The sequence below is a fragment of the Pseudomonas sp. M5 genome, from assembly GCF_016907075.1.
In the GTDB taxonomy this organism is placed as follows: Bacteria; Pseudomonadota; Gammaproteobacteria; order Pseudomonadales; family Pseudomonadaceae; genus Aquipseudomonas; species Aquipseudomonas putida_E.
In genome coordinates, this window is record NZ_JAFBBH010000001.1 from 2661120 (window position 1) to 2718790 (window position 57671).

The 57671-nt window shown below is 63.1% G+C and carries 49 protein-coding genes, 1 tRNA gene and 1 pseudogene (2 of these 51 cut by a window edge); 10 read left to right on the plus strand and 41 right to left on the minus strand.

What is annotated here, in order from left to right; genetic code table 11:
* The 17 genes from JOE27_RS12130 to trmJ all read right to left on the minus strand — a co-directional run.
* Nucleotides 1-234: the start of a tetratricopeptide repeat protein gene (locus tag JOE27_RS12130; protein ID WP_039602044.1), read on the minus strand. Its footprint begins 408 nt before the window's first position; only the first 234 of its 642 coding nucleotides appear in the window; the start codon lies at nt 232-234; its stop codon lies off the left edge, out of view.
* Nucleotides 235-273: 39 nt separating this feature from the next.
* Nucleotides 274-1563 (minus strand): histidine--tRNA ligase, encoded by a 1290-nt coding sequence (hisS, locus tag JOE27_RS12135; RefSeq protein ID WP_012316135.1) that lies wholly within the window; start codon nt 1561-1563, stop codon nt 274-276.
* Between the two features lie 24 nt (nt 1564-1587).
* On the minus strand, nt 1588-2697 hold the full coding sequence (gene ispG, locus JOE27_RS12140) for a flavodoxin-dependent (E)-4-hydroxy-3-methylbut-2-enyl-diphosphate synthase (protein ID WP_012316136.1): 1110 nt from the start codon (nt 2695-2697) through the stop codon (nt 1588-1590).
* A gap of 3 nt (nt 2698-2700) precedes the next feature.
* Nucleotides 2701-3732, minus strand: coding sequence for a RodZ domain-containing protein (locus JOE27_RS12145; RefSeq protein WP_115273920.1), 1032 nt, complete (start codon nt 3730-3732; stop codon nt 2701-2703).
* Nucleotides 3729-4490, minus strand: coding sequence for a type IV pilus biogenesis/stability protein PilW (pilW, locus tag JOE27_RS12150; RefSeq protein WP_046784481.1), 762 nt, complete (start codon nt 4488-4490; stop codon nt 3729-3731). Before pilW ends, JOE27_RS12145 begins: the two co-directional genes overlap by 4 nt.
* 13 nt (nt 4491-4503) lie before the next feature.
* Nucleotides 4504-5649: a 23S rRNA (adenine(2503)-C(2))-methyltransferase RlmN gene (gene rlmN, locus JOE27_RS12155; protein ID WP_012316139.1), complete on the minus strand. Its 1146-nt coding sequence runs from the start codon at nt 5647-5649 to the stop codon at nt 4504-4506.
* 28 nt (nt 5650-5677) lie between these two features.
* Nucleotides 5678-6103, minus strand: a complete 426-nt coding sequence (gene ndk / locus JOE27_RS12160; RefSeq protein ID WP_033701183.1) for a nucleoside-diphosphate kinase — start codon at nt 6101-6103, stop codon at nt 5678-5680.
* A gap of 89 nt (nt 6104-6192) precedes the next feature.
* Nucleotides 6193-6393 carry a Fe-S cluster assembly protein IscX gene (gene iscX / locus JOE27_RS12165; protein WP_003248529.1) on the minus strand — a complete coding sequence of 67 codons (201 nt, stop codon included), beginning with the start codon at nt 6391-6393 and terminating at the stop codon, nt 6193-6195.
* Nucleotides 6394-6403: 10 nt separating this feature from the next.
* On the minus strand, nt 6404-6745 hold the full coding sequence (gene fdx / locus JOE27_RS12170; protein WP_039604293.1) for an ISC system 2Fe-2S type ferredoxin: 342 nt from the start codon (nt 6743-6745) through the stop codon (nt 6404-6406).
* 3 nt (nt 6746-6748) lie between these two features.
* Nucleotides 6749-8611, minus strand: a complete 1863-nt coding sequence (hscA, locus tag JOE27_RS12175; protein ID WP_115273919.1) for a Fe-S protein assembly chaperone HscA — start codon at nt 8609-8611, stop codon at nt 6749-6751.
* A gap of 42 nt (nt 8612-8653) precedes the next feature.
* On the minus strand, nt 8654-9175 hold the full coding sequence (hscB, locus tag JOE27_RS12180; RefSeq protein ID WP_046784483.1) for a co-chaperone HscB: 522 nt from the start codon (nt 9173-9175) through the stop codon (nt 8654-8656).
* Nucleotides 9176-9183: 8 nt separating this feature from the next.
* Nucleotides 9184-9507, minus strand: a complete 324-nt coding sequence (gene iscA, locus JOE27_RS12185; RefSeq protein ID WP_008092567.1) for an iron-sulfur cluster assembly protein IscA — start codon at nt 9505-9507, stop codon at nt 9184-9186.
* Between the two features lie 42 nt (nt 9508-9549).
* Nucleotides 9550-9936, minus strand: coding sequence for a Fe-S cluster assembly scaffold IscU (gene iscU, locus JOE27_RS12190; protein ID WP_007929523.1), 387 nt, complete (start codon nt 9934-9936; stop codon nt 9550-9552).
* A 46-nt stretch (nt 9937-9982) separates the two neighbouring features.
* The gene (locus JOE27_RS12195) at nt 9983-11197 is read right to left on the minus strand and encodes an IscS subfamily cysteine desulfurase (protein WP_012316144.1); all 1215 of its coding nucleotides are present in this window, start codon (nt 11195-11197) and stop codon (nt 9983-9985) included.
* Nucleotides 11198-11248: 51 nt separating this feature from the next.
* The gene (iscR, locus tag JOE27_RS12200) at nt 11249-11740 is read right to left on the minus strand and encodes a Fe-S cluster assembly transcriptional regulator IscR (protein WP_046784484.1); all 492 of its coding nucleotides are present in this window, start codon (nt 11738-11740) and stop codon (nt 11249-11251) included.
* 179 nt (nt 11741-11919) lie between these two features.
* Nucleotides 11920-12705, minus strand: a complete 786-nt coding sequence (gene cysE, locus JOE27_RS12205; protein ID WP_046784485.1) for a serine O-acetyltransferase — start codon at nt 12703-12705, stop codon at nt 11920-11922.
* Nucleotides 12706-12708: 3 nt separating this feature from the next.
* A complete protein-coding gene (gene trmJ / locus JOE27_RS12210) occupies nt 12709-13464 on the minus strand; it encodes a tRNA (cytosine(32)/uridine(32)-2'-O)-methyltransferase TrmJ (protein ID WP_115273918.1) in 756 nt (251 codons plus the stop codon).
* Nucleotides 13465-13614: 150 nt separating this feature from the next.
* Here trmJ and suhB point away from each other — a divergent pair, with 150 nt between their 5' ends.
* Nucleotides 13615-14433 carry an inositol-phosphate phosphatase gene (gene suhB, locus JOE27_RS12215; RefSeq protein WP_012316148.1) on the plus strand — a complete coding sequence of 273 codons (819 nt, stop codon included), beginning with the start codon at nt 13615-13617 and terminating at the stop codon, nt 14431-14433.
* Between the two features lie 58 nt (nt 14434-14491).
* On the opposite strand, the gene JOE27_RS12220 is transcribed toward suhB, so the two are convergent.
* The 6 genes from JOE27_RS12220 to queA all read right to left on the minus strand — a co-directional run bounded on the left by JOE27_RS12220 (nt 14492) and on the right by queA (nt 20560).
* Nucleotides 14492-15037 (minus strand): glycine zipper 2TM domain-containing protein, encoded by a 546-nt coding sequence (locus JOE27_RS12220; RefSeq protein ID WP_046784487.1) that lies wholly within the window; start codon nt 15035-15037, stop codon nt 14492-14494.
* 119 nt (nt 15038-15156) lie between these two features.
* A complete protein-coding gene (gene secF, locus JOE27_RS12225; protein WP_115273917.1) occupies nt 15157-16065 on the minus strand; it encodes a protein translocase subunit SecF in 909 nt (302 codons plus the stop codon).
* A 10-nt stretch (nt 16066-16075) separates the two neighbouring features.
* Nucleotides 16076-17938, minus strand: coding sequence for a protein translocase subunit SecD (gene secD / locus JOE27_RS12230; RefSeq protein ID WP_119687744.1), 1863 nt, complete (start codon nt 17936-17938; stop codon nt 16076-16078).
* A gap of 62 nt (nt 17939-18000) precedes the next feature.
* The gene (gene yajC, locus JOE27_RS12235; protein ID WP_008092587.1) at nt 18001-18336 is read right to left on the minus strand and encodes a preprotein translocase subunit YajC; all 336 of its coding nucleotides are present in this window, start codon (nt 18334-18336) and stop codon (nt 18001-18003) included.
* Nucleotides 18337-18380: 44 nt separating this feature from the next.
* Nucleotides 18381-19496, minus strand: coding sequence for a tRNA guanosine(34) transglycosylase Tgt (gene tgt / locus JOE27_RS12240; protein ID WP_162144435.1), 1116 nt, complete (start codon nt 19494-19496; stop codon nt 18381-18383).
* Nucleotides 19497-19510: 14 nt separating this feature from the next.
* On the minus strand, nt 19511-20560 hold the full coding sequence (queA, locus tag JOE27_RS12245) for a tRNA preQ1(34) S-adenosylmethionine ribosyltransferase-isomerase QueA (protein WP_039602792.1): 1050 nt from the start codon (nt 20558-20560) through the stop codon (nt 19511-19513).
* 108 nt (nt 20561-20668) lie between these two features.
* On the opposite strand from queA, the gene JOE27_RS12250 reads away from it, so the two are divergent.
* The 3 genes from JOE27_RS12250 (at nt 20669) to JOE27_RS12260 (ending at nt 22913) form a co-directional block, all read left to right on the plus strand.
* Nucleotides 20669-20753: transfer RNA gene (locus tag JOE27_RS12250), tRNA-Leu, on the plus strand.
* A gap of 389 nt (nt 20754-21142) precedes the next feature.
* Nucleotides 21143-21790: a trypsin-like peptidase domain-containing protein gene (locus JOE27_RS12255; protein WP_042112114.1), complete on the plus strand. Its 648-nt coding sequence runs from the start codon at nt 21143-21145 to the stop codon at nt 21788-21790.
* 199 nt (nt 21791-21989) lie between these two features.
* Nucleotides 21990-22913, plus strand: coding sequence for a bestrophin family ion channel (locus JOE27_RS12260; protein ID WP_046784491.1), 924 nt, complete (start codon nt 21990-21992; stop codon nt 22911-22913).
* On the opposite strand, the gene phnE is transcribed toward JOE27_RS12260, so the two are convergent.
* The 4 genes from phnE to JOE27_RS12280 are packed head-to-tail and all read right to left on the minus strand — an operon-like array spanning nt 22885 to nt 26115.
* The gene (gene phnE / locus JOE27_RS12265; RefSeq protein WP_204918842.1) at nt 22885-23652 is read right to left on the minus strand and encodes a phosphonate ABC transporter, permease protein PhnE; all 768 of its coding nucleotides are present in this window, start codon (nt 23650-23652) and stop codon (nt 22885-22887) included. The two genes, JOE27_RS12260 and phnE, sit on opposite strands and share 29 nt — an antisense overlap.
* Nucleotides 23649-24476 carry an ABC transporter permease gene (locus tag JOE27_RS12270; protein WP_012316167.1) on the minus strand — a complete coding sequence of 276 codons (828 nt, stop codon included), beginning with the start codon at nt 24474-24476 and terminating at the stop codon, nt 23649-23651. The genes phnE and JOE27_RS12270 overlap by 4 nt, the downstream gene beginning before the upstream one ends.
* Nucleotides 24470-25264, minus strand: coding sequence for an ATP-binding cassette domain-containing protein (locus tag JOE27_RS12275; RefSeq protein WP_046784493.1), 795 nt, complete (start codon nt 25262-25264; stop codon nt 24470-24472). The genes JOE27_RS12270 and JOE27_RS12275 overlap by 7 nt, the downstream gene beginning before the upstream one ends.
* Nucleotides 25261-26115 (minus strand): putative selenate ABC transporter substrate-binding protein, encoded by an 855-nt coding sequence (locus JOE27_RS12280; RefSeq protein WP_012316169.1) that lies wholly within the window; start codon nt 26113-26115, stop codon nt 25261-25263. Before JOE27_RS12280 ends, JOE27_RS12275 begins: the two co-directional genes overlap by 4 nt.
* Before the next feature lie 123 nt (nt 26116-26238).
* Between JOE27_RS12280 and selD the strand changes: the two genes are divergently transcribed.
* Nucleotides 26239-27273 (plus strand): selenide, water dikinase SelD, encoded by a 1035-nt coding sequence (gene selD / locus JOE27_RS12285; protein WP_115273910.1) that lies wholly within the window; start codon nt 26239-26241, stop codon nt 27271-27273.
* Nucleotides 27273-28370, plus strand: a complete 1098-nt coding sequence (gene mnmH / locus JOE27_RS12290) for a tRNA 2-selenouridine(34) synthase MnmH (protein WP_046784495.1) — start codon at nt 27273-27275, stop codon at nt 28368-28370. The genes selD and mnmH overlap by 1 nt, the downstream gene beginning before the upstream one ends.
* A 117-nt stretch (nt 28371-28487) precedes the next feature.
* On the opposite strand, the gene JOE27_RS12295 is transcribed toward mnmH, so the two are convergent.
* From JOE27_RS12295 to hmpA, 14 genes are all read right to left on the minus strand, one after another.
* Nucleotides 28488-28874, minus strand: a complete 387-nt coding sequence (locus JOE27_RS12295) for a lysozyme inhibitor LprI family protein (protein ID WP_125923424.1) — start codon at nt 28872-28874, stop codon at nt 28488-28490.
* A 19-nt stretch (nt 28875-28893) separates the two neighbouring features.
* A complete protein-coding gene (locus JOE27_RS12300) occupies nt 28894-29433 on the minus strand; it encodes a hypothetical protein (protein WP_204918845.1) in 540 nt (179 codons plus the stop codon).
* Complete coding sequence (locus JOE27_RS12305) at nt 29430-29993, minus strand: GNAT family N-acetyltransferase (RefSeq protein WP_012316174.1); 564 nt, start codon at nt 29991-29993, stop codon at nt 29430-29432. Before JOE27_RS12305 ends, JOE27_RS12300 begins: the two co-directional genes overlap by 4 nt.
* 143 nt (nt 29994-30136) lie before the next feature.
* Nucleotides 30137-30388 (minus strand): DUF3077 domain-containing protein, encoded by a 252-nt coding sequence (locus JOE27_RS12310; RefSeq protein WP_012316175.1) that lies wholly within the window; start codon nt 30386-30388, stop codon nt 30137-30139.
* Nucleotides 30381-30635: a hypothetical protein gene (locus JOE27_RS12315; protein ID WP_204918847.1), complete on the minus strand. Its 255-nt coding sequence runs from the start codon at nt 30633-30635 to the stop codon at nt 30381-30383. The genes JOE27_RS12310 and JOE27_RS12315 overlap by 8 nt, the downstream gene beginning before the upstream one ends.
* A gap of 469 nt (nt 30636-31104) precedes the next feature.
* Entirely contained in the window at nt 31105-31488 is a 384-nt protein-coding gene (locus tag JOE27_RS12320) for a YkgJ family cysteine cluster protein (protein ID WP_012316177.1), read from the minus strand.
* A gap of 153 nt (nt 31489-31641) precedes the next feature.
* Nucleotides 31642-32850, minus strand: coding sequence for an alanine transaminase (gene alaC, locus JOE27_RS12325; RefSeq protein WP_046784500.1), 1209 nt, complete (start codon nt 32848-32850; stop codon nt 31642-31644).
* A gap of 241 nt (nt 32851-33091) precedes the next feature.
* Nucleotides 33092-33979 carry a heme o synthase gene (cyoE, locus tag JOE27_RS12330; protein ID WP_204918849.1) on the minus strand — a complete coding sequence of 296 codons (888 nt, stop codon included), beginning with the start codon at nt 33977-33979 and terminating at the stop codon, nt 33092-33094.
* A gap of 11 nt (nt 33980-33990) precedes the next feature.
* A complete protein-coding gene (gene cyoD, locus JOE27_RS12335; RefSeq protein WP_012316180.1) occupies nt 33991-34323 on the minus strand; it encodes a cytochrome o ubiquinol oxidase subunit IV in 333 nt (110 codons plus the stop codon).
* Nucleotides 34323-34946: a cytochrome o ubiquinol oxidase subunit III gene (gene cyoC / locus JOE27_RS12340; protein WP_012316181.1), complete on the minus strand. Its 624-nt coding sequence runs from the start codon at nt 34944-34946 to the stop codon at nt 34323-34325. Before cyoC ends, cyoD begins: the two co-directional genes overlap by 1 nt.
* A gap of 3 nt (nt 34947-34949) precedes the next feature.
* The gene (gene cyoB, locus JOE27_RS12345) at nt 34950-36968 is read right to left on the minus strand and encodes a cytochrome o ubiquinol oxidase subunit I (protein WP_012316182.1); all 2019 of its coding nucleotides are present in this window, start codon (nt 36966-36968) and stop codon (nt 34950-34952) included.
* 3 nt (nt 36969-36971) lie between these two features.
* The gene (gene cyoA / locus JOE27_RS12350) at nt 36972-37916 is read right to left on the minus strand and encodes a ubiquinol oxidase subunit II (RefSeq protein ID WP_012316183.1); all 945 of its coding nucleotides are present in this window, start codon (nt 37914-37916) and stop codon (nt 36972-36974) included.
* A gap of 558 nt (nt 37917-38474) precedes the next feature.
* Complete coding sequence (locus JOE27_RS12355) at nt 38475-38981, minus strand: disulfide bond formation protein B (RefSeq protein WP_039601973.1); 507 nt, start codon at nt 38979-38981, stop codon at nt 38475-38477.
* A 374-nt stretch (nt 38982-39355) separates the two neighbouring features.
* On the minus strand, nt 39356-40534 hold the full coding sequence (hmpA, locus tag JOE27_RS12360) for an NO-inducible flavohemoprotein (RefSeq protein ID WP_204918851.1): 1179 nt from the start codon (nt 40532-40534) through the stop codon (nt 39356-39358).
* A gap of 154 nt (nt 40535-40688) precedes the next feature.
* On the opposite strand from hmpA, the gene norR reads away from it, so the two are divergent.
* From norR to JOE27_RS12380, 4 genes and pseudogenes are all read left to right on the plus strand, one after another.
* Nucleotides 40689-42239, plus strand: a complete 1551-nt coding sequence (norR, locus tag JOE27_RS12365; RefSeq protein ID WP_204918853.1) for a nitric oxide reductase transcriptional regulator NorR — start codon at nt 40689-40691, stop codon at nt 42237-42239.
* 185 nt (nt 42240-42424) lie between these two features.
* Nucleotides 42425-54193: pseudogene (locus tag JOE27_RS12370) on the plus strand (BapA/Bap/LapF family large adhesin); the annotation flags it as partial.
* A 63-nt stretch (nt 54194-54256) separates the two neighbouring features.
* Entirely contained in the window at nt 54257-55690 is a 1434-nt protein-coding gene (locus JOE27_RS12375) for a TolC family outer membrane protein (RefSeq protein WP_115273901.1), read from the plus strand.
* Nucleotides 55687-57671, plus strand: the 5' portion of a protein-coding gene (locus JOE27_RS12380) for a type I secretion system permease/ATPase (protein ID WP_115273900.1). 184 nt of this gene lie beyond the right edge of the window; only the first 1985 of its 2169 coding nucleotides appear in the window; it begins with the start codon at nt 55687-55689; the stop codon falls past the right edge of the window. The genes JOE27_RS12375 and JOE27_RS12380 overlap by 4 nt, the downstream gene beginning before the upstream one ends.

Sequence of the window (57671 nt, forward strand, 5' to 3'; positions counted from 1 at the left end):
GGACAGCTCCGCGACCTTGGTCGCGTCCGGCTGCCCGCTTGGCGTCAGGCTGGTTTCAAGCAGGGCCTGATACAGCTGCGATGCGCCTTGCGACTGGTTGTCCTGGTACTTGTGCCACGTGTTCCAGCCCAACACCACTACGCCAGCCAGCAGCGCACCGGTCAGCAGTGGCTTGCCGTTACGGTTCCACCAGTCCTTGACCCCTGCCAGGTCATCATCATCGGTACTCGACACCCCAATACTCCTTTTCGCCTATTCGCTTGTTGAACCGCGTTACGCCTGAGCGATCGCGGTTTCCAGGTGCTCAGCCAGAGCATCCCAGGCAATGTTCTGTTGTTCGCCCTGACCACGCAGGGGCTTGAGGCCAATCTCTTGCTTGGCCAGCTCATCGTCACCCAGGATCAGGGCGAACAACGCGCCGCTCTTGTCGGCTTTCTTGAACTGGCTCTTGAAGCTGCCGCCACCGGCGTTGACCGCCAGGCGCAGGCCCGGCAGCCGGTCGCGCAGGCTCTCGGACAAGCGCAGGCCAGCCAGCTCCGCCTGCTCGCCGAAGGCGCACAGGTAGACATCGATCTGACGGTTGATGGACGCCGGTACCTTGCCCAGGGTCTCCAGCAGCAGGATCAGGCGCTCGATACCCATGGCGAAACCAACGCCGGTGGTCGGTTTGCCACCCATCTGCTCGACCAGGCCATCGTAGCGGCCGCCTGCACAGACGGTGCCCTGGGCGCCGAGCTTGTCGGTGACCCACTCGAACACGGTCTTGCTGTAGTAGTCCAGGCCACGCACCAGCTTGGTGTTGATCACAAACGGAATGCCGGCGGCATCCAGACGGGCCTTGAGGCCCTCGAAGTGCACGCGGGAGTCTTCGTCGAGGTAGTCTTCCAGCTTCGGCGCGCCGACCAGCACCGCCTGGGTGTTCGGGTCCTTGCTGTCGAGGATGCGCAGCGGATTGCTCTTGAGGCGGCGCTGGCTGTCTTCGTCGAGTTGTTCCAGGCGCGCCGAGAGGAACTCGACCAGCGCGTCGCGGTAGCGGGCGCGGGCCTCGCTGGTGCCCAGGCTGTTCAGCTCGAGCTTGACCGCATCCTGGATGCCCAGCAGGCCCCACAGACGCCAGGTCAGCATGATCAGCTCGGCATCGATGTCCGGGCCGTCCAGGTTGAACACCTCGACGCCAATCTGGTGGAACTGACGGTAGCGGCCCTTCTGCGGGCGCTCGTGGCGGAACATCTGGCCGATGTACCACAGCTTCTGCACCTGGCCGTTGCCAGTGATGCCGTGCTCGAGCACTGCACGTACGCAGGCAGCGGTGCCTTCAGGGCGCAGGGTCAGCGAATCGCCGTTGCGGTCCTCGAAGGTGTACATCTCTTTTTCGACGATGTCGGTGACTTCACCGATGGAGCGCTTGAACAGCTCGGTGAACTCGACGATCGGCGTGCGGATCTGGCTGTACCCATAGGTGTCCAGCAGCCCGGCGACGGTGCCTTCGAAGTAGCGCCACAGCGGCGACTGCTCTGGCAGGATGTCGTTCATGCCACGGATGGCTTGCAGCGATTTGCTCACGAAAAGTCCTTACGAATCTGTGTATCAGCCGCGGGCGATCAGCGCCGCGTCGGCCTCGACCTTTTCGGCCGCTTTCTGGCGGATGAGCTTTTCCAGCTCATCGACCAGGTTGTCATTGGTCAGTTTCTGCGCCGGCTTGCCGTCGATGTAGATCAGGTTCGGCGTGCCGCCGGTCAGGCCAACGTGGGCTTCCTTCGCTTCGCCAGGGCCGTTGACCACACAACCGATCACCGCCACGTCCAGCGGTACCAGCAGGTCTTCCAGGCGCCCTTCCAGTTCGTTCATGGTCTTGACCACATCGAAGTTCTGCCGCGAGCAGCTCGGGCAGGCGATGAAGTTGATGCCACGCGAACGCAGGTGCAGCGACTTGAGGATGTCGTAGCCGACCTTCACTTCCTCGACCGGGTCGGCCGCCAGCGAAATGCGGATGGTATCGCCGATGCCTTCGGCCAGCAGCATACCGAGGCCGACGGCGGATTTCACCGTGCCGGAGCGCAGCCCACCGGCCTCGGTGATGCCCAGGTGCAGCGGCTGGATGATCTGCTTGGCCAGCAAGCGATAGGCTTCGACGGCCATGAACACGTCGGAGGCCTTGACGCTGACCTTGAAGTCCTGGAAATCCAGGCGGTCGAGGTGCTCGACATGGCGCAGTGCAGATTCGACCAGCGCCGCCGGGGTCGGCTCGCCATATTTCTTCTGCAGGTCCTTTTCCAGGGAGCCTGCGTTGACACCGATACGGATCGGGATGCCACGGTCACGAGCGGCATCGACCACAGCACGAACACGGTCCTCACGGCCGATGTTGCCCGGGTTGATACGCAGGCAGTCGACGCCCAGTTCGGCCACGCGCAACGCGATCTTGTAGTCGAAGTGGATGTCGGCGACCAGCGGTACGCTGACCAGTTGCTTGATTTTGCCGAACGCCTCGGCGGCGTCCATGTCCGGTACCGAAACACGGACGATGTCGACCCCCGCATCGACCAGGCGCTGGATCTGGCCAACGGTGGCGGCGACATCATTGGTGTCGGTGTTGGTCATGCTCTGCACCGCGATGGGGGCATCACCACCCACCGGCACATTGCCGACCCAGATTTTGCGGGATTCGCGACGTTTGATCGGAGATTCGCCGTGCATGACTTACTGTCCCAACTTCAGGCGAGCGGTTTCGCCACTGGTGAACGGGGCAACATCGACGGCCTGGCCGTTGTAGCTGACCTGGGCGCCGCGGGCAAAGCCCAGGCGCACCGCGAACGGCGGCTTGCCGGTCAGCTCGAGGTTGTCGCCCTTGCGCTTGATGGCGCTGAACAGCACCTTGCCGTTGCCATCGGACACCTGGGTCCAGCAATCGGCGGTGAACTGGATTGCAACCTTGGCGCTGCCGGCCGGCACGGCGGCAGGCTCGGTGGCAATGGCCGGCACGCTGGCGGCAGGCGCCACAGGGGCGGCCTGGGCTACGGTGGCGGCTGGCGTGGCTGGTGCAGCAGGTGCTGCCGTTGTCGGCGCAGGCGCTTCAGCCTGTGCAGGCGCCTGCTGGACCGGCGCGGCTGCTGCGGCAGCCGGGGCGGCCTCGCTGCTGGCCTCGGCAACCGGCTCGGCAGGTGCCTGCTCCAGCGGCAGCGGCGCGCTTTCGCCCTGCTGGCCTAAGGTAACAGCCTGGTCTTCAGGCTCATCCAGCGGGTGGATCTGGGTGGTACCGTCGGCGCTTTCGACCTCGACATGCTCCAGGGCGATATTGGCCAGGTCCTTGCCGCGCAGGCTGCCCTGGTCCTGCCACCACAGGAAGCTGCCACCGACCACCGCAACCAGCAGCAACAGGCTGACACCGCGCAGGATGTTGTGCGAAAGGCGCACCGGCTCTTCGATGCGGCCCAGTGAATGTACGTCGCTGCCCTTGGCATGGGTGCCGGTGTACTGGTCGAAGGCCTCGACCAGCGGCGCCTGGTCCATGTCCATCAGCTTGGCATAGGCACGGATGTAGCCACGGGCGAAGGTATGCCCTGGCAGCTTGTCGAAGGCACCGGTTTCCACGTGGTTCAGCGAACTTACGGTGAGGTTGAGCTTGCGGGCCACCTCGGCTTGCGACCACTCCCGTCTTTCGCGGGCCTGGCGCAACAATTCACCGGGGTTCTGGCCAGTCGCTGCTGCTACTTCGGGATGCGCGGCTTTCATCGTTGCTCCGACAGGTATTGCTGATATTCCGGCGTACCGGGATAAAGTCGTTGTAATTGCTGGCCCAGTTCGGCCTGTGTGCCTTGCTCGTCGAACACCCGGGCAAGACGGCTACCCAGCAGGAGGCTACGGGCATTGTGATCGCTCAACTGGCTGAAACGATCGTAGAAACCCCGTGCCGGCACATAATGCCTGTTTTCGTAGGACAACTCAGCCATTTCCAGCAACGCCCTGGGTTGCCGCTGGTTGAGTTGCAGGGCCTTGCTCAGATACGCCTGCGCCTGGTCACGGTTGCCGAGTTTCAGGGCTGTCAGGCCAAGGTTCTCGTAGACGCGCGAACGTTCAGGATACAGGGTATCGGCGCTGGCCAGGCGAAACATCTGCTCGGCTTCGGCAAAACGCTGCTGAGCATATAGGAAACTGCCGTAATTGTTGCGAATTCGCGTGTCGCCGGGGCTTGCCGACAACGCTTTCTTGAAGTGTTCCTCAGCCAGCGCAGCTTCACCTTCGGCCTGAAACACCAGGGCCAAGGCTGCGTGAGCATCGCCATCCTTGGCATCGAGCACCAGTGCCTTGCCCAACGGAGCCTTGGCCTGCTCGGTCAAACCTTGTTGCAAATAGCCAAGCCCAAGCTGCACATAGGCACGCCCCGCCTCCACTCGCCCCTGTCGAGTTGCCAGTGGGTCATTCGCACCACCCGACACGCAGCCGGCCAGCAGCGAAAGCGCAAGGATCGACAGCGCGGCGCGCAGGCTCATGGCGGGCCCGGACTCAGTGGCGCACGGCGCTGTCTTGCAGCTCGGCGTCGGCAGACAGCTGACGTACGGCGATGTAGCGCTCGCTGCGGCGGGTACGGTCATTGACCTGGCCGACCAGCTGGCCACAGGCGGCATCGATGTCATCGCCACGGGTGGTACGGGTGGTGACGTTGAAGCCACCGTGGTGCAGCAAGTCCTGGAAGCGGCGAATAGCGTTGTTGCTAGGGCGCTCGTAACCGGAATGCGGGAACGGGTTGAACGGGATCAGGTTGATCTTGCACGGTACATCGCGCAGCAGTTCGATCATCTGCGCGGCATGCTCGGGCTGGTCGTTGACGTCCTTGAGCAGGGTGTACTCGACCGTCAGCACGCGCTTGCCACCCAAGGTGGCCATGTAGCCCATGCACGACTCCAGCAACATCTTCAGCGGGTACTTCTTGTTGATCGGCACCAGCTGGTTGCGCAGCTCGTCGTTCGGCGCATGCAGCGACAGGGCCAGGGACACGTCGATGTGCTTGGCCAGTTCGTCGATCATCGGTACCACGCCGGAGGTGGACAAGGTGACGCGACGCTTGGAAATGCCATAGCCCAGATCATCCATCATGATCTTCATGGCAGCGATGACATTGTCGAAATTCAGCAGAGGCTCGCCCATGCCCATCATGACCACGTTGGTAATCGCGCGGTCGATCTTGGCCGGGACGGTCCCGAAGGATTTGTTGGCAAGCCACACCTGGCCGATCACTTCGGCGGCGGTGAGGTTGCTGTTGAAGCCTTGCTTGCCGGTGGAGCAGAAACTGCAGTCCAGGGCGCAGCCGGCTTGCGACGAAACGCAGAGAGTGCCGCGATCGTCGGTTGGGATGTAGACGGTCTCGACGCAGCTGCCGGAGGCAACGCGGATCACCCATTTGCGGGTGCCGTCTGCGGAAATGTCTTCACTGACCACTTCCGGAGGACGAATTTCGGCAACAGCCTCGAGCTTTTCGCGCAAGGCCTTGCCGACGTTCGTCATGGCGGCGAAATCATCGACGCCAAAATGGTGAATCCATTTCATCACCTGGCCGGCACGGAAGCGCTTCTCCCCGATAGAGTCGAAGAATTGTTCCATTTCCGGCTGGGTCAGGCCCAACAGGTTGATTTTGCCAGTAGATGTCGTCATGGATTCACCCTCACCCGTAAGCTTTCGCTTAGCGAGTGGTTACCTCGGTAGCAGCGAAGAAGTAAGCGATTTCGCGAGCAGCAGCAGCTTCGGAGTCCGAACCGTGAACGGCGTTGGCGTCGATCGACTCGGCGAAGTCAGCACGGATGGTGCCGGCAGCAGCTTCTTTAGGGTTGGTGGCGCCCATCAGCTCACGGTTCAGAGCGATGGCGTTTTCGCCTTCCAGAACCTGAACGACAACCGGGCCGGAAGTCATGAAGGCAACCAGGTCACCGAAGAAGCCGCGCTCGCTGTGCTCAGCGTAGAAACCTTCGGCTTCGGCTTTGGACAGTTGCTTGATTTTCGAAGCAACGATTTTCAGGCCGGCGTCTTCGAAGCGAGTGGTGATCTTGCCGATGACGTTTTTGGCAACTGCGTCAGGCTTGATGATCGAGAAAGTACGTTGAACAGCCATGGAAAACTCCAGAATATGAGTGTTGCGAAAAATTAAACCCGCGAATTATACGCGGGTTCCAGGGGATTGCCTAACCTGCAGCGCCACGCTTAGTCGGCTTCGTCTATCCAGGCCGCCTGGATGGCCTCGAGCACTTTCTCACCGCCGCGTGACGGATCGTCGCTGAATTCTGGCAAGGCCAGCACCCAGCGATGCAGATCGACGAAATTCACATAACGAGGATCGACTTCCGGCTTGCTTTCTGCAAGCTGGATAGCGATCTCAAGTACATCAACCCATTTCAGACTCATTGAAAAATCCTCAGTGGGGCGCTTCGGCAGCGTGGTTGAGCGAGTATTTGGGGATCTCGATGGTCAGGTCCTGATCACCGACGACCACCTGGCAGCCGAGACGCGATTGCGCCTCCAGGCCCCAGGCCTTGTCCAGCATGTCCTCTTCGAGTTCGTCCGCTTCTTCAAGCGAGTCGAAACCCTTGCGCACGATGCAGTGGCAGGTGGTGCAGGCCTTTACGCCACCGCAGGCGCTTTCCATCTCGATGTGATGGTCGTGGGCCAGCTCCAGGATATTGGTCCCGGGCTCGACCTCCACGCTCAGCCCCTCTGGGCAGAACTTCTCATGCGGCAGGAATGTCACCAGCGGCATCGGTTACTCCTCGATCTCATTCAGGTTGCGCCCGGCCAGTGCGGCTTTGACCGTCGAATCAAGGCGACGGGCGGCAAATGCATCGGTCACCTGCGACAAACGCTTGGTCTGTTGCTCGATGGCAGGGCCATCGGTGCCGGTCAGCAAATCACGTAGTTCTTGCATCTGGAACTCGATGGCTTCGCGCTCTTCACTGCTGAGCAGTCGCTCGCCATCAGCATCCAGGGCTCCCTGGACAGCTTCAAGCAGGCGCTCGCCGTCGACCTGGTGTTCACGAAGCTGACGCGCCTGCTTGTCGGAGCCTGCGTGCTCGAAGGAGTCCTTGAGCATGCGTGCGATCTCACCGTCGGTCAGGCCGTAGGACGGCTTGACCTGGATACTGGCTTCTACGCCGGAACCCAGCTCACGGGCCGCGACGCTGAGCAAACCGTCGGCATCGACCTGGAAGGTCACGCGGATTTTCGCAGCACCGGCAACCATGGCCGGAATACCACGCAGCTCGAAACGCGCCAGCGAACGGCAGTCGCTGATCAGCTCGCGCTCACCCTGCAGAACGTGAATCATCATGGCCGACTGGCCATCTTTATATGTGGTGAATTCCTGCGCGCGGGCCACCGGAATGGTGGTGTTGCGCGGGATCACCTTTTCCATCAACCCCCCCATGGTCTCAAGACCAAGGGACAGCGGAATGACGTCGAGCAGCAGCAGTTCACCGCCTTCGCGGCGGTTGCCGGCCAGGGTGTCAGCCTGGATGGCGGCGCCGATGGCTACCACCTGGTCGGGGTCGATCGAGGTCAGCGGGGTACGGCCGAACAGCGTACCTACTGCTTCACGCACACGCGGTACGCGGGTCGAACCACCCACCATGACCACCGCACCCACTTCATCCAGCTCGACGCCACTGTCGCGCACGGCGCGGCGGCAGGCCTTGAGGCTACGGGCAATCAGCGGCTCGATCATGGCCTCGAAAGCGGCGCGGCTGAGCTCGCCCTGCCAGGCGCCATGGCGAACACTGACCACGTCGGTGTCGGTCAGGGCCTCCTTGGCGGCGCAGGCGGCCTGGAGCAGCTGGCGCTGGGTAGCAGGGTCGAGGTCGGCGGACAGGCCGGCCTGCTCGATGATCCAGCTGGCAATGGCGTGATCGAAGTCATCGCCCCCCAGGGCGGTGTCACCACCGGTGGCAAGCACTTCGAACACACCTGCAGTCAGGCGCAGGATGGAAATATCGAACGTACCGCCGCCCAGGTCATAGATGGCCACCAGGCCTTCGGCATTCTGGTCCAGGCCATAGGCCACGGCAGCAGCGGTCGGCTCATTGAGCAGGCGCAGTACGCTCAGCCCAGCCAGTTTGGCTGCGTCCTTGGTCGCCTGACGCTGGGCATCGTCGAAATAGGCCGGCACGGTGATCACCGCGCCCACCAGCTCGCCGCCCAAGGTCGCCTCGGCGCGCTCGCGCAGCACCTTGAGGATATCGGCGGACACTTCCACCGGGCTCTTCGGCCCCTGGACAGTATCGATGAACGGCATGTGCGACTCGCCGCCAATGAAGCGATACGGCAGCTGTTCACCCAGTTGCTTGACGTCGGCCAGGCCACGCCCCATCAGGCGCTTGACCGACAGCACGGTGTTCAGCGGGTCGCTGGCGGCAGCTTCACGCGCTGCCAGGCCGACCTCATTGTGGCCCGCCAGATAGCGCACTGCGGAGGGCAGAATGACGTTGCCCTGCGCATCGGGCAGGGGTTCACTGCGACCGCTGCGCAGGGCAGCGACCAGAGAATTGGTAGTACCCAAGTCAATGCCCACCGCCAGGCGACGCTGGTGCGGCTGGGGGGTTTGACCGGGTTCGGCGATCTGCAGTAGGGCCATGCTTATCTGAATACCTTAGGCGTCATCACGGGCAACGCCGGGTTAATCGTCGAGGCGCTCTTCTAGTTGGCGCACTTCCTGGGCGAGCTTGTCGAGGAACTGCATGCGGCGCATCAGGCGCTCGGCCTTGTCGCGCTCGGCAGGCACATCCCAGCAGGCGGCAAAATCCTCGTTGAGCTGTTCCTGAGCAGCCCTCAGGCGCTTCTTGAACACGGCGACACCGTCGAGGTCGGCTTCGTCCTGCAGCTCTTCGAGTTCCTCGCGCCACTGCATTTGCTGCAGCAGGAAGTCAGGGTCGTGGACCGTGACTTCCTGAGGCACCTCGTGGCCACCGATGGCCAGCAAATAGCGTGCACGGCGCGGGGCACTGCGCAGGGTCTGGTAGGCGTCGTTGAGGGCGGCGGATTTTTCCAGCGCTACCCGCTGCTCACGCTCGGAAGCGTCGGCGAAGCGGTCAGGATGAACCTCGCGGGCCAGCTCGCGATAGCGAGTGGCCAGCTTGTCGAGGTCCAACCGGAAGCACGGCTGGAGGTCGAACAGAGCGAAATGACAAGGAGTACCCACAGCCAGCCTCAGACGTTGAAGCTTTCGCCGCAGCCACACTCACCGCGTACGTTGGGGTTGTTGAACTTGAAGCCTTCGTTCAACCCTTCCTTGACGAAATCCAGCTCAGTGCCGTCAAGGTAAACCAGGCTCTTGGGATCGATGATCACCTTGACGCCATGGTTCTCGAACACGGTGTCCTCGTCCGCCAGTTCATCGACGAACTCCAGCACGTAGGCCAGGCCCGAGCAACCGGTGGTGCGCACGCCCAGGCGGATGCCCTCGCCCTTGCCGCGCCCTTCGAGGGAACGCCGCACGTGGTTGGCGGCGGCTTCTGTCATGCTGATAGCCATCGGTACTTTTTCCTCAACGTCGGTTACTTCGCAACAGGCGACTTAGATCAAGCCTTTCTTCTGCTTGTAATCGCGAACGGCTGCCTTGATGGCATCCTCGGCGAGTACCGAGCAGTGGATCTTGACCGGCGGCAACGCCAGTTCTTCAGCCAGCTGAGTGTTCTTGATGGTTTCAGCTTCGTCCAGGGTCTTGCCCTTCATCCACTCGGTGGCGAGGGAGCTGGAAGCGATGGCCGAACCGCAGCCGTAAGTCTTGAACTTGGCATCTTCGATGATGCCTTGCTCGTTGACCTTGATCTGCAGACGCATCACGTCACCGCACGCTGGGGCGCCGACCATGCCGGTACCGACATCCGGGTCCTCGGCATTCATCTTGCCGACGTTACGTGGGTTTTCGTAGTGGTCGATGACCTTTTCACTGTATGCCATGGTGCAATTCCTTCCTCATCAGGGAGCCGCTCTTGCCGGCGACTGCTTAGTGGGCGGCCCACTCGATCTTGGAGATGTCAACGCCGTCTTTGTACATGTCCCACAGCGGCGACAGCTCACGCAGTTTGTTTACAGCCTCGCAGACTTTCTGCGCGGCGTAGTCGACTTCTTCTTCGGTGGTGAAGCGGCCGAAGGAGAAGCGGATCGAGCTGTGCGCCAGCTCGTCGTTACGGCCCAGAGCGCGCAGTACATACGACGGCTCGAGCGAAGCGGAGGTGCAGGCCGAACCGGACGATACCGCGATGTCCTTGAGCGACATCAGCAGCGACTCGCCTTCGACATAGTTGAAGCTCAGGTTCAGGTTGTGCGGTACGCGGGCAGTCTGGCTACCGTTGACATACAGCTCTTCGAGGTCCGAGACCTGCTTGAAGAAGCGGTCGCTCAGGGCCTTGATGCGCTGGTTTTCAGCGGCCATTTCCTGCTTGGCAATGGCGAATGCTTCGCCCATGCCGACGATCTGGTGGGTCGGCAGGGTGCCCGAACGCATGCCGCGCTCATGGCCACCGCCATGGATGATCGCTTCCAGACGCACGCGAGGCTTGCGGCTGACGTACAGCGCGCCAATGCCTTTCGGGCCGTAGGCCTTGTGCGCGGAGAACGACATCAGGTCGACTTTCAGCTTTTGCAGGTCGATTTCCACCTTGCCGGCCGACTGGGCGGCGTCAACGTGGAACAACACGCCGCGCGAACGGGTCAGTTCACCGATGGCGGCGATGTCGTTGATCGAGCCGACTTCGTTGTTGACGTGCATCAGCGAGACCAGAATGGTGTCGTCACGCAGCACCGCCTCGACCTGGGCCGGGGTGACGATGCCGTCTTCGCCTGGCTCGAGGTAGGTGACTTCGAAACCTTCACGCTCGAGCTGGCGAGCGGTATCCAGGACCGCCTTGTGCTCGATCTTGGAGGTGATGATGTGCTTGCCTTTGGACTGATAGAAGTGCGCCACGCCTTTGATGGCGAGGTTGTCGGACTCGGTAGCACCGCTGGTCCAGACGATCTCGCGCGGGTCGGCGTTGATCAGCTCGGCAACCTGGCGACGGCCGTTTTCGACCGCTTCCTCGGCTTTCCAGCCAAACACGTGGGAGCGCGAAGCCGGGTTACCGAAGTTACCGTCGACCAGCAGGCAGTCGGCCATCTTCTGGGCGACACGGGGATCGACCGGCGTGGTCGCGGAGTAATCGAGGTAGATCGGCAACTTCATTGAGTATCTCCTATCAGGCGGTGGCGTCGCTCGTCGCACTGTTAATAAAGGTCAGTCGACGGCGGACGTCTCAATCTTGTCCAGCTGGGCAGAACGGCCTGCGACACGACGCAGGTCCTGGCGTTGGGCGACTTCCTGCACCTCACGGCGCATGACGAGGTCGGCCAGGCTGATGCCGTTGAGGAATTCGTGGATCTGCTGGCTGAGGTCGCACCACAGGTGGTGGGTCAGGCAGGTGTCACCGGCATGACAATCCCCAAGGCCCTGGCAACGGGTGGCATCGACCGACTCGTTGACCGCGTCGATGACTTGGGCAACCTGGATGGTTTCCATGCCACGGGACAGCTGGTAACCACCGCCTGGGCCGCGCACGCTGGATACCAGGCTGCTGCGGCGCAGCTTGGCGAACAGCTGCTCCAGATAAGAGAGGGAAATGCCCTGGCGCTCGGAAATGTCGGCCAAAGACACAGGCCCATGCTGCGCGTGCAAGGCCAGGTCAAGCATGGCTGTCACGGCGTATCGGCCTTTGGTAGTCAGTCGCATGGCTAATGGTTACCACGGGAGTTACAGGATGTGAGCGAGTATGCTATTCCCGAGCATTTAAGTCAACTATTAGACCTACTGCTTTAGTCGGGTTTGCATCTGGGAGGCGGGCGCGATTGTAGCAGCAAAGGGGCGTGAGCACACGCCCCACATGCCAGTATGACCTCCCTGCGGCGCGATCAATGCGACCGAGCGTCGCGCGGGGCAACTGCCGATATCTCGCTGAAGTCATCTTCGGGCAGGGCCGGCAGCTCTTTGGCGCAGTAGTCACTGCCCATTTTGGTCAATGCGCCACACATGCCTTCCAGCCGCTCGTCGACAGCCTGCAGGTGGTCGAGCATCTGGCCGATGGCACGCGCCACCGGGTCAGGCATGTCGCCACTGACGCCATAGGCATCGAAGCCGATCTTTTCGGCCATGGCCTTGCGCCTGGCCTCGACTTCGCTGTCTTCGCTCTTGACGATGATCCGCCCTGGAATGCCGACCGCCGTGGCACCTGCCGGCACCGCCTTGGTCACCACTGCATTGGAGCCGATCTTGGCCCCGGCACCGACGGTGAACGGGCCGAGCACTTTGGCCCCTGCCCCCACCACTACGCCGTTTTCCAGGGTCGGGTGACGCTTGCCCTTGTTCCAGCTGGTGCCACCCAGGGTCACGCCTTGGTAAAGAGTGACGTCGTCGCCGATCTCGGCGGTTTCGCCGATCACGATACCCATGCCGTGATCGATGAAGAAGCGCCTGCCGATGGTCGCACCGGGATGGATCTCGATACCAGTCATCCAGCGGCCAAAATTCGACACCAGGCGAGCCAGCCATTTGAAATCGCGCTTCCACAAGGCATTGCCCAGGCGATGCAGCCAGATGGCATGCATGCCCGGGTAGCAGGTCAGCACCTCGAAGGCATTGCGTGCCGCCGGGTCCCGATGGAAAACGCTCTGGATATCTTCACGCAGACGTTCGAACATCTGTCAGTCCTTCCTTTTATGCGGCTCGCCCCGTGCGACCTTCTGGGTCTCGGTGAGGATACCGCGCAAAATGCTCATTTCCGGACGTTCCACCGAGCTGCGCCCATACAGCCGGCGCAGGCGCGCCATCAGGTGCTTGGGCTTTTCGGGGTCAAGGAAGCCGATGTCCACCAGGGTTTTTTCCAGGTGTTCATAGAACAGCTCCATTTCGTCCATGGTCGCCAGCTCGCTGGCGTCGACCTTTTCGACTCTCTGCGCCGTGCCTTCAACCGCCAGCCAGGCCATGCGCACCTCATAGGCGAGCACCTGGACCGCAGCGGCCAGGTTCAACGAGCTGAAGTCGGGGTTCGAGGGAATGTGCACGTGAAAGTGACATCGCTGCAGTTCTTCGTTGGTCAGGCCGGCGTGCTCACGCCCGAACACCAAGGCGATCTCCTCACCGCCGACGGCATGCTCCACGGCCTTGGCCCCGCATTCACGGGGGTCGATCAACGGCCAGGGAATACTGCGCTCACGGGCACTGGTGCCCATGACCAGGCTGCAGCCGACCAACGCTTGCTCGAGGCTGTCGACCACCTGGGCACCGGCCAGCACATCGTCGGCACCGGAAGCACGCGCACTGGCGTCTGCGGCGGGGAACTCTTTTGGCTGCACCAGCACCAGACGCGACAAGCCCATGTTTTTCATGGCTCGCGCAGCGCCGCCGATGTTGCCGGGGTGGCTGGTATTGACCAGAACAACACGAATATTTTGCAGCAAGGTGTTGTGCTCACAGATGCGGGTTTTGGGGGTTCGATCTTACAGAACCGACCAGCGTAACGCCATGAAAGCAAATGTGACACTTCTGCCGCCAAACTTTTCTGCTAGAATGTTCGGCTTTCTTCTTTAACATCTCCAGGTGACCCGCCCATGCAGCCTATGCTGAATATCGCCCTGCGCGCCGCTCGCAGCGCCAGTGAACTGATTTTCCGCTCCATCGAACGCCTGGATAGCATCAAGGTGGACGAGAAAGAGGCTAAGGACTACGTTTCCGAGGTTGATCGCGCCGCCGAGCAGAAGATCGTCGACGCACTGCGCAAGGCCTACCCGAACCACTCCATTCAGGGTGAAGAGACGGGCATGCACGCGGGCACCGGCGAAGAAGGCAAGGACTACCTGTGGATCATCGACCCACTGGACGGTACCACCAACTTCCTGCGCGGCATCCCGCACTTCGCCGTCAGCATTGCCTGCAAATACCGTGGCCGCATTGAACACGCCGTCGTTCTCGACCCGGTACGCCAGGAAGAGTTCACCGCCAGCCGTGGCCGTGGCGCCCAGCTCAATGGCCGTCGCCTGCGCGTCAGCTCGCGCACCAGCCTGGACGGCGCCCTCCTGGGCACCGGCTTCCCGTTCCGTGACAGCCAGATGGCCGACCTGGACAACTACCTGGGCATGTTCCGCGCCCTGACTGGCCAGACTGCCGGCATCCGCCGCGCCGGCTCCGCCAGCCTGGACCTGGCCTACGTGGCCGCCGGCCGTTTCGACGCCTTCTGGGAGTCGGGCCTGTCCGAGTGGGACATGGCAGCCGGTGTGCTGCTGATCCAGGAAGCAGGCGGCCTGGTGAGCGACTTCAACGGTGGCCACGACTTCCTCGACAAGGGCCACATCGTTGCCGGCAACATCAAGTGCTTCAAGGCCGTGCTGACCGCTATCCAGCCGCACCTGCCAGAGCACATGAAGCGCTAAGCGCAGATTGCAGGCACAAAAAAAGCACCGGCGAGGTGCTTTTTTTGTGCCTGCAAGATTATTGCTGCCCGGCTTCACTCAGGATCAGCTTGCCGTTCTTGTCCAGCGGGATGGTCGAGCCCGGCTCGCGATCCATCTTCACCTTGCCGACCTGGTCACCGATCGAGTAGGTCACGTTGTAACCAACGACCTTCTCACTGACATCGTTGACCGTATTGCAACGGGTCTGCGTAGTGGTATAGGTATCACGCTCCTGCATGCCCTCCTGCACCTTGTTGCCGGCATAACCACCACCGACCGCACCGGCCACGGTGGCGATCTTCTTGCCAGTGCCACCACCGATCTGGTTACCCAGCAAGCCGCCCGCCAAAGCGCCAACAACGGTACCGGCAATCTGATGCTGGTCCTTGACCGGCGCCTGACGCGTCACGGCCACGTCCTTGCACACTTCGCGAGGGGTTTTCACCTGCTGCTTGATCGGCTGCACGTCGGTGACCTGGGCGTATTCGGGGCCTTTGTTCACCAAGCTGTAGGTCGCCACAGCACCTCCGGCAGTAACACCGACAGCACCCAGTACCGCACCCACCAGCATTGATTTATTCACTTGAACCTCCTGATTCATACCCGCGGGGTAAACCCGCCTGCTCCCAGCCTTGGAGCAAAAAAAAAGGCGCGAGTTCAACACTCGCGCCTTTTCGATCGCCGAACGGCTAGGGCTATGCCTTAAGGACGATCATCCACACCGTCGGTCTTGGCCGGCGGAATCAGGTCTTCGCTGTTCAGGTTCAGCCAGATCAGCACCACGTTGGCGATGTAGATCGAGGAGTAGGTACCCGCCATGACACCGATGAACAGGGCCAGGGAGAAGCCGAACAGGTTGTCACCGCCGAAGAACAGCAGCGCAGCGATTGCCAGCAGAGTCGAAACGGAAGTGGCTACGGTGCGCAGCAAGGTCTGTGTGGTCGAGATATTGATGTTCTCGATCAGCGAAGCCTTGCGCATCACGCGGAAGTTCTCACGCACCCGGTCGAACACCACGATGGTGTCGTTGAGCGAGTAGCCGATGATCGCCAGCACCGCAGCCAGCACCGTCAGGTCGAAGGTGATCTGGAAGAACGACAGGATACCCAGCGTCACCACCACGTCGTGGATCAGCGAGATGATCGCGCCCACGGCGAACTTCCACTGGAAGCGGAAGGCCAGGTAGATGAGGATGCCGCCCAGCGCCAGGAGCATGCCGAGGCCTCCCTGGTCACGCAGTTCTTCACCCACCTGCGGGCCGACGAACTCGACGCGCTTGACCGTCGCCGGGTTGTCACCGCCAATCTTCTGCAGGGCTTCGGCCACCTTGTTACCCAGCATCGGGTCATCGCCAGGCATGCGCACCAGCAGGTCGGTGGTAGCACCGAAGCTCTGTACCACGGCTTCGTTGAAGCCGGATTCGACCAGCTCGGCGCGCACTGCATTCAGGTCGGCCGGGCGCTCGTAGGTCAGCTCGATCAGCGTACCGCCGGTGAAGTCCAGGCCGAAGTTCAGGCCCTTCTGCCACCAGCTGAACAATGCCAGCACGGTAAGGAGCACGGTTACGGCGAACGCAACATTGCGCACGCCCATGAAATTGATGGTTTTCATCGTCGCTCCCTCAAACCCACAGCTTCTTGATGTCACGCCCGCCACAGGTCAGGTTGACCAGCGCACGGGTCATCATGATGGCGGTGAACATCGAGGTGAAAATCCCGAGGGACATGGTGACGGCAAAGCCCTTGACCGGCCCGGTACCCATGGCAAAGAGGATGCCGCCGACCAGCAGTGTGGTCAGGTTGGCATCGACGATCGCCGAATACGCGCGGTTGAAGCCTTCATGAATCGCGCGCTGCACCGACATGCCGGCAGCGATCTCTTCACGGATACGCGAGAAGATCAGTACGTTGGCGTCCACCGCCATACCCATGGTCAGCACGATACCGGCGATACCCGGCAAGGTGAGGGTGGCACCCAACAGCGACATCAATGCCAGCAGCAAGACCATGTTGCCCGCCAGGGCGATGGTGGCCAGCACACCGAACGCGCGGTAGATGGCGATGATGAACAGCGAGACGAACAGCATGCCCCACAGCGACGCATCGATACCCTTGGTTATGTTGTCGGCACCCAGGCTTGGGCCGATGGTACGTTCCTCAGCGAAGTACATCGGCGCGGCCAGGCCACCGGCACGCAGCAGCAGGGCCAGTTCGGACGATTCACCCTGGCCGTCAAGGCCGGTGATGCGGAACTGGCTGCCCAGCGGCGACTGGATGGTCGCCAGGCTGATGATCTTCTTCTCTTCAAGGAAGCTCTGCACCGGCACGTCTTTCTCGACGCCGTTGACCGTCTGCTTGACGTAGCGGGTGACCGGCTTCTGCTCGATGAAGATCACCGCCATGCTGCGCCCGACGTTGCTGCGGGTCGCGCGGCTCATCAGCTCGCCACCGTGGCCGTCGAGGCGAATGTTCACCTGCGGACGACCATGCTCGTCGAAGCTGGCCTGGGCGTCGGTGACCTGGTCACCGGTGATGATCAGGCCACGCTCGACCTGGGCGGAACGGCCACCCTCACGGAACTCGAAGACCTCGGTAGTGGCCCTGGACGCACCCGGCTCGGCACCGAAGCGGAACTCCAGGTTGGCCGTCTTGCCGAGGATACGTTTGGCTTCGGCAGTGTCCTGCACGCCTGGCAGTTCGACCACGATGCGGTTGGCGCCCTGGCGCTGAACCAGCGGCTCGGCGACGCCCAGCTCGTTGACGCGGTTGCGCACGGTGGTGAGGTTCTGCTTGATCGAGTATTCGCGGATCTCGGCGACTTTCGCCTGAGTCAGCGCCAGACGCAGCACGGCGGTTTCATTACGCTCGCTGGTGGTCAGGTCGAAATCACTGAAATTCTTGCGGATCAGGGCCCGTGCCTGTTCGCGGGTGGCATCGTCGGCGAAGCCCAGCATGATGCCGCCATCCTGCTGAGGCAGGCTGCGGTAGCGGACGCGCTCTTTGCGCAGCAAGGTCTTGACCTCGCCTTCGTAGACTTTCATGCGGGCACTCATGGCCTTGTCCATGTCCACTTCCAGCAGGAAGTGCACACCACCGGACAGGTCCAGGCCCAGCTTCATCGGGCTTGCACCCAGGTTACGCAGCCATTGCGGAGTGGTCTGGGCCAGGTTCAGGGCCACGACATAATCATCGCCCAGTGCCTTGCGCACTACATCCTTGGCTGGCAGTTGGTCTTCCTGATTGGTCAGGCGCACCAGCGCGCTGCCCTTCTCACCCAGGCTTGCACCCTTGACGGTGATACCGGCTTCGGTCAGCGCCTTGCTGACGCGGTCGAGGTCGGACTGGTTCACCTGCAGCGCCGAGCTGGCACCGCTGATCTGCACCGCCGGGTCATCCGGGTAGAGGTTGGGAGCGGAATAAATAAAACCGATCGCCAGTACCAACACGATCAGTGCGTATTTCCACAGAGGGTATTTGTTCAGCATCACGCCGCCCGTTCAAGACGCGGGGCGCGTTGCGCGCCCCGACTGGAAAAAAAACCGGTAACTCAGATAGCCTTGAGCGTACCTTTTGGCAGGGTCGCGGCAATGGCGCCCTTCTGGAACTTCAGCTCGACAGTGTCGGACACTTCCAGAACCACGAAATCATCGGAAACCTTGACGATCTTGCCAGCGATGCCGCCGTTGGTGACAACTTCATCACCTTTTTGCAAGTTGCTCAGCAGGTTCTTCTGCTCTTTGGCACGCTTGGCCTGCGGGCGCCAGATCATCAGGTAGAAGATGACCAGGAAACCGACCAGGAAAATCCACTCAAAGCCGGTGCCGGCTGGGCCAGCGGCGGGTGCAGCAGCGTCCGCATAGGCGGCGGGGATCAAGAAGCTCATTAGGCACTCCAGTTGCTTAAGTTTTAATTAGATGGTGCGAACAATCAGTCCAAAGGCGGCACAGGCAGCCCGCGCTTGGCATAGAAGGCGTCGACGAAGGCGGCCAATTTACCCTGTTGAATAGCCTCGCGTAAACCGGCCATCAAGCGCTGGTAATGGCGCAAGTTGTGGATGGTATTCAGCATGCTGCTCAACATTTCGCCGCACTTGTCCAGGTGATGGAGATAAGCGCGGGAGAAGTTCGTGCAGGTGTAGCAATCACAGGTCGGATCCAGCGGCGAATCATCGTGGCGATGGAACGCGTTGCGGATCTTGATCACCCCTGTATCGACGAACAGATGGCCGTTGCGCGCGTTACGCGTTGGCATCACACAGTCGAACATGTCGACGCCGCGGCGCACACCCTCAACGAGATCTTCCGGTTTGCCTACCCCCATAAGGTAACGAGGTTTGTCAGCAGGCATCTGGGCCGGCAGGTAATCCAGCACCTTGATCATTTCGTGCTTGGGCTCGCCCACCGACAGGCCGCCGATGGCCAGGCCGTCGAAGTCGATATTGACCAGCGCTTCCAGCGAGCGCATGCGCAAGTCCTGATACATGCCGCCCTGGACGATGCCGAACAGCGCCGCAGTGTTGTCCCCGTGGGCGTTCTTCGAACGCTGCGCCCAACGCAGCGACAGTTCCATGGAGGTGCGCGCCACATCGTGCTCTGCCGGGTACGGTGTGCACTCGTCGAAGATCATCACGATGTCCGAACCCAGGTCACGCTGTACTTGCATGGACTCTTCCGGGCCCATGAACACCTTGGAGCCATCCACTGGGGAGGCGAAGGTCACGCCCTCTTCCTTGATCTTGCGCATGGCACCCAGGCTGAACACCTGGAAACCACCCGAATCAGTCAGGATCGGGCCTTTCCACTGCATGAAATCGTGCAGGCCGTTGTGCTTCTTGATCACCTCGGTGCCTGGGCGCAGCCACAGGTGGAAGGTGTTGCCAAGGATGATCTCGGCACCAATGGCCTCGATGTCACGCGGCAGCATGCCCTTGACCGTGCCATAGGTACCCACCGGCATGAACGCCGGGGTTTCGACGGTGCCACGGGGGAAGGTCAGGCGGCCACGACGGGCCTTGCCGTCGGTGGCCAGCAGTTCGAAGGACATTCGACAGGTGCGACTCATGCTTGATCCTCTGGGCCGCGTGGCGCCGGATTGCGGGTGATGAACATGGCATCACCGTAACTGAAGAAGCGGTACCCCTGCTCGACCGCCGCCGCGTAGGCAGCCATGGTCTCGGGGTAACCGGCGAATGCCGAGACCAGCATCAGCAGCGTGGACTCCGGCAGGTGGAAGTTGGTGACCAGGGCATCGACCACGTGGAACGGCCGGCCCGGGTAGATGAAGATGTCGGTATCGCCGCTGAAGGCCTTGAGCACGCCATCGCGTGCCGCGCTTTCCAGCGAGCGTACGCTGGTGGTGCCAACCGCGACCACACGGCCTCCCCGGGCCCGGCAGGCCTCGATGGCATCGACCACATCCTGGCTCACTTCGAGCCACTCTTTATGCATGTGGTGGTCTTCGATCTTGTCGACCCGCACCGGCTGGAAGGTGCCAGCACCCACATGCAGGGTGACGAAGGCGCGCTCAACGCCCTTGGCGGCGATCTTGTCCAGCAGCGCCTGGTCGAAGTGAAGGCCAGCGGTTGGCGCGGCTACGGCACCTGCACGTTCGGCGTACACGGTCTGGTAGCGCTCACGGTCGGCGCCCTCGTCCGGGCGGTCGATGTAGGGCGGCAGCGGCATGTGCCCGACACGTTCGAGCAACGGCAGCACCTCTTCGGTGAAGCGCAGTTCGAACAGCGTGTCGTGGCGCGCAACCATTTCGGCCTCGCCACCGCCGTCGATAAGGATCACCGCGCCTTCTTTAGGCGCCTTGCTGGCACGCACATGGGCGAGCACGCGGTGGCTGTCGAGCACACGCTCGACCAGCACTTCCAGCTTGCCGCCGGAGGCTTTCTGGCCAAACAACCGCGCCGGGATCACCCTGGTGTTGTTGAACACCATCAGGTCGCCGGGGCGCAGGTAGTCGAGCAGATCGGTGAATTGCTTGTGCGCCAGCGCCCCGCTCGGCCCATCGAGGACCAGCAGTCGGCTGCCATGGCGCTCGGCCAGAGGGTGGCGGGCGATCAGGGAATCGGGGAGTTCGAAGGAAAAATCGGCGACGCGCATGATGATGTTCGGGTTCGGCAGGGCCGGGAAGTTTAGCCCAATGCGTGAAAATTGACCATGAAAGCCGATTGACCGACCTGAAGCACCTCTCTATACTGCGCGCCACACGCCCTGATGGCGGAATTGGTAGACGCGGCGGATTCAAAATCCGTTTTCGAAAGGAGTGGGAGTTCGAGTCTCCCTCGGGGCACCAAGATCCGGAAAAAACCGACCTTATGGTCGGTTTTTTTATGCCTGTGGTTTGACCAGCAAGACCCTGGGCCAGTGCATCGTCATCCGCTCAAGCAAATGCAGCTCAATACAGCTCAATACAGCTCAATACAGCTCAATGAGCTGTGGCCAGTTCACCCATCAATGCAAGCCCTTTTCAGCCCGCCGATTTTGACGCCACCCCAATGGCCACAGGCCCTCCAGCCATGTTTGGAATCTATTGGCTAGCACCGTCACCCCCACCTAAGATGTCATTCGTCGGATATACACAGAAAGTATTGATAGCGTAATAGCACTTAGCCATAGTCGCGCTCCCATTTCTCAATACTCGTGCAAATCATGAAATCAACTGTGCCCTGCCTGGCAGCAATGATGCTGCTCAGTGGGTGCAATGGAGTGCCAACGTCCTACGTGTCAGACCCCGTCTACGATCAGGCTTTCGTGGTCACCTCCGGTGCACCGCTGCCGATGTTGCTGATGGCCACTGCCATCCAGTGGAACGAAGACTATGCGGTAACCGCCAAGCACACCCCCTTCCTGCGCAACGTGGTTCATGAAGGCCTGGGTGATGTGGTGTTCTTCAAGCACAAGGCTGCCCGGGTGCCGCTCTGGCGCCAGTATGTGCCGGGCGAGTCCGTGACAGCGGTCGGCTTCAACAGCCTGATGATGCCGGTGCAGGGCAAAGGCCAAACCCTGGCTTCACTGGTACGCCTGGAAGGCACGCCAGGCAGCGTGTTCTATTCGGTGCACGATGGCCCGATGGTCAAAGGCATGTCCGGTGGCCCGGTGTTCGCCGATGACGGCAAGGTCGTTGGGATCAATGTCGCGTTCATCGCCAAAGATGAAATCGATGCGCGCAACCGCCCGGACCTTGCCGACAAAGAACGTATCAGCGTGTTCATGTCGTTTAGCGAAATCGACAAGGAATGGCGCAGGTTCCAGTATCTGGCCAATAAAACGAAGCCCAAGGCCGCGCCTGCCGCAGTCAAGGGGTATGTCGTGGTCGCCGCCAAGCCTTGAATTGAACCTGAGCTCAGGCACATTGCTCAGCCTGGCATATGATGAGGCCAGCACGACTCATGCAAAGGGACCTGCCATGGCAGGCGCCGGATGGCAAAAGGGTCGCGTTGGCGGAATCAAAACTTCTTGCAACATCCACCACCGAACCTTATTCGACCCTCGACGTCCGATCCTGCATCCCCCTGTCGAGGTTCCCCGCGTGAAAGAAATCATCGCCCGCAAGTATCGCCTGGTGGTGAAGACCTTCGGCTACATCGGCTGGTCGCTGTTCTGGCTGCTGATCTGGGACGTGCTGGTCACCATCGATTTCATGCTGTTCCTCAACAGCAAGTTCACCCTGCCGCTGATCCCGCTGACATTGCTGGGTTCGGCGCTGGTGGTGCTGGTGAGTTTTCGTAACAGCAGCGCCTACAACCGCTGGTGGGAGGCGCGCACCTTGTGGGGCGCGCTGGTGAACAGTTCACGCAGCTTCGCTCGGCAGACGCTGACGCTGATCGACGACCCGGATGACGGCTTGAACCCGGTCAAGGCCACCTTGTTGCGCCGGCATATCGCCTATGTGAATTGCCTGGCGGCGCACCTCAAAGGCCAAGCCTGCCCCGACGAACTGATGGCGTTCATCCCGCCCGGGGAGTTCGAGCGGCGCAACCGTTCGAACAATTTCGCCAACGATATCCTCAGCGGTTCGGCAGCCCTGCTCGCCCGCGAGTACAAGGCCGGGCGGCTGGACAGCATTCGCCTGGCGCGGCTGGAGTCGACGCTGGTGGACCTGTCCAACGCCCAAGGCGGCATGGAACGTATCGCCAATACACCACTGCCCTACCCTTACGTGTACTTTCCGCGGCTGTTCATCTCGTTGTTCTGCCTGATCGTGCCCGTGGGCCTGGTCGAATCGCTGGGCTGGTTCACACCACTGGCGTCTACCGTGGTCGGGTTCATGCTGCTAGCCATCGAGCGGATCGGCACCGACCTGCAGAGCCCGTTCCGCTTCAGTGAACACCAGATCCAGATGGACACCATTTGCGAGACCATCGAGCGCAACCTGGAGTCGATGCAGCGTGAAGCGCAGTGCGGGGAATTAGGGGCTGACGCGTTCAGGCCCGCACATAACGCTGGCGCATGACATCACTGAACACGTCCACCAACAGCACCAGCACCAGCATGGCCAAGATCACCGTGCTGGCCTGGGCCTCCTGGAACAGGCTCAGGGTGGTATAGAGCATCTGCCCCAGCCCCCCTGCGCCAACGAGCCCAAGCACACTGGCCATCCGGATGTTGTTTTCCCAACGGTACAAGCTGTAGGCCAGCAACTGCGGCCACAGGTTGGGCAAGGTGCCGAAGCAGAACGCCGCCAGTTGCCCGCCACCTTGCAGGCGGATCGCCGCCGCTGGCTCGGCCGGGGTATTTTCCAGCGCCTCGGCGTACAACCGGCCAAGCACACCTGCCGTATGCAGTGCCAACGCGAGCGTCCCGGCGTTAGGGCCAAGCCCTGCCGCCAACACCATCAACGCGGCCCACACCAGCTCGGGAATGGCACGCAGGGCATTGAGCAGCAGGCGCGCCGCAGCCTGCAGCGGCCAACCGAAACGCCCCGCTGCGGGTAATGCCAGCAGCATGCCCAGCACCATTGCCAGCAGCGTACCCAGCCCGGACATGGCAAGGGTTTCCAGGGCACCGCGCCCCACCGCTTGCAGGTGTTCGGCGGTAACGTCCGGATGCAGAAAACGCCCGGCATACTCGGCCATCTGCCCCAGCCCGCCGTTACCCACCAGCGCCTGCAGGTCGAGGTCCAGATAGCTGAACGAGGCGATTACCGCAGCAACCAGGGCAGCCATCACCAGCAGATTGATCACCCGGTTCATGCCAAGCGTCCCCGCAAGAAGCGGCTGAGCAGGTCCGCCAGCAGCACCAGGCCAAAGAAGGCGAGCAGCATGCTTGCCACCTCACCGCCTGCGAACATGCGCATCGACAGGTCGATCTGCTGCCCCAAGCCCCCGGCACCAACGAAACCCATCACCACCGAGGCGCGCACCGCGCACTCCCAGCGGTAGACGGTGTACGACACAAGCTCCGTGCCGGCACTGGGCAGGATGCCGTAGAAGAACGCCGTTAGCCGGCCACTGCCCGCTTGCAGCAGGGCATGCGCCGGGCGCTGGTCGACCGATTCGAAAATTTCGGCATAGACCTTGCCGAGCATGCCGCTGTAGGTGATGGCGATGGCCAGCACCCCCGCCGTCGGCCCCAGCCCTACCGCACGCACGAACAGCAACGCCCAGACGATCTCGGGCACACTGCGCAGGAAAATCAACAGCCCGCGCACCGGCATCCTTAGCAGGCGGGACCAGGCGCCGGAACGGCCACCACGAGAGGCCGCGCGCAACGACAAGGCACGGCTGGCCAGCAGGCTCGCCGGGACTGCCAGCAGCAGCGCCAGTACCATGCCGGCAGTGGCTACAGCCAATGTCTGCAGGGTCGCCTCGTACAGCAGTTCGAGAAATTCGCCATCATGCGCCGGCGGCCAGAAGGCGCTGGTGAAGCTGGCAATCTGCTGGCGGTTTTCCGCTTGCAGCAGCACGCCCGGGTTCAGCTCGCTCAACTGCGCCCCTGGCCACAGCAGGGCCAGCGCAACCAGGGCGACCAACAGGCGCGGCACAAACGCCGGATCGCGGGCGCTGGCCTTCAGCATCGCGGAATCTGCACAGCCAGGGTCGGGGCCTGGGGCAGTGGCGACCCCAACTGCTCGTTGGCGTAGAGCGCATCGAGCATCTGCTCGGTCACAGCCTCGGCAGAGCAGTCGAACGCCACCCGGCCCTCACGAATGCCGATAACCCGCGGGAAATGTGCCAAGGCCAGGTCCACTGCATGCAGGCTGGCTACCAGCGTCACGCCGTAGGCTTGGGCATGGCGGTTGAGCAGGGCCAGGCTGTGTTCGGCCAGCACGGGGTCCATTGCTGAAACCGGTTCATCGGTCAGCAGTACCTCGGGCCGCTGATACAACGCGCGGGCGATGCCGACGCGCTGCAACTGGCCGCCGGAAAGCTGCCCGCACTGGACGAACAGCTTTTCCGCCAGGCCCAGCTCGGCCAGCACCTGGCGTGCGCCCTGCACATCGGTGGGGTACACCAGGTTGAGCAACGAACGCAGCGTACCCCACTGGCCCAGACGGCCGGCCAGTACAGCAGTCACCACCCGCTGGCGAGGCGGCAGGGGCGGTGCCTGATGTACCAGGCCGACCCTGGCGCGCAGACGCTGGCGAGCCTTTGCCGACAACGCCCAGGGCTGCTCACCCAACACGTCCAGGCGCCCTGCGCTGGGCTGTACGGCAGTGGCCATCAGGTGCAGGAGGCTGGATTTGCCAGCCCCCGAAGGGCCGATGATCGCGACCCGCTCACCCTGGGTGATACGCACAGAGACGGAGTCGAGCGCGCGAACCTGGCCGTGGCGCAGGCCCGCGTCGAGCAGCGTGATAGTCACTTGAGCAGGCCGGCCTCACGTGCCGCCTGCTCGGTGCCCTGATAGTTCTCAGGCTTGGTTTCGATGAAACGGCTGGCGGCCTGCAGGTCGAGGATCTTCTTGTGTTCCGGGTTCGAAGGGTCCAGGGCGAGGAAGGCTTGCTTGATCTTGTCTTTGAGCGCCGGGTCCATGTTGCCGCGCACGGTCCAGTTGTAGTCATAGTAGGTCGGGGTGGTGGCAAACACCTTGACCTTGCTGGTATCGACCTTGCCGGCGTCGACCAGCTTCTGCCAGACGCTGGCGTTGAGCACGCCACCATCGACCTTGCCGGCCTGGACCCAGGCCACCGTTGCGTCGTGGGCGCCGGAATAGGCCACGCGGCTGAAGTAGCCCTCAGGCTTGATGTTGTCTTCCTTGAGCATGAAGTAGCGCGGCATCAGGCTGCCAGAGGTGGACGAAATCGAACCGAAGGCGAAGGACTTGCCCTTGAGGTCGGCCAGGCTCTTTACATCCGGGTTGGCGGTGATGAACTTGGAGGTGAACTGGGCGTCCTGCTCACGCTGCACCAACGGTGTGGCGGTCGGGTCTTTGAGGTGTACCTGAACGAAGGTGAAACCACCCAGCCAGGCCAGATCCAGGCGGTCGCTGGCCAGCGATTCAACCACTGCCGGGTAGTCGGCCACCGGCACGAACTTCACCTGCATGCCCAGTTGCTGGGACAGGTATTTGCCCAGCGGCTCGAATTTGCGCAGCAGTTCGGTTGGCGCTTCGTCGGGGATGGCACTGACCCGCAAGGTATCAGCGGCCTGGGCGACAACGGCACAGCAGGACAGCACGAGGCCGGCGGCGAGCGCCAGAGGGCGTTTGAGCATGGGATTCTCCGGTTCAATAGCGGGGAAAGTGTCGGCGATAGGCAGACGGTGATGGATTATAAGTGGCACAGACGCAAAGGCCAGCTTTGCTACAATCGCGCATCACGAAAAATGAGGTGCGTAATGAGCGAGCCGATTCGCCTGACCCAGTACAGCCATGGTGCTGGCTGTGGCTGCAAGATCTCCCCCAAGGTGCTGGATGTGATCCTGGCCGAAAGTGGCGCCCAGGCCCTGGACCCGAACCTGTGGGTCGGCAACGCCTCGCGCGATGACGCCGCCGTGTACGCCCTGGACGATGAGCGCGGCGTGGTGTCCACCACCGACTTCTTCATGCCCATCGTCGATGACCCCTACGACTTCGGCCGCATCGCCGCCACCAACGCCATCAGCGACATCTACGCCATGGGCGGCGACCCGCTGATGGCCATCGCCATCCTCGGCTGGCCGGTCAACGTACTGCCACCAGAAGTGGCCCGTGAAGTGATCCGCGGTGGCCGCGCCGTGTGCGCCGAAGCCGGCATCCCACTGGCCGGCGGGCACTCGATCGATGCCCCCGAGCCGATCTTCGGCCTGGCCGTCACCGGCGTGGTCAGCAAGCGCCACCTCAAGCGCAATGACACCGCGACAGTGGGTTGCCGCCTGTACCTGACCAAGCCATTGGGCATCGGCATCCTCACCACCGCCGAGAAAAAGGCCAAGCTGCGTGAGCAGGACCAAGGCCTGGCCCGTGACTGGATGTGCACCCTCAACACCCCCGGCAGCCGCTTTGGCAAGCTCGACGGGGTCAAGGCGATGACCGACGTGACCGGTTTCGGCCTGCTCGGCCACCTGGTCGAGCTGGCCGAGGGCAGCGGGCTGACCGCGCACCTGGACTACGCGGCCGTCCCGCGGCTGCCGAGCATCGAGCACTACATGGCCGAGGGCTGCATCCCCGGCGGTACCCTGCGCAACTTCGACAGCTACGGGCACAAGATCGGCGCGCTGACCGACGATCAGAAGCACCTGCTGTGCGACCCGCAGACCAGCGGCGGCCTGCTGGTGGCGGTCACCCCCGAAGGTGAGCAGGCGTTCCTTGCCGTTGCCGCCGACCTTGGCCTGGACCTTGCGCCGATCGGCCTGCTGGCCGAGCGACAGAGCCACGCAGTCGAGGTGAACTGATGCGCCACGACTGCACCGACTTTCGCCAGCTGTTCCTCGACGACGTGCCGATGATGGACATGCGTGCGCCCGTCGAATTTGCCAAGGGCGCCTTCCCTGGCGTCGTCAACCTGCCGCTGATGACCGACCAGGAGCGGCAAAAGGTCGGTACCTGCTACAAGCAGCAGGGCCAGGCCGCAGCCATCACCCTTGGCCACCAACTGGTCAGCGGCACCATCAAGCGCGAGCGCCTGCATGCCTGGGCCAGCTTTGCCAAGGCCCACCCTGATGGATACCTGTACTGCGCCCGCGGCGGCCTGCGCTCGCTGATCGTCCAGCAGTGGCTGCGCGACGAAGCGGGCATCGCCTACCCGCGTATCAAGGGTGGCTATAAAGCCCTGCGCACTTTCCTGCTGGATACAACCCAGCAGGCCGTGGAGCAATGCGATTTCGTTTTGGTCGGCGGCCTCACCGGCACCGGCAAGACCGATGTGCTGCACCAACTGAACAACGTGATCGACCTTGAAGGCCATGCCAACCACCGCGGTTCGAGCTTCGGCAAACGCGCCACCGCACAGCCGGCGCAGATCGACTTCGAGAACAAGCTGGCCATCGACGTGCTGAAGAAACGCGCACGTGGTATCGAGCAGTTCGTGCTGGAGGACGAGGGCCGTATTGTCGGCAGCTGCACCGTGCCGCTGGAGCTGTACCAGGGCATGCAGCAATACCCGCTGGTGTGGCTGGAAGACAGCTTCGAAAACCGTGTCGAACGCATTCTGCGTGACTACGTGGTCAACCTGTGCGCCGAGTTCGTCGCGCTACATGGCGAAGAACTCGGGCGCCGGCTGTTCACTGAGCGCCTGCTGCAGAGCATGAGCAACATTCACAAGCGCCTGGGTGGCGAGCGCTACCAGCGCCTGTCCGAGATCATGCGCCTGGCGCTGGATGAGCAGCAGCGCAGCGGTGGCATCGATCTGCACCGGGGGTGGATCGAGGGCTTGCTGAAGGAATACTACGACCCGATGTATGCCTACCAGCGTGATGCCAAGGCGGACCGGGTGGAGTTTGCAGGGGATGCTGTGCAGGTGCGCGAGTACCTCAAGGCTCGCAAGCGCTAGGGGCCGCTTGCGGCCCATCGCCGGCAAGCCAGCTCCTACAGGGGCCGCGCAGTTCTTGAGTTCTGCGCTGTACCTGTGGGAGCTGGCTTGCCAGCGATGGCGCCCGCACAGGCAACATCACTGCCCAGGGCTGAGCACCCGCTCCAGCTCTGCCGCCCGCTCGCGGGTCATGTCCAGCCCACACATCCCGCCTTCGAGCTGGGCCATCGTCCCGCCGCTGGCTTGCACGTGGAACTTGCAGTTGCCATCACGGTAAGCGATCCACTGGCGCTGAACATCGCGCAAGCTCTTCTTCGGCTCCGCTTCGAGCTTGCCCATCAGTTGCTTGTAAACCCGGTTCAACCGCGCATCCTGCAGCTGGGTTTCGGCCTGGATGCAACTGCTCATGGCCAGCGTACTGGAAGCCTTGTCCATGCACTGGGTATAGCTCGGCGAGTTGTCCTCGGCCATTGCCACAGGCATGCAACATGCCAAGGCCAACCCCATCAGATACTGCTTGCTCATCGCCATCTCCTGGTCCATATCAAAACGCCTGCGGCTGCTCCGCAGGCATCAGTACCTTGCCGGGCACAAAGCGCAGCGACGGCATTTGCGTGGCGGCATACAACGCCAGCGCCAGTGCTGCGATCAGCGCCACGTCGAGCCAGCGCCAGCCCGGCATGTCCTGTGCACTGCGCGCCTTCCAGACATGCCATGCCTGCCCTGCGCAGAACACCACGATAGACGCCAGCCAAAGGTAAAAACCGGCACCAAAGCCCGTACGGTCCTGAAACGCGTAGCTGATGTTATCCGGCAGCCGTTCGATGCCAAAGCTGCTGGCCGCCAGGTACAACGCAGCCAACCCGGCTAGCAGCGCCAGGCGGCGGAAACGCCGGTGGGCAAGGACTGCGATTGCCAGCAGCGGGTTGGCAAACCACTGAAACAGCCCGAACGGAACGCCCCATGGCCCGTACAGCAACATCTGCAAGGCCGGCATGTGCCTGCCGGCGGTCATCAGCGCGCCATCGAAACACAGGCCGAGCAAATACAAGGCAAGGCTGAAGGTGAGGTAAAAAGCCGTCATGCAACGGGTGGCTCGAGCAACAAGCCGTAGATGCCCGAGTCGGACAACTCACCCGCCACGCACCAGCGTGCGCGCAACGTGCCTTCAAGGACGAAGCCCTGGCGCTCCAGCGTACGTGCCGAGCCATTGTTGCGCGGGTCGATCTCGGCCTCCAGGCGGCGCATGTGCAGGGTATGGGCGAGGTAGTCGATGAAGCAGGTCAGTGCCTCGTCCATGTAGCCCCTGCCCTGCACTGCGCTGGCCAGGCAATAGCCGATCTCGCCACGGCGTGAGGTGTCATCGATGTTGAACAGCTGGACCATGCCGATCAGTTCGCCAGTGTCACGGCGGTACATGCCCAGCTTGAGCTGGTCACCATTGGCATAGGCCTCGCGGTCGGCAGCCAGGGCGCTTTGTGCCTCGGCTAGGTCTTGCCAGGGGGCATGGTGCCAATAGCGCATGACCTCGGGGTCGGCCATGATCGTCAGCCATTGCTGGGCATCGGCGTGGCGCATCGGGCGCAACTGCAGGCGCGGGCTGTCGAGGCAGAGGTCGGTGGGGAAACTTCGGGGTGGGGTCACGCCGCATCTCCTGTCCATTGCTGGGGAAATGACAGTTTAACGTCATGTGGGGGGGCTGGGGCATGCCTGGTGTTTCAAGGGTTATTGAAGACTGAGCGCCGCGCGGGCGGCGCTCGATCTCAAGTGCGCTGGGCGAACACGCTTCAGGCCCCGCGGTTCAAGCCCATTTCCATGTCATTGATCAGCGCCTTGGCCATGGCACTTAGAATGCGCGCGGCGCTGCCGGCAACGAGGTTGCCCTCCATCTCGGCTTCCTCACTCAAGTGCCGAATGCACCCAAGCAGAACGGAAAGTTCGTCAAACGCGTGATCGAGCGGCACTCCCGGCTGGATGGCATACAGATCGAGAAACGTCTCTTGGCCAACCGTGGTTCGCGCTTTCAGGTCATCACTCATGCGCCCTCTCCAACGTGCTCATATGGCCGAAAAGGGCCCGCAGGAGCTCGGTGTGGATGCCCATGTTATCCAGCACCACCTTGCGTTGGTCTTCGCCCACGGTGCTGAGGTACAGCTCGATGGTGCGCGAAAGGCTGTCCATTAGCGCGGCGGCATGGGCCTTGGCGTCTTCAAGGGAAAGGTCGGCGATTATCGAGATGTAGGGAATGGGAAAGGTGTCGGGTGGATCGGGTACGATTTTTTTCATGGTGAACTCCAATGACATTTCTAGGAGCAACCACCCTGGTCCTTCTCACAGATTGGGGTGGCAGCCGTGCGCGAGGTGAGAAGCCCGTGTTGGAGTCACCACGGTCAGGCCTAAGCCTGCACGCGCACAGCTGCCATAAAAACGGCCGACTACCAACAACGAGTTCTCACACTCGCTCGCCATATGGGCGAACCGTGAAGTTATCGCTGTAGTCCTTCCCCGCCTATCAGGCGGCATCCGACACGCATCGTAGGATAATTCGCCAAGCCCGTCTTTCTGAAGCATTTGGTTTCAGGTTCAGAAACTTCTTACACATGACTGGCGATGCGATTGTTGTAGGAGCGGCCTTGTGTCGCGAAAGGGGGCGAAGCGCCCTCAGGATTTTAGCGTCGCCACAGGTATCGCTGGGGCCGCTTTGCGGCCCTTTCGCGACACAAGGCCGCTCCTACGATGACCGTGTCGCCGGTGGTCAGGCCACCTCGGCCCCATCATCCGGCCAATGCGGCTCGTTGGCCCCCGGTGGCGTCAGCGGCGGCAAACCATAAGCAGCACGTGCATCGTCGCAACTGGGGTTGTGTACGCCCCCCTCCCACGACGCTTCGAACTCACGGCAAGGGCTGGAACGGTTGGCGTAAATGGTGCACGCCACCTCGGTGCCGATCTCGCCCTTGAGGCTGACGCAGCGGCACGGCTTGGCATCGGTGCCGATCATGGCTACCCGGGTTGGGTTGATCTGCACCACCAGGTCATCGGGCACAACGCCACCGGCTGACTGGCATTCGCCCCAGAAGAAGGACACACGGAAGTACCCGCAGCAGGCGCCGCAGTCAAGGCAAGGGTTGTATTCGGACATGATGGCACGGAAGGGGAAGGTTATTGTTATCGGGGCTGGCCCGCGGCGCCATTTGTAATCGAAGCCAGGTCGGCTGAGAAGAGGGGCAACGAAAAATAGTTTGCCGTCGATCCGGCAAACATCAGGGGCCGCATGGCGGCCCCTGAAACTGCACTATTTGCGGCTCAGGCCATCAGCCCGGAACATCTGCCGGATGCCCCGTATCGCCTGGCGAATCCGGTCCTGGTTTTCGATCAGGGCGAAGCGCACGTGGTCATCACCGTAATCGCCAAAACCGATGCCCGGTGAGACACACACCTTGGCTTCAGCCAGCAGCTTCTTGGCAAATTCCAACGACCCCAAGTGGGCGTACTGCTCGGGTATCTTGGCCCAGACATACATCGACGCCTTGGGGTTCTCGACCATCCAGCCCAGCTCGTGCAGGCCTTTGACCAACAGGTTGCGGCGCTGGCGGTACTGCTCGGCGATGTCGCGCACACACTGCTGGTCACCTTCGAGCGCCGCGATCGCCGCGACCTGCAAGGGCGTGAACGTGCCGTAGTCGTGGTAGCTCTTGATTCGCGCCAGGGCGCTGACCAGCTCAGGGTTGCCGACCATGAAACCGATCCGCCAGCCGGCCATGTTGTAGCTCTTGGACAGCGTGAAAAACTCCACGGCAATGTCCTTGGCACCCGGTACCTGCATGATCGACGGTGCCTTCCAGCCGTCGTAGACGATATCGGCGTAGGCCAGGTCGTGCACCACCAGCACGTCATACTGCTTGGCCAAGGCCACCACGCGCTCGAAGAAGTCCAGCTCCACGCATTGGGCAGTGGGGTTGGACGGGAAGCCGAGGATCATCATCTTCGGCTTGGGGATGGACTCGCGGATCGCCCGCTCGAGTTCATTGAAGAAGTCGACACCGGGCACCAGCGGCACCGAACGCACCTGGGCACCGGCGATCACTGCGCCGTAGATGTGGATCGGGTAGCTCGGGTTGGGCACCAGCACGGTGTCACCATGGTCGAGGGTACCGAGCATCAGGTGCGCCAGGCCCTCTTTGGAGCCGATGGTGACGATGGCTTCGCTTTCCGGGTCGATGTCGACCTCATAGCGCTCCTTGTACCAGTTGGAAATGGCACGGCGCAGCCGCGGGATGCCGCGAGAGGTTGAGTAGCCATGGGTGTCATCACGCTGGGCGACTTGCACCAGCTTCTCGACGATGTGCGGCGGGGTAGCACCATCGGGGTTGCCCATGCTCAGGTCGATGATGTCCTCGCCACGGCGGCGGGCAGCCATCTTGAGCTCGGCAGTGATGTTGAAGACGTAGGGGGGGAGACGATCGATGCGCGCAAAGCGGCGCGGCGAACCTTGGTCGGCCATGGTTTCCTCTGAGTACGTAAGCGCCCGGAACCGTCCGAGCGACGCTGGCCGATGTGGCGGCCTGGATCAGAAGATAATGCCGAAACAGTATGACTGTAAAGGACATAATCCTGTTTTGTTAGAACTTTTCAGATGTATTTTTTGAAAACCAGAGATTTATGTTTCCAAGCCGATGATAGGGCCAGAATCGAAAAAAAAACCCCGGCACATGGCCGGGGTTTTCGTGTAACAGGCGACTGTATCAGCGTGCGTAGGTCATCAGCACGTCCGCAGCGGTCTGGCTGTCCACACCCATCATCACGCTCAGGGCGGTAACGGTGAGGATGGAGAAGCCGAACACCTTGCGGGCCCACTTGCTGTCGTCCTCGGCCTTGTAACCAGCCCAGGCCATGTACAGCCAGTACAGGCCCATGGCAGCTGCCACGGCCAGGTAGCCGAGGCCGGCGTAACCGCCGAGGGTGAGCATCAGGGTAGCGAGCACGAAGGCCAGCACGTACAGCACGATCTGCTTCTTGGCCGCAAGAATACCGCGTGCCACCGGCAGGACCGGAATGTTGGCAGCGCTGTAATCCTTGAAGCGGAAGATTGCGATCGCGAAGCTGTGCGGCATCTGCCACAGGCTGAACATCACCAACAGGGTCACTGCCGCCAGGTCGAAGCTATTGCTAACGGCGCAGTAGCCGATCACCGGAGGCATGGCACCGGACAGGCTGCCAACCAAGGTGCCGTGCACCGATTTGCGCTTCAGCCAGAGGCTGTAGAAACCGACGTAGACGATGAACCCGATCAGCGCACAGAACGCCGCCAGCGGGTTGGCCTGGACATACAGCAGGCTGAAGCCCGCCACCCCGAGGAGGGTGGCGTAGACCAGCGCGAGGGTCAGCGACATGCCGCCCTGGACCATGACGCGGTTCTTGGTACGTTCCATCTTGATATCGATGTCGCGGTCGATGCAGTTGTTGAACACACAACCGGACGCAACCACCAGGGACGTACCTATAACCACCGCCAGGAACAGGGCGAAGTCTACATGGCCCTTCGAGGCAAGGAAGAAACCGCCTGCCACGGAAAGCACGTTACCGAAAATGATCCCCGGTTTGGTGATTTGGATAAAGTGCTTAACGGACATGCAGTCTTACCTCACTTGGCCATCATTTCGTAGTGGATGCTGAACATGATCCACAGCGACAGGCCGACCAGCAGTGCAATCACCATGGTGGTGAACAGGAACGTCGACACGTTGGAACGCTGCTCTTTCGAGCGGTCCATGTGCAGGAAGTACACGAGGTGCACTACCACCTGGATGACGGCCATGGCCACCACGATCAGGACGGTCAGGTTCTTCGGCAGGCTGGGGTACATCACCAGGCCGAACGGGATCGCGGTCAGGATGATCGACAGTACAAAGCCGATCATGTAGGACTTCACGCTGCCGTGGTTACCTTCGTGATGAGTGTCGTGTGCGTTAGCCATTACAGAACCCCCAGCAGGTAAACGACGGTGAATACGCAGATCCAGACCACGTCCAGGAAGTGCCAGAACAGGCTCAGGCAGCTCATGCGGGTCTTGGCGGTCGGCGTGATGCCGTGCTTGTTGATCTGGTACATCATGATTGCCATCCAGATCAGGCCGGCGGTCACGTGCAGGCCGTGGGTGCCTACCAGGGCGAAGAAGCCCGACAGGAAGCCACTGCGCTGCGGGCCGTAGCCCTCAGCGATCAGGTGATGGAACTCGTAGATTTCCATCGCGATGAACGCAGCGCCGAACAGGAAGGTCACTGCCAACCAGCCCAGCACGCCTGCTTTCTTGCCGTCGAACATCTTCAGCATGGCGAAGCCGAAGGTGATCGAGGACAGCAGCAGGAACAGCGTTTCTACAGCTACGAAATCGAGCTGGAAGATGTCATGACCCGACGGGCCGCCGGCAAAACTGCCGGACAGCACCGCGTAGGTGGCGAAGAGCGACGCAAACAGGATGCAGTCGGTCATCAGGTACAGCCAGAAACCGAGTACGGTCATCTGGCCCGAGTCGTGGTGGTGATCGTCGTGCCCATGGTCGTGACCATGAGCAGCGCCGTGGATTACTTGACTGGACATTGATTACACCCGCTCAAACGATTCGACACGTGCGCCGGCAGGCAGAGCACCTGCTTTGGCCAGCGCTTTCATGCGCTCGCCTTCGATGCGCGCCACTTCTTCGGCCGGAACCATGTAGCCCTGGTCGTCACGCGCAGCGTGGCGAACGAAGACAGCGATGGTCGCAACCAGGCTCGCGCCCACCAGCCACCAGATGTGCCAGATGAAGGCGAAGCCGAAGACGGTCAGGAACAGGCCCATGAACAAGCCGGTAGCAGTGTTGCTCGGCATGTGGATCGGCTCGTACTTGCTCGGAGCCTTGTAGGCAACACCGGCTTCCTTGGCTTCGTGCCAGCAGTCCAGGCCAACTTTCTCAGGCATGTGGGCGAAGTTGTAGAACGGAGGTGGCGACGAAGTCGACCATTCCAGGGTACGGCCGCCCCATGGGTCGCCGGTCACGTCCAGGTTCTGGTTGCGGTCGCGGACCGAAACGTAGATCTGGATCAGCTGGCAAGCGATACCGAACAGGATCAGCACGGCGCCGACGACGGCAACGTACAGGTAGGGTTCCCACAGCGGGTTGTCGGAGTGGTTCAGACGACGGGTCATGCCCATGAAGCCCAGGGCATACAGCGGCATGAACGCAACGTAGAAGCCCGAGATCCAGAACCAGAAGGCAGCTTTGCCCCACTTCTCGTTCAGGGTGAAGCCGAAGGCTTTCGGGAACCAGAAGGCGAAGCCGGCAATGTAGCCGAATACCGCACCACCGATGATCACGTTGTGGAAGTGAGCGATAACGAACAGGCTGTTGTGCAGCACGAAGTCAGCACCTGGAACAGCCAGCAGAACGCCGGTCATGCCACCAATGGAGAAGGTGATCATGAAGCCCAGGGTCCACATCATCGGTGCGGTGAAGCGCACACGGCCCTGGTACATGGTGAACAGCCAGTTGAACAGCTTCACACCCGTCGGAATGGAGATCAGCATCGTCGCCAGGCCGAAGAAGGTGTTGACGCTGGCGCCGGCACCCATGGTGAAGAAGTGGTGCAGCCATACGGCAAAGCCCAGGATGGCGATCGCGCCCGATGCGTAGATCATCGAGTGGTGGCCGAACAGACGCTTGCCGGAGAAGGTCGAAGTCACTTCCGAGAACACGCCGAAGGCCGGCAGGATCAGGATGTAAACCTCAGGGTGACCCCACGCCCAGAACAGGTTGACGTACATCATCGGGTTCCCACCAAGCTCGTTGGTGAAAATGTGGAAGTCCAGATAACGGTCAACAGTCAGCAGTGCGAGTGCAGCGGTCAGGATCGGGAAGGAAGCGACGATCAGCACGTTGGCCCAGGTGCAGGTCCAGGTGAAGATCGGCATGTCCATCAGTTTCATGCCTGGTGCGCGCATCTTCATCACGGTGACGAGGAAGTTCACACCGGTTAGCGTCGTACCCAATCCGGATAGCTGTAGCGCCCAGATGTAGTAGTCGACACCCACCCCAGGGCTGTACTGAATGCCCGCGAGCGGCGGATAGGCAACCCAGCCGGTCTTGGCGAATTCACCAACGCCCAGCGAGATGTTGACCAGCAGCACGCCTGCCAGCAGCAGGTAGAAGCTCAGGGAGTTCAGGAACGGGAAGGCAACGTCACGTGCACCGATCTGCAGAGGAACCGCAAGGTTCATCAGGCCGGTGAAGAACGGCATCGCCATGAAGATGATCATGATCACACCGTGAGCGGTGAAGATCTGGTCATAGTGTTCAGGCGGCAGGTAGCCTTCGGAGCCGCCGGTAGCAGCAGCCAGCTGGGTACGCATCATGATGGCGTCGGCAAAGCCGCGCAGCAGCATGACCATCGCGACGATGATGTACATCACCCCGATTTTCTTGTGGTCGACCGTGGTCAGCCACTCGGTCCACAAGTAGGTCCACTTGCGGAAATAGGTGATAAGGCCGACGACAGCGATACCGCCGAGCGCGATCATGGCAAGCGTCACCATGACTATCGGCTCGTGATAGGGTATCGCCTCCAGGCTTAATTTACCGAACATCTCTTACTCCTCTGCACCGGCAGCTGGTTGCGTACTCGATTCCACACCCGTGGTGGTGGCCAGATCTTTGCTGCCTGCTTCTTCGTGGACCGGCTTGCCGCGGTTCATGCCTTCGTACTTGTCGACGATGGTCTGGAACAGCTCCGCTGGCGCCTCGCTGTACAGCGCGACTGGGTTGTATTCGCTAGGCTTGGCCAGTGCTTCGTACTCGGCCTTGCCCAGTTTCAGAGGCGACTGCTTCACTTCGGCGACCCACTTGTCGAAGTCTTCCTGGGAAGTGGCAGTAGCCTTGAATTTCATGCCGGTGAAGCCAGCACCGCTGTAGTTGGCGCTGATACCGTCAAACACGCCGTTTTCGTTGGCGATCAGGTGCAACTTGGTGGTCATGCCGGCCATGGCGTAGATCTGGCCGCCCAGGCCCGGGATGAAGAACGAGTTCATCACGGCGTCGGAGGTGACGCGGAAGTTGACCGGGGTGTTAGCCGGGAAGTTGATCTTGTTGACCGTCGCGATGCCCTGCTCCGGGTAGATGAACAGCCACTTCCAGTCCAGTGCGACCACGTCGATCTGGATCGGCTTCACGTCCGAATCCAGCGGACGGTATGGGTCCAGCTTGTGGGTGGACTTGTAGGTGACATAACCCAGGGCAATGATGATCAGGATCGGGATGATCCACACCGCAGCCTCGATCTTGGTCGAGTGCGACCAGTCCGGGGTGTAGGTGGCAGCCTTGTTGGAAGCACGGTACTTCCAGGCGAAGGCCACGGTCATGATGATGACCGGGATCACCACCAGCAACATCAGGCCGGTAGCGATGAGGATGAGGTTCTTTTGCTCAATGCCGACCTGACCTTTCGGGTCGAGCAGGGTCCAGTTGCACCCGCTGAGTAAAAGCATGCCTAAAAAGGGCAATATGCCAAACAGTCTGGGGTAACGCTTTTTACTCATCTCACGACCTCTAGATCAGCTTGCTTCAATGCAATTTGTGTTTTGGTAGCCAACACTTCGTCCTGCCAAGTGAGGCATTTCGCGCCCGAATACGCTCCTGCCTGGGGTCCGACTGCAGGACCTTGGCTCAAGCGTGTTAGCGGTGCTTATGGTTTCGTAGGCAACAGGCCTGTACTTCAGACCAAGTCCATTTGGTGCGGGAAAACGCGGAGGGGTATCCGCCCGGTATCGCCGCTGGGCGAAACTTGACGAAGTCAGCAAAAGAAAGCGCTGGGGCTTCCTTCAATCCTGCGACTCGCAAGCAGTGCCGAACGGAAATTGGGGGCGATTGTAGTGAGGTCGCCAACCCTTGACTATGACTTATTGAGCAACAGTCTTTTACAGAATACGTAACAATACTGGTCAAAAATTCAACTTCGCGACAGTTTGTCGCACCCCGCTTGATAGGCCTCAAACCCGCATTGCGCAAGGCTTTGTGGTTGATCTGGATCAAGCGGGAGGCGACTTTTCCCTCTTCTCTGTGGGTGCAAAAGACCACAGCAAATTCGGGACTTATGTCTAAGGCTGGCGCCGATTACGGTAGATGCCCAGCGGAACCAGGATGGCCGTCAGCACGAACGCCATCAGTGCCCATTGCGCCAGGGACAAACCGAGGATCGGCGGGTATGGCGTGCTGCAGAAACCGTCGACCTGGAATGCGAGCGGCCAGAGCTTGGCCAGCGGCAGGTCGTCGACGATCGGCTGCAGGGTATCGATACCGCAACTGACCATGGGGTTGGCGAGTATATACACATGGTTGCCGGCCGCAACGATTCCGCCAATTGCGCTCAGCACCACCAGCCCTTCGAACAACGTCAGGCTGCGCCGCCCGGGCATCGCGGCGGCGATGAAGGCAAACACGGCGATGAACAGCAGGGCATAACGTTGCAGGATGCACAGTGGGCAGGGGGCTTCGCCGAGCACCACCTGCATGTACAAAGCGCCACCGATCAGGGCGAGACAGATCACCCCCAGCAGCACCAGAAAGCGCCGTTCCCGATTCAGGCGCGATGTTTGTTCGTTCATTGCCGGTTCCTTCGATGGATAGGGGCAGCGTGGTCCACCTGCCTGGCGCAAGTCTACACGCAGGTCTGACCGTTAGCGTGTCGAGGAAGCGGCAAGACAGCACTGCGAGGGCTATCCGGAGTGGGCTTGAGACCGGCTGGTGTGACATCGGTTCAACGCCGGCCGGTAAAAAAGCGGCTGCCCGGGCGCCGCGCAGGGGCAAGCCCCTCGACACCCGGGAGTGAAGGATACAGTGATTAAAGGACGATTAACGATGAAAGATGGCTGGCGCGGTTCATCTTTCCTTTATATGCAAAGCAGCCCAGAAACCACAGGTACGCCAGCGTACCTGTGGGGGCCGGCTTGCCGGCGATGGGGTCCGAACAGTCAGCACATCACTCCAGAGCTGCCGCCGGCCCGAAGAACTCGTAGCGGCTCTGCTGCTGGGGCACACCCAGCTCTTTAAGGTGACGCTTGATCACCGCCATGAAGCTCTTGGGCCCGAGGAAGTACGCATCCACGTCACGCTCACCCGGCATCCATTCAGCCAAAAGTTCCTGGCTCAACTGCCCCACCGCATTGGCGTCGTGCGAACCATCATCCTCGGCATAGCAATAAAAGCGCTTGAGCTGCGGGTGACGCTCGGCCAGCCCATCGACCCAGTCACGGAACGCATGCACCCCTGCATTGCGCGCACAGTGGATGAAATGCACCGGTCGCTTGGTTTCAAGGGCCGCCTCGAGCATGGCCAGGGTCGGTGTGATGCCGACACCACCGCTGATCAGCACCAGCGGCCTGTCACTGGCGGCAAGGGTGAAGTCACCAGACGGCGGGAACAGTTGCACGGTACTGCCGACCATCATTTCATGATGCAGGTAGTTGGACACCTTGCCGCCCGCCTCACGCTTGACGCTGATGCGGTATTGCTTGCCATCGCACAAGGCCGACAGCGAATAATTGCGACGCTGCTCGGCGCCGTCGATGAACAGCTGCAAGCCGATGTACTGGCCCGGTTCAGCCTTGAGCACCGGTTTGCCGTCGACAGGAGCGAAGTAGAACGAAACGATCTCGCTGCTTTCCTGCTCGCGGCGTACCAGGCGGAATTCGCGGGTACCGCGCCAGCCACCGGCGGCCTCTTCCTTCTGTTTGTAGAGGCCTTCCTCGGCGCCAATGAGGATCTCGGCCAACTGCCCATAGGCCGCGCCCCAGGCAGCGATCACCTCTGCAGTGGCGATCTCCTTGCCGAGCACCTCCTCGATGGCACGCAGCAGGCAGCTGCCGACGATCGGATAATGCTCCGGCAGGATCTGCAAGGCGACATGCTTGTTGATGATCTGGCCGACCAGGCCGCCGAGCTGTTCCAGCTGGTCGATGTGCCGGGCGTACATCAGCACGCCGTTGGCCAGGGCGCGCGGCTGGTCGCCACTGGCCTGATGCGCCTGGTTGAACAGTGGGCGCACTTGCGGATACTCGCTGAGCATCAATTTGTAGAAGTGGGTGGTCAGCGCCTCTCCACCGGTTTCCAGCAGCGGGACAGTGGCTTTGATGATTGCACGTTGTTCGGCATTGAGCATTGCAACAACTCCTGAGCCAGAGGCTTCGAATGGTTGCATGTGCAGTATCAGTATTCGTGCCAACCTTAAATATCAATAAAATCAGGATGTTGGCTAAGTGCATGTCAAAACGACCAGGCCCGGCGTATAGTCATTTGGACCAACAGGAGTCCTTATGACTGCAAAGCCGCTGCTCACCGCCCTGCTCCCCTTGGTCAGCGACCTGTCCCGTGACCTGCCCGAAGAGGAACGCTACCGCCGCCTGCTACAAGCCATGCGCGGCTTGCTGCCCTGCGATGCCGCTGCACTGCTGCGGCTCGATGGCGAATGGCTGGTGCCACTGGCTGTCGACGGTTTGTCTGCCGACACCCTGGGCCGGCGCTTCAAAGTCAGCGAGCATCCGCGCTTCCAGGTTTTGCTCAGCCGCGCCGAGCCCACCCGCTTTCCCAGCGACTCCCAGCTGCCCGACCCCTATGACGGCCTGGTCAATGCCCACGACGTCGACCTTCACGTGCATGACTGCATGGGCTGCCCGCTGATGGTCGACGAGCGCCCATGGGGCCTGGTAACCCTCGATGCCCTCACCCCGGGCCAGTTCCAAAGCCTGGAGCTCGATGCCCTGCAGGCCTTCGCCAGCCTGGCAGCCGCCACGGTCACGGTGGCCGAACGCATCGAGCACCTGGCACTGCGCGCCGAGGATGAGCACCAGCGCGCCGAAATCTATCGCCAGGCCAGCGGCCAGGACAAAGAGCTGATTGGCCAAAGCCCGGCGCACAAGCGCCTGCTGGATGAAATACGCCTGGTTGGCGGTAGCGACCTGACCGTGCTGATCACCGGCGAAACTGGCGTGGGCAAGGAACTGGTGGCCCAGGCCCTGCACCAGGCCAGCCACCGCGCCAACAAGCCCCTGATCAGCCTCAACTGCGCCGCGCTGCCCGACACGCTGGTGGAAAGCGAGCTGTTCGGCCATGTGCGCGGGGCCTTTACCGGCGCCCACGGTGAGCGTCGCGGCAAGTTCGAACTGGCCAACGGCGGCACGCTGTTTCTCGACGAAGTGGGCGAACTGCCGCTGGCGGTGCAGGCAAAGCTGCTGCGGGTATTGCAAAGCGGGCAACTGCAGCGCCTGGGCTCAGACCGCGAACACACAGTGGATGTGCGCCTGATCGCAGCAACCAACCGCGACCTTGCCGCCGAGGTGCGCAACGGCAACTACCGCGCCGACTTCTATCACCGCCTGAGCGTGTACCCGCTGCAGGTGCCGCCGCTACGCGAGCGTGGGCGCGATGTGCTGCTATTGGCAGGCTACTTCCTCGAACAGAATCGATCACGACTGGGCCTGAACAGCCTGCGCCTGAGCAATGAAGCGCAAGCGGCGCTACTGGCCTACGACTGGCCAGGCAACGTGCGCGAACTGGAACACCTCATTGGCCGCTCGGCCCTCAAGGCCATGGGCCAGCACCCGGACCGGCCACGCATCCTTACCCTGCAAGCCAGTGACCTGGACCTGCGTACCCTGGCGAGCGTGGTACAGGCCCCCTCCCCTGCCCCCCTGCCTGCGCCGTCGCTGGCCGAAGGTGGCTTGCGCGAAGCGGTCGACGGCTACCAGCGCCAGATCATCGATGCCTGCCTGCAGCGCCACCAGGACAACTGGGCCGCCGCCGCACGCGAACTGGGCCTGGATCGCGCCAATTTAAACCGCTTGGCTCGGCGCCTGGGCCTGCGCTAGACGCGTTTCCTACCAAAGGATTAACCCAGAAAGCCTCTGGTTGCTTTCCGTTGCGCTGCTATATCTCCCTTACCACCGGTAACAGGGCCGTTCATACGGCCGGGCTGCGTGCTCCTGCACAAGCGGTTGCGCCAGCAGGATCGCCAACGCCGACCCTGTGTACCGCACACCAGCAGGGAGCATCCATGGACAACATCGTCGTCGCCGACAAGCAAACCACCGTCGCCACCCAGAATGCCTGGGGCAATATCACGCTCAACAGCCCAGGCGTGGTGCAGATGCCCGTTGCGCCCGACCAGGTGGCAACCGTGACCCGACGGGGTCAGGACCTGATCGTCACACTCAAGTCAGGGGAAAAGGTCACCGTCGGCAACTTCTTTGCCGTGGACCAGGCGGGTGTCGGCAGTGACATGATCTTCGTCGGCGAAGACGGCACCCTGTGGCACGCCAACTACGATGCCGAGGCCTTCACCGGTTTCACCTTCGAGGAAGTCGCCTCGCTCGATGAACTGGTCGCAGGCATCGGCGTCGCTGGCAGCGAAACCCCGACCTGGGCGATTGCCGGCCTGAGCCTGCTGGGCGTTGGCGGCGCTGCCGCCGCCGCAGGTAGCGGTGGTGGTGGCGGCAGCAGCGGCGGCTCCGCGCCAGGCGACACCACGCCACCCGCTACGCCTATCGACCTGCTGGTTTCGCCCGATGGTCTGCGCCTGACCGGCCGCGGCGAGGCAGGTGCCACGGTGAATGTACGCGATGGCGCCGGCAACCTGATCGGCAGCGGCACGGTGGGCGCCGACGGTACGTTCGACATCACCTTGAACTCGCCCCAGGTCAATGGCGAAAGCCTGGATGTCAGTTTGACCGATGCTGCTGGCAACGTCTCGCAGCCGGGCAACGTGGCCGCACCGGATGCAACCGCCCCCCTGGCCCCCAGCGACCTGGCCGTCAACGAGCAAGGAACCACACTAACCGGCCGCGCTGAACCCGGCTCCACCGTGCAAGTGCGTGCCGCCAACGGTACCGTGCTGGGTACCGCCGTGGCAGGTGCCGACGGCCTGTTCAGCATCACCCTGCAACCCCCGCAAACCGAGGGTCAGCCGCTGCAAGTCACAGCCAGTGACGCCGCTGGCAACACCTCACCCGCAACAGCCGTCAACGCACCCGATGACGGGGTCGGCAACCCGCCCGACACCACGCCGCCCGCACAACCGACCGACTTGGCCGTCAGCGCTGACGGCAGAGTAGTCAGCGGGCGTGCCGAACCAGGTAGTACTGTGCGCGTGCTCGCAGCGGACGGCACCACGGTACTGGGTAGCGTGGTCGTGGGCGCCAACGGTGCGTTCAGCATCACCCTCGACCCACCGCTGGTCGACGGCGAGCAGTTACAGGTAACGGCCACCGATGCCGCCGGCAACACCTCCACTGCCGGCACCGTCACCGCGCCGGACATCGACACGGGCGGTGGTGACACCACTGCGCCAGCGCCCGCCAGTGGCCTGATCATCAGCGCCGATGGCCGTACAGTCTCGGGGCGCGGTGAAGCAGGAGCAACGGTAACCGTATCGAACGACCAGGGCCAGGTCGTGGGGACCGGGACGGTGCAGCCTGATGGCACCTTTACCCTGCAACTGACCCCGCCCGTGACCGATGGCTCGTCGCTGCAAGTGACCTTGACCGATGCCGCTGGCAACGTATCAACGACAAGCCCGCTGACGGCACCGGACCTGGTAGCCCCCGGGCAACCGACCGGGCTGACGCTGAGCGATGGTCAAACGCTGACCGGCAATGCCGAACCCGGTGCACGGGTGCAAGTGCGCGACGCCTCCGGAGCCCTGATCGGCAGCGCTATCGTCGGGCCGGACGGCAGCTTCAGCCTCACCCTCGACCCTGCCCAGGCCGACGGTGAAGCCTTGGCCATCACAGTCACCGATGCCGCCGGCAACAGCTCCGCACCACTGGCTTATACCGCCCCGGACATTACTGCCCCGGGCCTCATCACCGGCGTGGTGGTGGGCGCCGGCAGCGTCGTGATATCGGGCCGCGGTGAAGCGGGTGCCACAGTGCAAGTGCTGGATGCCGACGGCAATGTGATCGGCAGTGGCACCGTGGCAGCCAATGGCACCTTCCTGGTCGAACTGGATGCTCCAGTGGCTGCGGGCGAAAGCATCGTGCTGGTGCAAACCGATGCTGCCGGCAATCCGTCGCCTGAGCTCAGCATCATCGTGCCACAGACCCCCGTCCCGGAAGGCCCCGCCGGGGTGGTGGTAGCCCCCGATGGCTCGTCCGTCAGCGGCACCGCTCCGGCTGGCAGCCTGGTGGAGGTGCGCGATGCACAAGGCAATGTGCTGGGCAGCGTGCAAGTGGGCAATGATGGCAACTTCACCGTCGGCCTCGACCCCGCTCAGGCCAATGGTGAGCTGCTCGATGTGGTGGCCCTGGACGCCGACGGCAACAGCTCACTGCCGACCCAGGTCGGTGCACCGGATATCACCCCGCCGAACCCGGCCAGTGACCTGCAACTGAGCGCCGATGGCGTCACCCTCACTGGCCGCGGTGAGCCTGGGGCCAACGTGCAAGTCAGCGATGCCCAGGGCACGCTGCTGGGCACTGCCGTGGTCGGCGCGAACGGCGTCTTCACCCTCACACTGACACCGGCCCAGTCCGATGGCCAGATGCTCGACGTGGTATTGCGTGATGCTGCGGGCAACACCTCGACCGCAACCCTGACCGCGCCGGACCTGGACGGGCCTTTGCAGCCTTCCGGGCTGGCCGTCGACAGCGCTGGTCTGCACCTCACCGGCCAGGGCCAGAGCGGCTCGATCGTCACGGTACGTGCGGCGGACGGTACCGTGCTGGGCACCGCGACAGTCGGCGCCGACGGGCGCTTCGATGTCACCCTCGACCCGCCACAGCGCAACGGCGAAAGCCTCACCGTGGAGGCCACCGACAATCTCGGCAACAGTGCCGGCCCGGTCGACTTCACCGCCCCCGACAGCACCCCACCGCAAGTTGTCGGCAACCCGAGCATCGACGACAGCGGCACCACCGTTACCGGCACTGGCGAACCAGGTGCCACGGTGATCGTGCGCAGCCCCGACGGCGCTGTGCTGGGCAGCGTCGAGGTGGCCGGCGACGGCACCTTCGAACTCACCCTGGACCCTCCACAGACCAATGGCCAGGCCTTGACCGTTGAACAACGCGACCCGACCGGTAACGTGTCAGCAGCGGTCGACCTGCCTGCTCCGGACAACGAGGCGCCCGACACCCCCACCGGCCTGGCCCTTGCCGCCGATGGCACCGTGGTTACCGGTAGCGGCGAACCCGGCGCGCAAGTGCGCGTCACCGGCACTGGCGGCGCAGTATTGGGCACCGCCGTGGTGGAGGCCGACGGTAGCTTCCGGGTAACCATCGACCCACCGCAACTCAACGGTCAGACGCTGTCCGTCACCCAGGCGGACGCTGCGGGCAACACTTCCGCTGCCGACACTGTCACTGCCAACGACCTCGAAGCACCGCAACCAGCACAAGGCCTGGGGCTGAACGCAGATGGCAGCGTGCTGAGCGGGCAAGGTGAGCCAGGCGCCACCGTAGAAGTGCGCGATGCCGGCGGGCAACTGCTGGGCGATGCCCAAGTGCAACCCGACGGCAGCTTCACCGTGACCCTCGCCCCACCCCAGACCAACGGCGAAGTACTGTCGGTTGTGCTTGTCGACGGCGAGGGCAATACATCGCCATCGGCCACCTTAACCGCTGACGATACAACCGGCCCCGCCGCCCCCACAGGCCTGCAAGTCAGTGCCGATGGCACAGCGCTGCAAGGCAACGGCGAGGTGGGCTCCACCGTTGAAGTACGCAATGCCAACGGCGACCTGCTGGGCACGGTCGTGGTCCCGGTGGGTGGCAACTTCAGCGTGCCGCTGTCACCGGCCCAACTGGATGGCCAGAGCCTCGACGTCACCCTCAGCGATGCTGCCGGCAACACCTCCACCGCAGCCCAGGCCACTGCGCCGGACCTTACACCCCCTGCACTGCCGACCGATGTCAGCGTCAGCCCGGATGGCACCACTGTGACCGGCAACGCCCCCGGGGCCAGCTCGGTCACGGTGACCGACCCCAATGGCACTGTCGTCACCGTTGCAGTGAACGGCGATGGCAGCTTCAGCGTGCCGCTGGATACCCCGCTCACCAATGGCGAGACCCTGACCGTGGTGGTCAGCGACGGGGCCGGCAACGACTCTGGCGCATCGAGCGTCACCGCGCCGGATACCACCCCGCCCGCTGCGGCGACCGACATCACGGTCAGCCCGGATGGCGGCTTTATCGGTGGTACGGCCGAACCCGGCACCACCATCATCGTTCGCGACGGCACCACTGACCTGGGCACCGCAACCGCCGGGCCGGACGGCACCTTCGTTGTCGAAGTCGACCCACCCCTGGTTTCCGGCGACACCGTGCAGGTAGTGGTCCGAGACGACGGTGGCAACGAGACCACGGTCGACGTGGCCGGGCCAGACGGCACCGAAGTCGCTACACCAACCGCCCTGACCATCAGTGCCGACGGCTTCCTCCTGACGGGCGAAGGCACCGTGGGCTCGCTTATCACCGTGACCTCCGGCGGCACCACACTGGGCACCGCGACGGTCGGCAGCGACGGCATTTTCCGAGTGTTCTTCAGCGACGCCCAGCTCAATGCCCAGACCCTGCAGGTCAGCGCACGCCTTACAGCCGGGGGTAAACCCTCGGTACCAGCCACCATCGTTGCAGAGGACAGCACCGCGCCGGATGCTCCCACCCAGCTTGCCCTCGACCGCAGTGGCAGCACCCTTATCGGCAAGGGCGAGGTGGGCGCGACCGTACGCGTGGTGGATGCCCAAGGTACCGAGCTGGGCACTGCCACCGTTGGCAGTAACGGGTTGTTCAGCGTCAGCCTGACCCCCCCGCAAGCCAATGGCCAGAACCTTACCGTTACCCAGAGCGACGCCGCGGGCAATACCTCGCTCGCCGCAACCTTGCAGGCGCCTGATCTGCAAGCGCCTGATGCTGCCACCGGCCTGAGCCTGAACAGCGCGGCAACCGTAGTCAGCGGCCAGGGTGAGGCGGGCGCGACGGTGACCGTACGCGATGCCAGTGGCGCGATACTGGCCACAGGTACCGTCAACCAGAGCGGCCAGTTCCAGGTCACCCTGCCAAATGCACAGACCACCGGCAGCGCCTTGCAGGTCACCCTTAGCGATGCCGCTGGCAATGTGTCTGGCCCGGCGAGCCTGGCAACACCGGACCGCACGCCCCCGGCTGCGGTCGACAACCCGGTGCTCAGCGCCGACGGCAAACAGCTGTCAGGCAGTGGTGAAGCCGGCGCCACCGTGCAGGTGCGCAACGCTGCCGGCACCGTGGTCGGCACCGCGACCGTGGGCGCCGATGGCCGGTTTACGGTCACCTTCGATACCCCACAGGCAACCGGCCAGGCCATCGGCGTGAGCCAGGTGGATGCAGCGGGTAACACTTCCCCTGCTGTCACCCTCAGTACAGCCGACCTCACCCCACCAGCCCCACTGACCAATGTGGTGCTCAACAACAATGGCCTGACCCTCACCGGCCTGGGTGAAGCGGGTGCCAGCGTGACCGTGCGCGGCCCCGATGGCACCATCATTGGCACAGGCGTGGTGGCCGCCAACGGCAGCTTCACCCTCACCCTGACCAGTGCGCAACTTAACGCTCAGAACTTGAGCGTGACCCAGACCGACGCGGGCAACAACACATCACCTCCTGTTGCAGTAACAGCGCCGGACTTCACCCCACCGGCGGCGCCGGCCGCCCTCGCCCTGGCCAGTACCGGCCTGCAGCTGAGCGGCAGCGCCGAAGCAGGCAGCACCGTCACTGTGCGTGATGCCGCAGGCAATATCCTGGGCACCGCCGTGGCCAGCAGCAATGGCACCTTCCAGGTCACCCTGAGCAGCGCCCAGACCAACGGCCAGACCTTGCAGGTTACCGCCACAGATGCGGCAGGCAACGTGTCGCCTGCTGCACCTTACACCGCTGCCGATACCACACCGCCCACCGCCGTCGCCAACCTGGCCGTCGCTGCCGACGGCGCCAGCCTTACAGGTACTGGCGAAGCCGGCGCCACGGTCACCGTGCGTGCGCCCGACGGCACCTCGCTGGGGACCGCCACGGTCGGCAGCGATGGCCGCTTCACCGTAGCGCTCAGCCCTGCGGCAACCGCCGGCGACAGCCTCAGCGTGACCCAGGCCGATGCCGCGCAGAATGCCTCGCCGGCACAGACCGTGACCGCGCCGGGCAACCTGGCACCGGACATTCCGGACAACCTGACGCTCTCAGCCGATGGCCTGGTGGTTACCGGCAATGCATCCCCAGGTAGCACCGTCAATGTGTATGGCCCTGACGGCGTGCTGTTGGGCACTGCGCCAGTGGGCAATGACGGCAGTTTCACGGTCAACCTCGACAGCGCCCAGGCCAACGGCGAAGTCTTGCAGGTCAATGCCGTGGGCACCGATGGCAGTGCTTCGCTGCCTGCGACCCTGCAGGCACCGGACACCACTGCCCCGCAACCGCTGACCAACCTGGTGCTGAGCAGCGACGGCCTGACGCTCACCGGCCGAGGTGAGCCGGGCGCCACAGTCACCGTGATCGGCGAAGGCGGTGTCGACCTGGGCACCGCCGTGGTCGATGCCAGTGGTAACTTCAGCATTGGCCTGAGCACCGCACAGATCAATGGCGAACAGCTCAGTGCACAGCAGACCGACGCAGCGGGCAACGAGTCCGACAGTGTCAGCCTGACTGCGCCCGACCGTGTGGCACCTGATGCTGCGGGCAACCTGGCATTTGCCGGCGGCGGCGGCTTGCTCAACGGTACTGGCGAGGCCGGCAGCACCGTCAAAGTGCTGGCTGCCGATGGCAGCACACTGGGCAGCGCTGTGGTCCGCGCCGACGGTACCTTCCAGGTCACCCTCAGCGCGCCGCAGGCCAACGGCCAGCAGGTGCAAGTGATACTGACCGATGCCGCCGGCAACCAGTCCGACCCCAGCGCCATCATTGCAGCCGATACCACTCCACCGGCCGCCCCCACTGAGCTTGCGATTTCCAGCGACGGGGTTACCCTGACCGGCCGCGGCGAGCCCGGCGCGCAGGTCAGCGTCAGCAACGCGCAGGGCGACGAAATCGGTACGGCAGTGGTCGATGCCAGCGGTAACTTCACCGTCACCCTCAACCCGGCGCTGGGCAACGCCGAACTGCTCAGCCTCAGCCAGGCCGACGCAGCCGGTAACGTGTCGGCAGTCGCCACGTTGCAAACGCCTGACTTCACGCCGCCGGCCATCCTCACCGAGGTTGACATCAATGCCGATGGCAGTGTGGTCACCGGCCTTGGCGAACCGGGCGCTACCGTCACGGTGACCAATGCCGCAGGCGTAGTGCTCGGTTCGGCCACTGTGCTCGCCGATGGCAGCTTCTCTGTGGAACTGGCGCCAGCCCAGATCAACCAGCAAGTGCTGTCGGTACAACAGGCCGACCCACCCGGCAACATCAGCGCGCCGGTCACGATCGATGCACCCGACCTCACGCCACCTGCACCGGCAACCGAACTGCGCCTCAATGCTGCCGGCGATCAGCTAAGCGGCGTCGGCGAAGCAGGCACCACGGTACGGGTGTACCTGGGCACCACTGAAATCGGAACCGCCACGGTGGATGCCGACGGTACCTTCGTGGTAGACCTCAGCTCGCCGCAGCTCAATGGCCAATCCCTTCAGGTAACCCTGACAGACGAGAGCGAAAACATATCGCCCATCAGCTCGGTCACCGCGGTCGATACCACGCCCCCAGCCACCGTTGTCGCGTCGCTCAACGACAGCGGCACCCAGCTGATCGGTAGCGGCGAAGCGGGGGCACGCATTACGGTGATGAACGACCGTGGCGACATGGTCGGCCAAGGCGTGATCGACCCTGACGGCACCTTCGTGCTTGACCTGACAACCCCACAGATCGACGGCCAGGTACTGACCGTCGTCGCTCAAGACGTCACCGGCAACCCCTCCGCGCCATTCGAAGTGACCGCACCGGACTTGGTGCCACCAGCGCAACCTGCCGACTTGGAGCTGGACCAGGCGGGCACGCTACTGATCGGTAGTGCCGAACCCGGCAGTACCATCACCGTGCGTGGCCCGGACAACACCATTGTCGGCACCGTCCAGGCCACCGTAGACGGCACCTTCAGCGTGACGTTGAGCCCGGCGCAGAACAACGGCCAATTGCTGACCGTGGTCGCCACCGATGAGGCGGGCAACGCCTCGCTGCCAGCCACCTACCAGGCTGCCGACACGTCACCACCTGCTCTGGTCACCAACCTGGCAATCAATACCGACTACGACGTGCTGACCGGGCGCGGTGAGCCTAACGCCACAGTGACTGTCAGCCTGGCAGGCAATGTGATTGGCACCGGCGTGGTCGATGCCAACGGTAACTTCTCCATCGAACTCGAACCCGCACCTGGCTCGGTCGCGACATTGGCTGTGACCCAAAGCGACGGTACCAATACCTCGGCAGTGCAGACCTACATCACCCCGCTTATCCCACCACCAGCGCCCCCCACCAATGTGGTGCTGAACGCCGATGGCCTGACCCTCACGGGTAACGCCACCAGCGGGGCGTCCATCCGTGTCTATGACAATGAGGGCAATTTGATCGGCACGGGTGCAGCGGACCTCAACGGCGACTTCAGTCTCCAGCTCGACAGCGCCCAGTTGAATGGGCAATCGCTCTCGGTCACTGCCGTGGCTCTGGTGGGCGGTGAATCGCAGCCGGTATTCGTGCAGGCAACCGACACCACGCCGCCGGCCAACCCGGTGGTCACTGCGCTGTCTGCCAATGGCCTGGTGCTTACCGGTACCGGTGAAGCCAATGCCACGGTCACCGTGCGTGATGCCAGTGGCAATGTGCTCGGCACCGGCGTGGTCAACGCTGGCGGCGTGTTCAGCATCAACCTGGCCAGCGCGCAGCTCAACGGCCAGGTACTCGGTGTGACACAGGTCGACGTTGCACAGAATGCCTCGGGCAGCACCAGCTATACCGCGCCGGACACACAGGCGCCGACTGCACCGACCAGCCTTGCCGTGACCGGCGCAGGCACCGTACTGACCGGCGTCGGCGAGCCCGGCGCGACAGTCACCGTCACCGGCCCGGGCGGTCCGTTGGGCAGCGCCGTGGTACAACCCGACGGTAGCTTCACCGTCACCCTCACCAGTACGCAGAACGACGGGCAGTTGCTTACCGTGCGTCAGTCCGATGCCGCCGGCAACCAGTCCGGCAGCGCCAGCATCACAGCACCGGACACCACGCCACCCGCCGCGCCAGTGGCCGCCATCAACGCCAACGGCACCACGGTAAGCGGCTCTGGCCAGATCGGCAGCACCGTCACCGTGCGCGACACTGCAGGCACGGTGCTGGGCACCGCCACAGTGGGCAGCAACGGCCTGTTCGTGGTCAGCCTGGCGGCGGCGCAAATCGACAACCAGGCCCTGACAGTCACCTTGACCGATGCCACCGGCAACACCTCGACCGGCACCGCACTGACCGCTCCAGACCTCACCCCGCCAGCGCTGGCCAGCAACCTGGTGATCAGCGCCGACGGCAGCACCCTGACCGGCAGCGGCGAGCCTGGCGCCACGGTCACGGTGCGCAGCTCCACCGGCACCGTCCTGCAAACCGGCACGGTGCAGCCCGACGGCACCTTCTCCGTAACCCTGACCCCTGCCCAGGACAACGGCCAGACACTGTCGGTATCGCTCACCGACCCACGCAACAACGTCTCCGGCAACGTCAACATCACTGCGCCGGACGTCGACGCCAACGCACCGGTGATCGCCAGCGACAACCTGGCCACCGCCACCGTCAACCTGGCACCGGTTGTCGCCACGCAGACCTACACCGACAGTTTCACCACACTGCTGGCGGGCTTCAGCAAGACCTACACCTGGACCGTCGACGCCGGCACCACGGCGGACCCGACCCTGACGCTGACCACCAGCAGTGCCCTGGCCCTGCTCGACAATGCCACCTTCACCCTGCAGGTGAAAGACGCGTCCGGGGCCTGGGTGACTTTGGCTACCGGTAACAGCCTGGGCCTGCTAGACCTGATTCTGCTTCCCTTGGGCCAGGGGGTGCAGGTCGACATCGGCGAACTGCAGGCCGGTGAATACCGCCTGACCGTAGGCAGCGGCGGCATCGGCCTGGTGACCAACGTCACCACCACGCTGGACATCGAAACCTCCAGCCTGACCGAGCTCACCGGCACCGGTACCCCCACTACCGGCAACGTCATCACCGACCCCGGTGTCGACGGCACCACCGATGCCCGTGGCCCGGACAGCAGCGCCGTGCTGCAGGTGCTCAAGAACGGCAGCTACGTCACCGCCGGCAGCGCCACCGAAGTGCAGGGCCTGTATGGCACCCTGGTGATCCGCGCAGATGGCAGCTACACCTACACCCCGAACGGCACCCCATCCAGCGTCGGCAAGGTGGACGTGTTCAGCTACCAACTGGTGCACGGCAACGGCCTGACCGATGTCGCCAACCTCTACGTGCGGATCGACAGCCCGCAAGCCACGGAGGTCTGGAGCGATAGCAACCTCAGCGCGCCCGCCACGGTGGTCGATGCCGTCAACGACATCGACAGCACCAACATCAGCCTGGCAAACCGGGTGGACACCGACAGCGGCACACTCGGAACGCTGCCCCTGCCGCTGATCGGCTCGCGGCAGGCGGTCTATGACACCAGCGTTGCCGCCGATACCACCGCCAACCTGCAAGTGGTGCTCAACTCCGCCAACCTGCTAGGCCTGCTCAACGGCACCACCATCGCCCTTTACAAACTCAACACGGCTACCGGCCAGTACGTGCTTGTGCAGTCTGTGCCCGGCAGTTCGCTGATCAGCCTGCTCGGCGGCGGCTCGGCCTACACCTTCCAGAACCAGGGCCCAGGTGCCTACGAGATCCGTGTCAGCGCAGGCGGCATCGGCCTGCTCAGTTCGATCACTACCAGCCTCAACACCACCACCACGTACACCAACGAGTTCGTGGTCAGCGGCTACACCCCAGTGACCGGCAACCTGTTGACCGACACCGCCGGCGGCGGTGCCGACAACCTCGGTTCGACGCTGACCGTGCTCAGCGTGCTGGTAGCGGCCAACACCTACGCCATCCCCGGTTACAACGGCGTCAGCGTGACCGGCACCTACGGCACACTTTTGGTCAACGCTGACGGCAGCTACACCTATACCCTCAAGGAGGGCCTGACTTCGGCAGTTGTCGGCCAACAGGACACTTTCACCTACGAACTGACGCACCCCAACGGCACCACCGATACCGCAACGCTGACCATCAACCTGGACAACGCTGCCGGGCTCACCGCGACCACTTCGCTGCTGGCTGACGGCGGCGACGAGGGTGCGGCCCTGGCCAGTGTCGCCGCGGCTGCCTCCGCCGAGGTGATTGCCGGCACCGATGGCAATGACCAACTCGATGGCAGCCAGGGCGGGCAGATCAGCCTGCAAGGCGGCTCCGGCGACGACACCCTCGTGGTGGTGGATCAGGCCTTTGCCAGCGTCGAGGGCGGCAGTGGTACCGACACCCTGCTGTGGGGCGGCGGCGATGCCAGCATCGACTTGGGCTCCCTGGCCGGGCGTGTCCACGATATCGAAATCATCGACCTCAACGACACCAGCGGGGTGACCCTGACGCTGAACCTGGCGGATGTGGTGGCCGTCACCGAAAGCGGCAGCAGCACGCTGCTGATCAACGGCGACGACAAGGATTCGGTGCACATGACCGATAACTGGAACCTCACCGGCAGCCAGAGCGCCGACGGCATCGACTATAACCAATACACGGCCCAGGAGGACCCGAGCCACCACCTGTGGGTGCAAAACGGCATTCATGTCGTCTGAGGCCGCAGTAACCCGCCGGGCGCCATGCCCGGCGGCAAGGACGATCAGCAGTAAGGGAATCATGTGAAGCGAAGCAGTCCGCTGTCACCGCTGTTGCCGGGAGCCGTCGCGCTCCTGTTACTGATTTCAAACCCGGTTGCCCAGGCAGCCGATGACATAGACCCCTCGCTGCGTACCATCGGGCCGTCACTGCTACGCGATGCCCCCGATGCCATCCCTGCCCGCCCACCGGCAGGCCAGGCCGCCAACAATGGGGACCGGCTCGGCCTGGCCGAGGCGGTGCTGGCCGCTGCGCAGTGGCACCCCAGCATCGCTGAAGCCATCGGCAACCTGTATAAGCAAGGCGAAGGCATCAACGTGGCCCGCGCCGGTTACTACCCACAGGTTTCCGGCGGTATCCGCACCGGCTATGACAGCGGTTATGGCGGCGACCGCAGCAGCCAGGCGCTGAACCTGTCGCTCAAGCAGATGCTCTACGATTTCGGCAAGGTCGACAGCGCTGTCGACGCGGCCCACGCTGCTGCCGCCCGCGCCCAGGCCAACATCCTGCTGGTGGTCGACGACCTGGCCCGCGATACCGCCTACGCCTGGATCGAAACCCGCCGTTACGAGCAGCTCATGGTGATTGCCCGCGAGCAGATCAAAGGCGTTGGCGATATAGCCGGCATGGCGCGCCAGCGCAGCGACATGGGCGCCAGCACGCGCTCCGACGTGGTCCAGGCCGAGTCCCGGGTGGAAGGTGCCCGCGCCACCCTGGAGGAGTATCAGGCCCAGTACGAACGGTGGCGCTCGACCCTCGCCGCCCTGCTCGGCCGCGTCGCACCGCCGGCCCTGGCCGAAGAAACGCCCCCCGAACTCAACCAGGCCTGCAAGCGCCCACCGCAAGCCGACGACCGCCTGCCTGCAGTGCTCATGGCCCTGGCCCTGCGCGCGCAATCCAAAGCCGAACTGGCACAAGCCAAGGCCGAGGCCTACCCGACGCTGTCGCTGCAGCCGCAGGTCAACCACTACCTGGACAACGACTACGACCGCGACAACAACCGCCTCGACCGAACCCAGGCGGGCATCTACCTGAACCTGGAAGTGCCGATCTACCAAGGCGGCGCCATCAGCGCCCGCAGCCGCGCGGCCGGGCATGCCCTGACCGCCGCTGACTCCGCCGAAGACGCCGCACGCCTGCAGGCCCGCCGAGGGCTGGCCGAAGCCATGGCGCAAACCTCGGGGCTGGGCCGCCGGCTGAGTTCGCTCAAGGCCCGCCAGGCCAGCATCAAAGAGGCACGCATGCTCTACGGCCGGCAATACCTGGACCTGGGCACGCGCCCGCTGCTCGACCTGCTCAATGCCGAGCAGGAAATCTACCAGTCGCGCTTTGAACTTGCCGGCACCCGTTCCGACCTGCTGCGCCTGGATGTCGACTGCCTGTACAACACCGGCGCCCTGCGCATGGCCTTGGGCCTTGAAGGGCGCAACCTGCAAGGGGTGGAGATCGAGCCATGAACGATACCGTCAACCTGAGCCAAGCCACGCAGCAGCAAAACCCGGAGCAGGCTATCGTCCATCGGCCGGACCTTGGCCCGTGGCTTGAAGTCATGCTGCAGGTCGCCCACCACTACCGGCTGGATGTATCACCCCAGCGCATTCGCCTGGCGGCCGTGGAAGATGCCCGGCCGCTGGATGAAATCCTGCGGCACATGGCGCGCCAGGCCGGCCTGTCGCTGCGCTTCGTGCGTTTCGATGCCAAAGCCCTGCGGCAATGGCGTACACCACTGGTGCTGGAGCTCGATGATGGCCAACTGGCTGTGGTCGAAGCCGTGACCGAGGACAACGAGCTGGCCGTGGTGTTCGCCGGCGACCAGAGCCTGACCTCGCGCCTGCCCCGCGAAGCGCTCGAAGGGCGCATCAACCGCGTGGCACTGATGCGCCCGGCACGGCCGTTGCGCGATGTGCGTACCGACGACTACACCGCCCCGTACGACCGCCACTGGTTCGCCCGCATCGTCCTGCGCGACCTGCGCCCGTATGGGCAGGTGATGGTCGCCTCGCTGGTGGCCAACGTGTTGGCCCTGGCTGGCGTGCTGTTCTCGATGCAGGTGTATGACCGGGTGATCCCCGCCGAATCCCTGCCCACGCTGTACGTGCTGTTCGGCGGTGTGGTGCTGGCGCTGGTGTTCGACTTCAGCATGCGCCTGCTGCGCCTTAAGGTTACCGACCTGCTCGGCAAGCGCGCCGACCTGCGCGTGTCGGACCTGGTCTACGGCCATGCCCTGCGCCTGCGCAACTCGGCACGGCCGAAGTCCACCGGCTCGTTCATTTCGCAGTTGCGCGAGCTGGAGTCGATCCGCGACCTGATCACCTCCAGCACCGCCACCGCGCTGGCCGACCTGCCGTTCTTCCTGTTGTTCCTGTTCGTGTTCTGGCTGATCGGCGGCGTGCTGGTGTTCATCCCGCTGGTGGCTCTGCTGGCCATGCTCCTGCCTGGCTTGCTGGCGCAGCGCCGGCTGGCACGCCTGGCCAATGCCTCGATGCGCGAGTCGTCACTGCGCAACGCCATGCTAGTGGAAAGCGTCCAGGGCCTGGACGAAATCAAGGCACTGCAGGCCGAAGCGCGCTTCGAGCGCCAGTGGAACCAGTACAACGCAGCCTGCGCCCATACCAACCTGCGCTTGCGTACCCTGACCAACGGCCTGGTGACCTGGACCCAGAACGTGCAAGGCGCGGTGTTTGCCGTGGTCATCGTCATCGGCGCGCCGATGGTGATTGCCGGCGACCTCACCACCGGTAGCCTGGTGGCGGCCTCGATGCTGTCCTCGCGGATGATGGCGCCGCTGGCGCAGCTCACCCATGTGCTGACCCGCTGGCAGCAAGCCAAGGTGGCACTACAGGGCCTGGACAAACTGATGCAGTCACCGGTCGACCACCCCGAAGGCGAAGCCCGTGTGCACCTGCCGGCCATCCGCGGCGAGTACCGGCTGCGCCAGGCCAACTTCCGCTACGACCCCGAGGCACCGCCGGTGCTCAACATCGGCCAACTGGACATCCGGCCGGGCGAGCGCATCGCCGTGCTGGGGCGCAACGGCGCCGGCAAGTCGACCCTGCTGCAGGCACTGGGCGGTGCCATGGACCTGGTGCAAGGCGAGGTCACGCTCGACGGCATTGCCCTGGCCCACCTGGACCCGGCCGACCTGCGCCGTGACGTCGGCTTGCTGGCGCAGTATGCGCGGCTGTTCCACGGCACCCTGCGCGAAAACCTCACCCTCGGTGCCGGCCAGGCCAGTGACCAGGAACTGGTGGCCGCGCTGGCCGCCACGGGCGCACTGGACTTCGTGCGCCGGCTGCCCAAAGGCATGGACCACCTGATTCTGGAAGGTGGCCTGGGCCTGTCCGGCGGGCAACGCCAGGCACTGGTGCTGGCACGCCTGCTGGTGCGCCAGCCGCAGGTACTGCTGCTGGATGAACCTACCGCCTCGCTGGACGACAC

Coding starts and splice junctions, on each gene's coding strand:
- ispG (WP_012316136.1), bottom strand. CDS start 2,697: ATGCACGGCGAATCTCCGATCAAACGTCGCGAATCCCGCAAAATCTGG.
- JOE27_RS12145 (WP_115273920.1), bottom strand. CDS start 3,732: ATGAAAGCCGCGCATCCCGAAGTAGCAGCAGCGACTGGCCAGAACCCC.
- pilW (WP_046784481.1), bottom strand. CDS start 4,490: ATGAGCCTGCGCGCCGCGCTGTCGATCCTTGCGCTTTCGCTGCTGGCC.
- rlmN (WP_012316139.1), bottom strand. CDS start 5,649: ATGACGACATCTACTGGCAAAATCAACCTGTTGGGCCTGACCCAGCCG.
- ndk (WP_033701183.1), bottom strand. CDS start 6,103: ATGGCTGTTCAACGTACTTTCTCGATCATCAAGCCTGACGCAGTTGCC.
- iscX (WP_003248529.1), bottom strand. CDS start 6,393: ATGAGTCTGAAATGGGTTGATGTACTTGAGATCGCTATCCAGCTTGCA.
- fdx (WP_039604293.1), bottom strand. CDS start 6,745: ATGCCGCTGGTGACATTCCTGCCGCATGAGAAGTTCTGCCCAGAGGGG.
- hscA (WP_115273919.1), bottom strand. CDS start 8,611: ATGGCCCTACTGCAGATCGCCGAACCCGGTCAAACCCCCCAGCCGCAC.
- iscA (WP_008092567.1), bottom strand. CDS start 9,507: ATGGCTATCAGCATGACAGAAGCCGCCGCCAACCACGTGCGGCGTTCC.
- iscU (WP_007929523.1), bottom strand. CDS start 9,936: ATGGCATACAGTGAAAAGGTCATCGACCACTACGAAAACCCACGTAAC.
- JOE27_RS12195 (WP_012316144.1), bottom strand. CDS start 11,197: ATGAAGTTGCCGATCTACCTCGATTACTCCGCGACCACGCCGGTCGAT.
- iscR (WP_046784484.1), bottom strand. CDS start 11,740: ATGCGACTGACTACCAAAGGCCGATACGCCGTGACAGCCATGCTTGAC.
- cysE (WP_046784485.1), bottom strand. CDS start 12,705: ATGTTCGAACGTCTGCGTGAAGATATCCAGAGCGTTTTCCATCGGGAC.
- suhB (WP_012316148.1), top strand. CDS start 13,615: ATGCAGCCTATGCTGAATATCGCCCTGCGCGCCGCTCGCAGCGCCAGT.
- secF (WP_115273917.1), bottom strand. CDS start 16,065: ATGAAAACCATCAATTTCATGGGCGTGCGCAATGTTGCGTTCGCCGTA.
- secD (WP_119687744.1), bottom strand. CDS start 17,938: ATGCTGAACAAATACCCTCTGTGGAAATACGCACTGATCGTGTTGGTA.
- yajC (WP_008092587.1), bottom strand. CDS start 18,336: ATGAGCTTCTTGATCCCCGCCGCCTATGCGGACGCTGCTGCACCCGCC.
- tgt (WP_162144435.1), bottom strand. CDS start 19,496: ATGTCCTTCGAACTGCTGGCCACCGACGGCAAGGCCCGTCGTGGCCGC.
- queA (WP_039602792.1), bottom strand. CDS start 20,560: ATGCGCGTCGCCGATTTTTCCTTCGAACTCCCCGATTCCCTGATCGCC.
- JOE27_RS12255 (WP_042112114.1), top strand. CDS start 21,143: ATGCTGCTCAGTGGGTGCAATGGAGTGCCAACGTCCTACGTGTCAGAC.
- phnE (WP_204918842.1), bottom strand. CDS start 23,652: ATGAACCGGGTGATCAATCTGCTGGTGATGGCTGCCCTGGTTGCTGCG.
- JOE27_RS12270 (WP_012316167.1), bottom strand. CDS start 24,476: ATGCTGAAGGCCAGCGCCCGCGATCCGGCGTTTGTGCCGCGCCTGTTG.
- JOE27_RS12280 (WP_012316169.1), bottom strand. CDS start 26,115: ATGCTCAAACGCCCTCTGGCGCTCGCCGCCGGCCTCGTGCTGTCCTGC.
- selD (WP_115273910.1), top strand. CDS start 26,239: ATGAGCGAGCCGATTCGCCTGACCCAGTACAGCCATGGTGCTGGCTGT.
- mnmH (WP_046784495.1), top strand. CDS start 27,273: ATGCGCCACGACTGCACCGACTTTCGCCAGCTGTTCCTCGACGACGTG.
- JOE27_RS12295 (WP_125923424.1), bottom strand. CDS start 28,874: ATGAGCAAGCAGTATCTGATGGGGTTGGCCTTGGCATGTTGCATGCCT.
- JOE27_RS12300 (WP_204918845.1), bottom strand. CDS start 29,433: ATGACGGCTTTTTACCTCACCTTCAGCCTTGCCTTGTATTTGCTCGGC.
- JOE27_RS12310 (WP_012316175.1), bottom strand. CDS start 30,388: ATGAGTGATGACCTGAAAGCGCGAACCACGGTTGGCCAAGAGACGTTT.
- JOE27_RS12315 (WP_204918847.1), bottom strand. CDS start 30,635: ATGAAAAAAATCGTACCCGATCCACCCGACACCTTTCCCATTCCCTAC.
- JOE27_RS12320 (WP_012316177.1), bottom strand. CDS start 31,488: ATGTCCGAATACAACCCTTGCCTTGACTGCGGCGCCTGCTGCGGGTAC.
- alaC (WP_046784500.1), bottom strand. CDS start 32,850: ATGGCCGACCAAGGTTCGCCGCGCCGCTTTGCGCGCATCGATCGTCTC.
- cyoE (WP_204918849.1), bottom strand. CDS start 33,979: ATGTCCGTTAAGCACTTTATCCAAATCACCAAACCGGGGATCATTTTC.
- cyoD (WP_012316180.1), bottom strand. CDS start 34,323: ATGGCTAACGCACACGACACTCATCACGAAGGTAACCACGGCAGCGTG.
- cyoC (WP_012316181.1), bottom strand. CDS start 34,946: ATGTCCAGTCAAGTAATCCACGGCGCTGCTCATGGTCACGACCATGGG.
- cyoB (WP_012316182.1), bottom strand. CDS start 36,968: ATGTTCGGTAAATTAAGCCTGGAGGCGATACCCTATCACGAGCCGATA.
- cyoA (WP_012316183.1), bottom strand. CDS start 37,916: ATGAGTAAAAAGCGTTACCCCAGACTGTTTGGCATATTGCCCTTTTTA.
- JOE27_RS12355 (WP_039601973.1), bottom strand. CDS start 38,981: ATGAACGAACAAACATCGCGCCTGAATCGGGAACGGCGCTTTCTGGTG.
- hmpA (WP_204918851.1), bottom strand. CDS start 40,534: ATGCTCAATGCCGAACAACGTGCAATCATCAAAGCCACTGTCCCGCTG.
- norR (WP_204918853.1), top strand. CDS start 40,689: ATGACTGCAAAGCCGCTGCTCACCGCCCTGCTCCCCTTGGTCAGCGAC.